Raw genomic sequence first — 57671 nt, forward strand, 5'->3', positions numbered from 1 at the left:
AAGTCCGTAGACTTTTAATTCTTCGTCTCGTAAGTGCCCACACAGATTGTCTGTTTCTTCTTTTTAAAGAGCTGACAGCTTCTATTTTTAATCAACTTTTCGCTGATTTAGTTTGCTGTCTCAAGGGTTGCGTATGTTACTCACTTCACTCGTATACGTCAACCCCTATTTTAGAAATTTTGCTTTTTTTAAATTGAATGATTGCTTTTTGCACAAAACAACCAATTACAAGGTTATTTTTACTTGTTTTACTAAATTAATGGCCTTACTAATCGCTTCCTTGACCGTTACCGATTTAGCTAACGCAACGCCCATCCTTCTTGTTCCTTTTACTTCTGGTTTACCAAATAGACGTAAATCAGTTTGTGGATCATTCAATGCTTTATCTAAATTAGCAAAGGAGACTTGTTTTGAATCGCCTTCTACTATTAAAACAGCTGAAGCACTTGCACCATATTGTTCAATAATGGGAATTGGTAGTCCTAATATTGCTCTAGTATGTAACGCAAATTCAGATAAATTTTGTGAAATAAGTGTAACCATACCTGTATCATGAGGACGAGGAGAAACCTCGTTAAACCATACTTGATCTCCTTTAACAAATAATTCCACACCAAACAAGCCTCGCCCTCCTAAGGCATCAGTTATTTTGGTTGCAATATCTTTTGCTAAGATTAATGCCTTGTTAGACATTTGTTGTGGTTGCCAAGATTCTCGGTAATCACCTTTTTCTTGGCGATGTCCAATAGGTTCACAAAATGAGACGCCATGAATATGCCTGACGGTCAATAATGTCACTTCATAATCAAAATCTATAAAGCCTTCAATAACTACTTTTCCACCACCGGCTCGCCCACCTTCTTGTGCATATGTCCATGAAGATTCAATATCTGCTTCACCTCTTAATAGCGATTGTCCTTTACCAGAAGAGCTCATAACGGGTTTGACTAAACAAGGAAAACCAATTTCTTTGACTGCTTTTCTAAATTCAGTTGCATTTGCAGCAAATCGATAAGGTGAGGTTGGTAATTTTAATTTTTCCGCTGCAAGTCGACGAATTCCCTCACGATTCATGGTTAGTTGTGCTGCTTTTGCTGTTGGAATAACCGTAAAACCTTCTTCTTCCAACTCAATGAGTGTAGATGTTGCAATAGCTTCAATTTCTGGAACAATATAATCTGGATTTTCTGCTTCAATGACTTTTCTTAAAGCATCCCCATCAAGCATATTAACAATGTGGTACCGATGAGCAACTTGCATCGCAGGCGCATTTGCATAACGATCAACGGCAATAACCTCACACCCCAATCGTTGTAACTCAATGACAACTTCTTTAGCAAGTTCGCCCGCACCGCAAAGTAATACTTTAGTTGAAGTTGGTGATAATGGTGTTCCTAGTTTAGTCATAATTTCCTCTTACGCAGTGAGTTTTTCTGGAAAACAACATCCTAAAAACAAAAAATCGGGACAATTATCCCGATTTGATTGATGCTAAATTAGTTTTGGTATGGATCGCGTAAAATCATTGTTTCACTTCGATCAGGTCCTGTTGAAATAATATCAATCGGTGTTTCAGTTAACTCTTCAATCCGTTTAATATAAGCTTTAGCTGCTTGTGGAAGAGCATCATAACTTTTAACACCAAAGGTTGATTCACTCCAGCCAGGCATCGATTCATAAACAGGTTTAACTAAACTCCACTCTTCGGCCGCCGCTGGGGCATTTTTAATGATGTCACCATTTGGTAGTTGATAACCAATACAGATCTTCACTTCTTTAAGTCCATCTAGAACATCAAGTTTAGTTAAACAAAATCCAGAAATAGAATTAAGTTGTACCGCTTTGCGAACAGCGACTGCATCAAGCCATCCAGTACGACGGCGACGACCAGTTGTTGCACCAAATTCATTACCTTGCTTACAGAGGTACTCACCGGTTTCATCAAATAATTCTGTAGGAAACGGACCGGCACCAACACGTGTAGAGTAAGCTTTAACAATACCTAACACATAACCAACATAACGCGGACCAAAACCAGAACCTGTAGCAACACCACCGGCTGTAGTATTAGAAGAGGTCACAAAAGGATAAGTACCATGATCGATATCAAGTAATGTACCTTGTGCCCCTTCAAACATAATTCTTTCGCCTTTTTTGCGTGCCTCTTCTAAAAGTGCAGGAATATCGGCAATCATAGCAACTAAAATGTCGGCTATCGCTAATGTATTATCTAAAACTTGTTGATAGTCTACTGCTTCTGCTTTGTAATAATTAACTAGTTGGAAATTGTGATATTCCATCACTTCTTTTAATTTTTCAGCAAAAGCTTGGCGATCACGTAAATCACCAACCCGAAGTCCTCGTCGCGCTACTTTATCTTCATAGGCTGGACCAATACCGCGCCCTGTTGTTCCAATAGCTTTACTACCACGCGCTTTTTCTCGTGCTTGGTCCAACGCAATATGATAAGGCAAAATTAAAGGACAAGATTCAGAAATAAGGAGCCGTTCTTTAACAGGAATACCGCTTTTTTCTAACTCATGCATTTCCTTCATTAAAGCATCAGGACATAGCACAACACCATTAGCAATAATACTTATTACATCATTACGTAAAATTCCTGATGGAATTAAATGTAATACTGTTTTTTCACCATTAATCACTAATGTATGACCAGCATTATGTCCACCTTGATAGCGAACCACATATTTTGCTTTTTCTGTGAGTAAATCAACAACTTTACCTTTGCCTTCATCACCCCATTGTGTACCTAGCACAACAACATTATTACTCATAGATTATTTATCTCATTCAATTATTTATTAGATTTTAGTTTCATATATTGAAAAAATTCACTATCAGGGCTAATAACCATAATATCATTACCTGTAAAGCTTTGTTCATAAGCCTTTAAACTACGAATAAAGCTAAAAAACTCTATATCTTTACCAAAAGCATCCATATAAAGTTTAGCGGCATTGGCATCACCTTCACCACGAATAACTTGAGATTCGCGTTCAGCTTCAGATAATATCTTTGTTACTTCCAGTATAGTCTCTGCTTGTATTTCATTTACTACCTGAACACCTTGAGAATGTTGTTCTTCTTTCATTTTATCATAAATAGATTTAGATATTTCTTGAGGAAATCTAACATTCTTTATACGAATATCAATAACTTCAATACCAAAAGATCTTATACTTATTTCATTATTTTCAGAATCTTTTTCAGCCTCATTGGCAAGATTTCCTGTTGATTTATTTTCAACCACCGCCTGAGCAAGGCCATTTAATGCATCTTTAATACTTACCAAGATAGAATTATGAGAGCTATTATTTGTGTTATTAAGAATATCAATGATATCTAATTTACCAATTTCAGCCTTTAAACGACTATTTAAACGAGTAGACAATAAGTTTTCAATATTATTATTTCCTGCAATAGCTTTATAGTATTGATTAAAATCAACGACTCTCCATTGCACAAAATAATCAATAATTAATTCTTTATTATCATGAGTTATGAGTTTTTGTTCGTGATCTAACTTACTAGAATTATTTATAGTTTGGATTTTAGCATCAACAACTTTGACATTATCCATTCCTGGAACTTTAAAATGTAATCCAGGCTCTGATACACTTATAATTTTATTAAATCGTAAAACAATACCACGTGTTCCCTCTTCGACAACATAAGTACTAGACAAAAACACACCAACTAAAATCAATATTACAGGAATCAATAATTTGCGCATATTTATCTCCTTACTTCCCTATAAACCGCGGAGTTCGTGCAGTATTTCCAAGATTGGAATTATCTGTACTATTTTTAGCCTCTTTTGGTAATTCCTGTGTTGTCTGAGACTGATCTTTTACTGCTTCAGAAGAATTCGGCATATCTTTACTATTTGAGTTTGGTAAAGTCAATGGCTCAGGATTTTTTTCATTTTTGTTTTTTAACAGTTGATCTAATGGTAGAACCACCGAATTTCCGCTTTTATCATTAACTATAATTTTGCTAGTCTTAGATAATATTCTTTCCATAGTTTCAATATATAGACGTTCTTTTGTAAGTTCGGGAGCCTCTTTATATTGTGATAAGATTTTTTCAAAACGAACTACATCGCCAGCGGCTTCAAGTTCCACTTTAACTTTATATGCATTTGCATTAGCTAAAATTACGGCTGATTGAGCTTTTGCTTCTTGAATTTGTGTGGTTTTTTTAGTTGTAGCATTGTTTATTTCACGTTTTTTATCTTCTTGAGCTTTCATAATACCATTAAAAGCTTCTTGTACTGTTGTAGAAGGACGAACTGATTGGAAATTAATATCTACTATATTAATGCCCATATCATAATTATTGATAATATTAGTCAATTCATCTTTTATACGGTTTACTAATGTCAAACTGTCATTAGTAAAAACACCCTTCATACCAAATCTATCAAATTCAGTACGCAAAGCGCTATCCGCTGCTTGTTGTAGGCTATCTTTAACATTAGTAACATTAAATAAATATTTAATTGGATCGACGATACTATATTCTACCTTCATCTCAACAAAGTCCAAATCGTCACCGGTTGTTATCATAAAGCCGTCTAGATTAAAATTTCGCGTACTTTGTACATCAACTTTATACACTTTATCAATTAATGGTGGATTCCAATTTAACCCAGGTTGAAGAATTTCGGGTTGAACTTTACCAAAGCGTGTAATTACCCCAAGTTCACTTTGATTAATCGTATAAAAACCGCTTACACCCCAAATCATAACGAGTAAAAAGACTACCGATAGAATAATTTTAGTAGTATTCATCGGTAATTTAATTCCAGAACTACCTCTATTATTACCAAAATTACCTTTTTTTAAGAATCCCTTAACTTTATCAATTAAACCATTAGAAGAATTATTAGCCGGTTTTTTGTTATTATTACCCCATGGGTCGTTATCTTGTCCGTTATTGCCGGGCTGATTCCACGCCATATATTATATGCTCCATTTAACAATTAGTTGTTATTTTGCTTATTGATTAAGTATAACAGATCTGGTTCTTGTTTACAGAGGCGATTCCATTCAATAGAGGGAATTCTCACATCTAGATGAAAACTACCATCCTCATTAATAAATTCATTTTCTACTGCATTTAACTGATATAAACGACTTCTTAGTTTTGCTAAATAAGCTGGCACACTCAAATGGCAAACCTGAATTTGCTTAGCAAGCCTTTCTTTTAAAGCAATCAATAACAGATCTAATCCTAAACCATTTTGCGCTGAAATCCAAACTCGAATCGGAATACCATTTTCATCTCGATCAATACTTGGTTGTTTACCCTCTATCAAATCGATTTTATTCATAACAAGTAATGTTGGTATTTCGTATGCATTAATTTCGAGCAGAACGTCATCAACGGCATGCATATTATCCAATAAATTAGGATCAGCTGCATCAACAACATGTAATAGCAATGTTGCTTCCTGCGTTTCAAGTAATGTTGCTTTAAAAGCCGCTATAAGATCATGTGGCAAATGACGAATAAAACCAACCGTATCTGCTAAAACAACTTCGCCAACATCATCAACAATAATTCGTCGTAGTGTTGGATCGAGTGTAGCAAATAACTGATCAGCTGCATATACATCAGCATTTGTTAATGCATTAAATAATGTTGATTTACCCGCATTAGTATAACCAACTAAAGATACTGTTGAGAGATCAGCTTTATTTCTTGATTGACGATTTTGATTTCGCTGTTTTTCAACTTTTGCAAGCCTTGATAAAATCAACTGAATACGATGACGAATCAGTCGTCTATCAGTTTCCAATTGCGTTTCACCAGGACCTCGTAAGCCAATCCCACCTTTTTGTCGTTCTAAATGCGTCCAACCTCGAACTAATCGAGTCGAAAGATGTTGTAACTGTGCTAACTCGACTTGCAATTTACCTTCATGTGTTCGGGCTCGTTGTGCAAAAATATCAAGAATTAATCCTGTTCTATCAACAACACGACATTTACACAACTGTTCGAGGTTGCGTTCTTGTGAGGGGGTTAAAGTATGATTTACTAAAATAACAGAAGCATCAAGTTGATTAACTTTTTCAGCGATTTCCTGTGCTTTACCTTCACCAACAAAATATTTGGTTTGAGGCGATTTTCTTGAAGTTGTTACAATATCGAGAATATCTATTTGAGCAGAAGAAACTAATACTTCAAACTCTTTTAGATCCTCGATATCGTTTTCTTGAGGGAAGAATACATGGACTAATAAGGCAGTTTCACCGCCTTTATATCGCTCAAACAATCAGATTCTCCAGAAATATCAGCTTTCGCCTTCCTCTTCGGGTTGAGATAACAATCCAGAAATAGGTCTAGATGGTACGACTGTTGAGATAGCATGTTTATATACCATTTGACTTACAGTATTTTTTAACAAAATAACAAACTGATCGAATGATTCAATTTGTCCTTGTAACTTGATACCATTAACTAAATAGATTGATACAGGAATGTGTTCTCGACGAAGCAAATTTAGATAAGGATCTTGTAATGACTGCCCTTTTGACATGAGTTTATCCTTTAAGATGATAATAATATGAAGATAAAATAACTATATAAAAAATAAATATCTATTTAACTTTAAATATAAGATACCTATAACATATACCAAAATAACATAAAAAACTCAGCTCTTAAACCTGCCAATTGAAATTTATGCAAAAATAACTAAAAATTTAATAAATTTACAAAAATAAAACAAAAAAAAGCTAAAAAATCGCACAAATCTAAAATTTCTTTACAAAATAAAAAAGAATTATTTTCAATACGACTCAAAAAATATGATCAAAAGCACTATCCGTAATACTATTACTATCTAACCATGTTATAGGTTGTTTCCACCCCCGAAGCCACGTAATTTGTCTTTTAGCTAATTGACGAGTAGCGCAAATGCCTTTAAAAACCATTTCATCATAACTGGTCTCACCATTTAAATATTCCCACATTTGGCGATACCCCACACAACGAATAGAAGGCAAATTTAAATGCAAATCAGATCGCTGCATAAGCAGTTTTACTTCATCTTCAAAGCCTTGATCTAGCATCTGTAAAAAACGTTGTTCAATTCGTTTATGTAACTGTGCCCGATCTTGCGGCATAATAGCAAACTGCATAATATCATAAGGTAATGCTTCACCGCTTTCTTGTGTCAGTTCAGTTAGACTCTTACCCGAGATTAAATAAACTTCTAAAGCACGATTAAGGCGCTGTGGATCGTTAGGATGAATTCTTTTAGCCGAAATGGGATCGACTTTTTTTAGTTCATCGTGAATCGCTTGCCAACCTAATTTATTGGCTTTTTCTTCTATTTGTTCACGAATTTCACTATTGGCCGCTGGAAGTGGTGAAAGCCCTTCAATTAACGCTTTAAAATAAAGCATTGTCCCACCAACTAACAATGGAATTCGACCTTTTTTTAGTGATTTTTCAATTTCTACAATTGCATCATGCCTAAAATTAGCCGCTGAATAACTCTCTGCGGGATCACAAATATCAATCAATTTATGTGGATAATTTTGTTGCTCTTTTTTAGTTGGCTTTGCGGTACCAATATCCATACCGCGATAAATCAAAGCAGAATCGACACTAATAATATCAATAGGATAACGATCGTAAAGCGCCATAGCAAATGCCGTTTTACCGGATGCTGTTGGTCCCATTAACGAAATAATTTTTGGTTTATTCATGATAAAATTGATTGAGTTAAAGATTGTATATCAATCGGATATAAAAATGATTCTTGTTGTAATAGATTAATATCTATCTCTTCTAATTGAGCAAGCAACGGAATGACTTTAGCCACACTCCAGATCATAGTGTGATTATCATCATACTGATTAGCTAACCAAGCCGCTATTTGTGTAGGATCTAACTCTCCATTTTTTGAATCGGATATAAAAGCAATTAATGCCGGTAATAATTGCTGCCAATTGATAGTGCGCAACATTTTAGGAACATTTTGCAAATACAATTTTGCTTTATCAATATAAAAATCAAAACCTAAAAAATTCAACTGAGGTTGATAACTGGAAAGCACTTGCTGCTCTTTACTATTAATTAAAATTGTTAATGGGATAAGCAATTTTTCAGAGTCTTGTGATAATAGTTTAATTGCAGTCACTTTTTGCTGAGCAATAGTTAATTTCATCAACATTAATTTTTGCTGATTATCTTCATACTTTTCAAGCAGTGCAATATCAGGATGAATAACTGTTAATACTCGACCAAACTGTACTAATGATGAACTATCAAGTTGCTGTTGTAATGATTGTAGCGGAGTATTTCGTTTAGGAAATAATGCTTCAATAACCGCTTTTTGTGGTGCTGTTATTCCATCATCTTCTGCCAATAAACATGACTGTTTTTGCTCAATTTGCACTGTCTTTTGGGGAAGAGCAACATTGACTAACTCACCATATAATGCATTTTCTTTAGCATAATTGCTTGGTTTTTTCGATAATTGGCTACTTGTTTTATAAGAATTAGCAACCGTTTTTTGATTAAAGATATTCTCACCGGCAGCTTGTCGATTGGGTGTTATGGTTACTTTTTCTTCTGTTACAGATAAATTTGATTCAAGGGCCATCACAATCGCTTGATAAACAAAATCATGAACCAGTCTTGCTTCATGAAAACGGACTTCATGTTTGGCTGGGTGAACATTAACATCAACTTGTTTTGGATCAATTTGTAAAAACACCACATAACTTTGTTGTTCATTCGTACGACTGATGTAAGCCTGACGCAATGCATGATTAAGTAATTTATCTTTGATGACCCGCCCATTAACATAAAAATATTGCCAATCACTACTTTCACTACTGGTGACCCAACCTTGAATGAGTAAATCATCATGCTGCCAATCTAGTTTTACAGCTTTTTGCATAAAAGATCGGCCACAAACTAATTCGACTCTTTTTTCAAGCGTTGATGAACGATACTGCTTAACGAGTTTACCATTATGTTGTAAATTAAAGGTAACATCAGGACGTGTAAGTGCAATACGCCGAACAAACTCTTCAATATGCATAAACTCAGTTTTTTCTGTTTTTAAAAAACGACGTCTTGCCGGTGTATTATAAAACAGATCAAGTACTTCGACTGTCGATCCTACCGGATGAGCTGCAGGTTTAATCATCGGCTTCATATCCCGCCCTTCAGCATAAACTTGCCATGCTTCCGATTGTTCAACGGTACGTGAAGTTAATGTCAATCTTGCAACTGAACTTATACTCGCTAGTGCCTCACCACGAAATCCAAGACTAATAATAGCATCTAAATCATCTAACGTACTGATTTTACTTGTAGCATGACGAGCAAGTGCCAGCGCTAATTCATCTTTAGCAATACCGCAACCATTATCACGAATGCGAATTAATTTACAACCACCTTGTTCAAGGTCAATATCAATTTGAGTACTTCCCGCATCAAGACTATTTTCAACTAACTCTTTAATGACAGAAGCAGGGCGTTCTACCACCTCACCAGCAGCAATTTGATTAGCTAATTGGGGTGAAAGAATATGAATTGGCATTAATGCTGTTCTCCAAATTTTGGATTTTGCTTAACGTAATTTTTTATACCTTGATAGATAGTTTTAGCTATCTTATCTTGATGGTCATTACTACCAAGCAAACTTTCTTCATTTTGATTAGAAATAAAGCCAACTTCAACTAAAATCGATGGGATATCTGGTGAACGTAATACACCTAAACTTGCATGTTCTGGAGCAGATTTATGTAACTTTATTGTTCCTTTCATCTCTTTTAACACTTGCTTTGCTAACTCGTAACCCACTTGTTGAGAATAAGAAAATTGTAAATCTAACACAGCTTGGCTTAAATGAGGATCATGATCATCACTAAGCACATCACCAGCTCCACCTAATAATTGCGACTGTTTTTCATCTTGTTCAAGCCAACGACCAAGTTCCGTGTCAGCACGTTTAGTTGACAAAACCCAGATCGAAGCACCAGATGCATTTCTATTTGGTGCAGCATCGGCATGAATTGAAACTAATAAATTAGCTTTATTTTTACGAGCGATTTCGGATCGTTGCGAAACAGAAATAAAATTATCGCTAGTACGAGTTAGAACCCCCTTAAAGTTAGGGTCTTTGTTTAACAAATTAGTCAATTTTTTTGCAATTGAAAACGTAACAGTTTTTTCATATAACTTATTTTTTCCTATTGCGCCAGAATCTTTACCACCATGCCCCGCATCAACGGCAATCACAACTTTAGCTGCATAAGCAGAGCTACAAAGCAGTAATAACATAAAAAAAGTGATTAGTTTTTTCATTGTCTTTTTATTGTTTATTTCTATTGTGATAAATTAATAATCGCTTGACCTTTTTCGCTTGCTACCTGCACAGAAGCTGTACGTTCAAATGCTAAATAAGCCAAATGGACTTCAAGATCAGCACTAGGTAAGATACCATTTGCTTGCTCTGGCCACTCAATTAAACAAATCGATCGTGAAGAAAAATATTCACGAATCCCCATAAACTCCAGCTCTTCTGGATCGCAAAGTCTATACAAATCAAAATGATAAACAGAAAAATTATCAAAATGATAGGGTTCTACTAATGTATAAGTTGGACTTTTTACGTTACCTGTGTGACCTAATTGTTGTAAAAAGCCACGACTAAAAGTCGTTTTACCTGCACCAAGATCGCCAATTAAATAGATAACAATAGTATCATCATGTTTAGACAAATAGTTTAAACACAGTTTGGCAAGCTTACTACCAAACAAAATCGTTTGTTGCTCATCGGTTAAAATAATCGGATTCATGATGAACTCTTTGCTCAATAAATACTCCTTATTATATACTAATAACCATTAAATATGTACCAAACAGATAATCTAGATTTTATCAAAAAGTTTCAAGAAAACTTACGTTTTAATATAAAAAGTGAAAAATAATGCTACATACAATATCGACAGCAAATCCTTCAACCATAAATCCACAATTAATATCGGCACAAGATGCCGTATTGTTCTGGCAAAATGGCGTTATTCTGGCTATACAAAATAATCCATTATTAAATGATATTATCCATAAAACCGAGCATTGCTATATAATTAACAGTGATATTAAAGCACGAGGCCTAAGTAATATTATCGATTCAAGGCTTAAAATTATTAATATGCAACAGGTCGTTGAACTTACAGCTAACCATTTTCCACAAATGAACTGGGAATGACTATAGACCATAGCATTCACTATTGTCACCATTTAAAAGCTAAATCATGCTAATTTGCAAAACCTAAAACCTAGGTTTAATATAAATATTAATTGTACTCAGTTAATATTCAAATTTAATGGCTAATTTATTAACGCTATCGGAAATAAGTAATTATTTAAAAAATGGTGAAGTGATCGCTTACCCAACTGAAGCCGTTTTTGGTCTAGGTTGTGATCCGGATAGTGAATCAGCCGTATTAAAGTTACTACAACTAAAACAACGATCAATAGATAAAGGTTTGATTTTAATTGCTAGTTGTTACCAACAACTAATTCCTTATATAGATCAATCAGCCATTACCAATGAACAAAAACAGTTAGCACTTACTAGCTGGCCTGGACCTGTTACTTGGGTTTTTCCTAAAAATAAAAATACGCCTTATTTTTTGACAGGTAAATTTGATTCTATTGCGGTACGCGTCACTAATCATCCTTTAGTTTGCAAGCTTTGTGATCTTTATGGCAAACCGATTGTGTCAACTAGTGCTAATCTTTCTACTCATAATCCTTGCAAAACTGCCATCGAAGTCGCCAAACAATTTGGTCCATATTTCCCAATTTTAGCCGGTGACACAGGTCATCGATCACAACCATCGCAAATTAAAGACATCAAAACAGGGCAAATCATTCGGCAAGGGTAACTTTATGCAAAATTTATATATTGGTGTGATGTCAGGTACTAGCATGGATGGAATTGATATTGCTTTAGTTAATATTACTGCCAAAAACGTTACATCAATCGCGAGCAACTGCTATCCAATGCCCGCTGATTTAAAAAAGCATTTACTAACATTATGTGAAACCCAGCAAACCACATTACAAAATTTAGGTGAGATAGATTATCAAATAGGCAAACTGTTTGCTGATAGCATAAATCAGTTTTTAAAAGATAATAATATTGATAAACAAAAAATTAAAGCTATTGGTTGTCACGGACAAACAATTTACCATGCACCAAACGGCGATTACCCATTTACTTTACAAATTGGTGATGCCAATATTATTGCTGCAAAAACAGGTATAACCACTATTGCCGATTTTCGTCGTAAAGATATGGCTTATGGAGGCCAAGGCGCACCACTAGTGCCTGCTTTTCATAAAGCGGTACTACAAGATCCACAAATCAATCGTGTAGTATTAAATATTGGGGGAATAAGTAATATTTCAGTATTAATTCCTAATCATACTATTATTGGTTACGATACAGGTCCAGGTAATGTATTACTGGATGGTTGGATAAAAGAACATTTAGGTAAAAACTATGATAAAAATGGTTTATGGGCAAAAACAGGTAAAATAAATCAAGACTTATTAAAGCTTTTATATAAAGAAGACTACTTTCAAATACCCGCACCAAAAAGCACAGGACGAGAACTATTTAATTTACCTTGGTTACATAAAAAATTAATAGGAACACATTTAAAAGCAGAAGATATTCAAGCAACGCTTGTTGAATTTACTGCTTTATCCATTGCCAACGAAATTAATAAATTACCTATAGTCAGCACATTACCTTGTGAGCTTTTAGTTTGCGGTGGAGGAGCTAAAAATCCACTAATAATGCAAAGATTATCAGCATTATTACCATCGTGGGCAGTATTAACAACCGACACAAAAGGCATAAATGGTGATGATATGGAGGCAATAGCCTTTGCTTGGCTTGCTTATTGTCGAATCAATAATATTCCATCAAATATTCCAGAGGTAACTGGCGCAAGTCAAGCTGTTTGTTTAGGAGTTTATTATCAATAAACTAAAAATATAGATAGATTTTGATTAAATCAAACCAAAATGTTGTAATCCTTTAGCTATTCCATCATTATTATTAGTATCTGTCACAAACTCAGCTTGTGCTTTTAATTCATCAACAGCATTACCCATAGCAATAGGGTGATCAACGGTTAAAAACATTTCAAAATCATTCATGCCATCACCAAAGGCATAGGTTGGTACATCAGTAAACCCTTTATTTTTTAACAACTTAGTAATACCATAACCTTTAGAACCACCATGATTAAAAACATCAACACAGTAAGGCGTATTACGAATAAAGGTTAGCTCAGGAAAAACATCTCGATAAAGTGCCTCCCCTGATTCACAAAGTAATAAAAGCATCTGAATAGATGTTTTTAAATAAATCTGATCATCAACAGGCGGAACTTGCTGCTTAAGAAAATGATAAAATTTTTTAGCCGGTTCACTATCTTGCGACACTCGCATAATTTCGTGGTTATAAAAAGACAGTGGGATACCTGTTTGCTGTTTAGAAAATTGATACAACCGCTCAATAACATCCTTATCAATATCATTAGTAAAAACCTTTTCGCCTTGATATAAAACAACTTGTCCATTCATGCCAATTATCGACTCAATCTGAGTCTTTTTCATTAAATCAACCACTTCACAAGGTGTTCGACCCGTTGCTATCATTGGTGTAATATTATTTTGTTTTAATTTGTTTATAGCTTCCAAAGAGCTGGGTAATACATCAATTTGGCTATTAAATAATGTTCCATCTAAATCAAAAAAAACAATAGCATCAGGTTTCTTGCTCATATTACAAATCCAAAATATGTTTAATAAAAGGAATGGTTAATTTACGTTGTTGCGCAAGCGTTGCAACTTCAAACTTTTCTAATAAAGAAAACAGTGTACGCATATCACGGTTAACGCGCTTTAATAAAAATAACCCAACTTCTGTTGATAATTCAAACCCACTTAATTGCGCTCTTAATTGTAAGGCTTTAAGCTTATCATCATCGCTAAGCTCTTTTAATTGATAAACTTGCCCCCAAGATAATCTAGAAACCAAATCAGGTAATATAAAAGAGATTTGTTTAGGCGGTCTACTTGCCGTTATCAATAATTTACTCACGTTTTTTTCAGTTAAACGATTAAATAAATCAAAAATAGCTTCTTCCCAATCTCTATGACCAGCTATTGCATCAATATCATCTAAACAGACTAAATCATAATGATCCAACCCCTGCAGAATTTCAGGCACAAGATGATAGTACTGCTTTAAGGGAATATAACTGGCTAATTTATTTTGACTTGATGCATGTAAAAGGTGAGTTCGACCCGCAGCGCTAGCCGACCATATATAAAAGATATTAAACCCCTCTTTACCTAATAAGGTTTGCAATGAATCAAACAATAATCGATTATCACCGACATAAAAACTATCAAAAGTTTCATTATTGGGTAATGAAAAAGGTAAAGGTAGCTGCGAAAGAGTAATAAAATAACCTCACAATAAAAACATAATCATGTTAAGTATAAATTTGCTTTCATAAAAATCAATCACTTTTATAGAAAAGAAAAATATCCTAGTATCATATTATAATTTACTTACCATTTTGTTTCATATTCATCATTTAGTTTTTTTGAATTAAATATGTTAGATCTTTAATAAAAGCTCATTGAGTAAGTATAGAATAGAAGCAATAAAGGATAAAATTTAAGCAAACAAATTTATTTTTTGTGGATAACTCTGTGATAAATTAGGATCACAAGCTGTTATGATCGCATTAATAACCTTATCTAATAAATCATCTGTGGATAAATAGAATAGTTATAAACAAGTTAAAATAAAAAAAGATCCGATCAATTAACAGAATTAGATGATCGATAAGATCCTATAAAATAATTATAAAAACGAGTTATCAACAAAAAGGATCCACAGTAATAATAATAAAAATAAAAAGATCATCTAAAAGATCTTATTTTATTTAGATCGCGATCAAAATAGATCATTTGACGTAATCGAAAAGATGAGTAAAATTCCCTACCCTAAATAAACCAAATCTTCAGATCTAAATTAGCGATCTTCTTTACACAAAATAAATACGAGGCTTTTTTATGTTTTATCCAGATCTTTTTGATGTCATCATCGTCGGCGGCGGCCATGCCGGAACAGAAGCAGCTATGGCATCAGCAAGAATGGGACGGAAAACACTACTTTTAACTCATAATATCAATACATTAGGACAAATGTCTTGCAACCCAGCCATTGGCGGTATAGGTAAAGGGCACTTGGTTAAAGAAATTGATGCAATGGGTGGCTTAATGGCTCATGCTATCGATCGTGCTGGGATCCAATTTAGGATCTTAAATAGCAGCAAAGGTCCAGCCGTTAGGGCTACCCGTGCACAAGCTGATCGATCTCTGTATCGAAAAGTGATAAGAACAACACTTGAAAACCAAGAAAATTTAATGTTGTTTCAACAATCGGTTGAAGATGTGATCATTGAAAACGATCAGATCATTGGTGTAAAAACCCAAATGGGTGTTTCTTTTAAAGCCAAAGCTGTTGTACTTACAACAGGTACTTTTTTAGACGGTAAGATCCACATAGGACTTGATAATTATAGTGGTGGCCGTACCGGCGATCCAGCTTCGATCGGTTTATCAAAATCACTACATCAATACCCGTTTAGAATGGGGCGCTTAAAAACTGGTACTCCACCACGAATTGATGCTAGAACCATTGATTTTTCAAAATTGGGGACTCAATATGGTGATGATCCTGTTCCTGTATTCTCATTTTTAGGCAACGCAAATGAACATCCTAGACAGATCCCTTGCTATATCACCAGCACGAATGAAACAACCCACGATATTATTAGATCAAATTTAGATCGCAGCCCTATGTACACTGGTATTATTGAAGGTGTAGGACCAAGATATTGTCCATCAATTGAAGATAAGATCATGCGTTTTGCTGATCGCAATTCTCATCAGATCTATTTAGAACCTGAAGGATTAGATAGCAATGAGATCTATCCAAATGGGATCTCAACAAGCTTACCATTTGATACGCAACTTGCATTTGTCCGCAGTATGACAGGATTAGAAAAAGCCAACATTATAAGACCAGGTTACGCGATCGAATATGATTATTTTGATCCAAGGGATCTTAAACCAACACTTGAAAGTAAAGTGATCAAAGGACTCTTTTTAGCTGGACAGATCAATGGCACAACAGGCTATGAAGAAGCAGCTGCACAAGGAATGCTTGCTGGTTTAAATGCAGCGCGCTTTGCATATGATCAAGATCAATGGTATCCAAATCGTGATCAAGCTTATTTAGGTGTGCTAGTTGATGATCTTTGTACACTTGGCACTAACGAACCTTATCGTATGTTTACCTCGCGCGCTGAATATCGTTTAATGTTACGTGAAGACAATGCTGATATTCGTTTAACTGAAATAGGTCGTAAACTAGGCATGGTCGACGATTATCGTTGGCGTCGTTTTAATGAAAAATTCGAAGCTATTGAACAAGAAAGAGCAAGGTTACGGGATATATGGGTACATCCTCATATTGAAACCATCGATGAAGTCAATGCTGTTTTAAGTGCTAATTTGACGAAAGAAGCCAATGGTGAAGAGTTACTTAAAAGGCCCGAAATGAGTTATAACACATTGAAATCACTTTCATTATTTGCACCTGGCTTATCTGATGTACAAGCTGCCGAGCAGGTTGAAATTCAAGTAAAATATGATGGTTATATAAAACTGCAAATAGAAGAAATTGAACGTCAAAAGCGCAATGAAGAAACACTTATTCCAGAGCATATTGATTATGCAGAAATATCGGGATTATCGAATGAAGTTGTGGCTAAATTAAAGCAGCATAAGCCTGTATCTATAGGACAAGCTTCTCGTATATCAGGCATTACACCAGCTGCTATTTCAATGTTATTAGTTTATTTAAAAAAGAAGAATTATGTTAAAAAAGAAACTCACTAATCTAATTGATCAAACGGATCTTTCGATCTCTGAATCACAAATAGATCAATTGATCCATTATGTTGATATGCTCAACAAATGGAACAAAACTTACAACTTAACCGCCGTTCGCGATCCGAGCGAAATGTTAGTTAAGCACATTATGGACAGCCTAGTTGTATCACCTTATTTAACTGGTAAAACCTTTATTGATGTAGGAACTGGCCCTGGTTTACCAGGCGTTCCATTAGCTATTATTAACCCCGATAAACAATTTGATTTAGTGGATAGCTTAGGTAAGCGTATTCGCTTTTTAAAGCAAGTACAATTTGAATTAAAGCTAACAAACATTAACCCAATACAAAGCCGAATAGAAGAGTATAATGATAAAAAATTTGATGGGGTTATTAGCCGAGCTTTTGCTTCTTTACAAGATATGCTTAATTGGTGTAAGCATCTTCCAGATCAACAGGGATCTTTTTATGCTTTAAAAGGAAGTGATATCGATCCTATTCCTGATGGTTTTACACTTAAACAAAATATTAAATTAACTATACCAGGATTAGATGCTGAAAGGTGTTTGATTATTATTCAATAGTTTTATTGTAAAACAGTTTGTTTTTTTAATTTTTACGGTTTTTTAAGTAATCTTTAATACCATCAACGATTGATTTAGACACTTGATTTTGGAACGAAGCAGTCTTTAATTTTCTTTCTTCATTGATATTACTAATAAAGGCTGTTTCGACTAAAACTGATGGGATATCCGGCGCTTTTAACACTGCAAATCCAGCCTTTTCAAGCGATGGTTTATGCATTTTATTTACTTTTTTCATACGATTTAAAATAGCATTACCCAATAATATACCATTACTTAACGTTGTTTTTTGAACTAAGTCTAAAATAGTATTATCTAAATATTTATCGCCACTACGGCTAACGCCACCAATCTGATCAGACTTGTTTTGAGTTTGCGCTAAATAGCTTGCTGCCGAACTACTTGCTCCACGAGTTGATAATGCAAAAACAGACGAACCACCGACTGAACGGTTAGCAAAAGCATCGGCATGAATAGAAATAAATAGATCTGCATGCAGTGACCGCGCTTTAGCAACTCGTACTTTTAATGGAATAAACACATCTTCATTACGAGTCATATAGACTTTAATATTCGGTTCTTTTTTAAGTAAGTTATAAGTACGACGTGCTATTTGCAAAACAATATCTTTTTCTCGGGTTCTACTGTAACCGATTGCCCCAGGATCTTCACCACCATGGCCAGGATCAAGCATAACAATAACAGGTGCATTTTTCTTTTTATTGGTTGGGGTTTTGATCTGTGCTTGTTTTTTACTAAGATTGCCTGCTTTATATTCTTCTAATAGCGTAAGTAAAGGGTCGTCTTCTTCTTTTGAAAAAGATTTTGATGGATAAAGATCCATCACTAAACGATGTTTAAATTCAGCAATAGGTGACAATGTAAAAGTATTAGGTTCAACTCCTTGCTTCAACTCGATCATAATTCTGATTGTTTTAGCATCTAATTTAAGAACACGAATTGATTTTATAAAAGGATCGTGACTTAATACTTTTGATGAAATCGTTTTTAAAGTAGGGGTTAAATCGATATTATCAATATCGATAACGATCCTATTTGGATTAAAAAGTGAAGTACTCTTATAGTTCAAACTAATATTAGATTCTAACGTAATTCGAGTATAAGTTGATGAAGGCCAAACACGAACAGCAACAACTTGGGCTTTGGTTGCTGCAAAGCCAACACGAGTGACAGATAATAAACATGTAGCAATAATACCTTTTATAAAAAGGCGTTTTGTTGAACTAAATGTTTTTGTCATATCTTAAACACTTTATTTGTGATCTTATTAGCCGCGGATAATAACATAAAATAAAGAGATATTAAAAAAGAATGATGATTATAATTGGTTGTTTTTTAGTAAATAAATAAACCTTTTTAATCTATTTGTTCATTTTTAATATTCCAATAAAAAATCTTAAATTAAATTATTGTTTTATATTTAATATTGTTAATAACTATTTATTGAACCCATTTTTACAGTCTTTATTCAACGTTATCAAAATAAGCCTTGTTTTGTGGTGTCACTTTTTTAATTTATTATAGACCCTACAATCACAACAGTTTACAATATGGCTCGCTAAAATCGCGGATTTAAACCCGTTTTCATTTTAACAATTAAATATAGCTGAGTTATTGATGAGCAAAAAATTACATATCAAAACTTGGGGCTGCCAAATGAATGAGTATGACTCAACAAAAATGGCTGATCTCCTTGAATCCACCCATGGTTTAACCTTAACAGACAATGCTGAAGAAGCGGATATATTATTACTTAACACTTGTTCTATTCGGGAAAAAGCCCAAGAAAAGGTCTTTCATCAATTAGGTCGTTGGAAAAACCTTAAACAACATAATAAAAATATCATCATTGGTGTTGGTGGTTGTGTTGCTTCACAAGAAGGTGCTCAAATTCGTAAACGTGCGCCATTTGTAGATATTATTTTTGGACCACAAACTTTTCACCGCTTACCTGAAATGATTGAACAGATTCGCAGTGGTAACAACAATCATGTGGTTGATGTAAGCTTTCCTGAAATTGAAAAATTTGATCGTCTACCTGAACCTCGTAGCGAAGGTCCAACTGCATTTGTGTCGATTATGGAAGGATGTAATAAATATTGTACTTACTGTGTAGTGCCTTACACCCGAGGTGAAGAGGTCAGCAGACCTTGTGATGATGTCATTTATGAAATTGCGCAATTGGCTGAACAAGGTGTGCGTGAAGTTAATTTATTAGGTCAAAATGTTAATGCTTATCGTGGACCTACGTTTGATGGTGATATTTGTTCCTTTGCTGAGTTATTACGCTTAGTTGCAGCCATTGACGGTATCGATCGTATTCGCTTTACAACCAGTCATCCAATTGAGTTTACTGATGATATTATTGATGTTTATCGTGATACGCCAGAGCTAGTTAATTTTTTACATTTGCCAGTACAAAGTGGATCAGATCGTGTATTAAACTTAATGAAACGTACGCATACTGCGCTTGAATATAAATCCATTATTCGAAAATTACGCAAAGTGCGCCCTGATATTCAAATTAGTTCGGATTTTATTGTCGGTTTCCCGGGTGAAACACAAGAAGATTTTGAACAAACAATGAAACTGATTGCTGATGTCAATTTTGATTTAAGTTATAGCTTTGTTTATTCATCGCGCCCAGGTACTCCTGCTGCTGAAATGGAAGATAATGTATCAGAAGAAGAGAAGAAGCAACGCCTTTACATTCTTCAAGAACGAATCAATCAGCAAGCCATGCAATTTAGTCGTCGTATGTTAAATACTGTACAGCGTATTTTAGTTGAAGGTCCATCCAAAAAAGATCTTATGGAATTAACCGGTCGAACAGAAAACAATCGAATTGTTAATTTTGAAGGTCGCCCTGAGATGATAGGTAAGTTTGTTGACGTTGAAATTACTGATGTTTATCCAAATTCATTGCGTGGTAGAGTTGTTCGTACTGAAGATGAAATGGATTTACGTGTTAGTGAATCGCCAATGTCAGTTATTTCACGCACTCGTAAAGAAAACGAGTTAGGGGTTGGGATCTATCAACCTTAAAGTAATAATCATTAAGCCACAATGAGAGTGGCTTTTATAATTTTTATAAAATAATAAAATAACTTACAGATGAATTTAAGGAAAAGGGGAATAATATGTTTATAATATTTGGAACTCGCGGAAGAGAAGTTAACGAACGTAGTGGACAATTTAATTGCCCAAATTGCTGTTCGCAACAAAACACCACTACCGACGAAAAAAAACAAAAATATACACAAATAAAAATCGCAAAATATTTTACGCTATTTTTTATTCCTATTTTTAGTTACGAAACATTAGGACGTTATATAAAGTGTAATGAATGCAATAATGATTACAACGAAAAGGTGCTCGAATATGTACCACCAACATTTGAAGAACAAATTGCATCATATGTTGAGCAAGAGTTAAAAAGCGGAACACCTATTTCAATGTTAGTCAATAAATTAAAAGCACAAGGATTTGATGAACAACAATCAACAAACGCAGTTAATAATGTTGTTAAAGGAAACATCGTTTCTTGCCATCAGTGTAAAATGGACTTTTTAAAAGGTGTTGAAAAGTGTTCTTTATGCGAAGGGCGTATTAGCGGTTAAAATTAATTATTTGAGGACTTACATTTGAATATTACGACACATGAAACCATGCTTGAACCAGCCGACAATCATCGGCTTAATAGTCTTTGTGGTCCTTATAATGACAATATTAAACAGTTAGAACGCAGACTTGGTATAGAAATTAATCACCGAGGTAATCTATTTTCAATAACTGGTGAGCAGCTTTGTGTTAAAGCTGCTGGTGATATTTTGCAGTCTCTTTATAAACAAACCAAAATAAAAGATAAAATTATTGATGTTGAACCTGAGCAAATTCATTTAGCTATTAAAGAAACAGGTGTGCTTGAAAAAGTAAGTGAACACTTACCTGCTTATATTGATCATCAAGGTGGAAAGTTAGTGATGATCAAAACTAAACGAGGTGTGATAAAACCCCGAACAGCGAACCAAGCACAATATATTGCTCATGTTTTAGATTATGATATTTCATTTGGTATTGGACCTGCTGGAACAGGTAAAACTTATTTAGCGGTAGCTGCCGCAGTTGATGCCCTTGAAAAGCAACAAATTCGTCGTATTGTACTAACCCGTCCAGCCGTTGAAGCGGGTGAAAAGTTAGGATTTTTGCCGGGCGATTTAAGCCAAAAAGTGGATCCTTACTTACGTCCACTTTATGATGCCTTATTTGAAATGCTTGGCTTTGAAAAAGTCGAAAAACTAATTGAAAAAAGTGTGATTGAAGTAGCTCCACTTGCCTATATGCGCGGGCGAACGCTAAATGATGCGTTTATTATTCTTGATGAAAGCCAAAATACCACAATAGAACAAATGAAAATGTTCCTAACTCGTATTGGCTTTAATTCAAAAGCGGTCATCACAGGCGACATCACCCAAATTGATTTACCTCGTCATCAAAAATCGGGTTTACGCCATGCGATTGAAGTGTTAAGCAAAGTTGATGAAATCAGCTTTAATTTTTTCAATAGCGAAGATGTGGTACGTCATCCAGTGGTTGCTAAAATTGTTAACGCTTATGAAAAATGGGAAGAACAGCAACATAAGCCACAAATAGAAAAAAGCATTTAGTAGAAAGAGTATGATTACCCCTATCTCAAGTAAAAAAAAGAAAACTAATATTCGAGATCATTCAGCTGAAGCAAACTTGTTTTTACGCCGAGCACTGTTTTCTTTTATTGTAATTATTATTTTGATTGTCGTATTGATTACAAAATTAGCTGATTTACAGATTTTGAATTATGGTTATTACACTACGAAATCTAATGATAATCGCATCGAAATTATCCCTATTCCACCAAATCGTGGCATGATTTATGATCGTAATGGTACGCCATTAGCGATTAATAATATTACTTACCAATTAAATATCATTCCCGATAAAACTAAAAACCTCAATGAACAATTAGAGGAATTAAAAAAAATTGTTGATTTGACTGATGAAGATATTGAAACTTTTCAAAAAGAACGTCGCAACTATAGAGCTCATCGTCCGGTACCATTAAAAGATAATTTGACCGAAAAACAAATAGCTCGTTTTGTTGTAGATCAACATCGTTTTCCGTTTGTTTCCATTGTTGGTATACAGCATCGTTATTATCCTTATGGTGCATCACTGACGCATATTCTTGGCTATATTTCTAAAATTAACAGCCAAGATAAACAGCGTTTAGAAGATGAAAATAAGACTAGCGATTATGTAGCAACGTTTAACATCGGCAAAATGGGTATTGAAAAGTACTACGAAGAAGTATTACACGGAACACCGGGTTATGAAAAGGTTGAAGTCAACAGCCGAGGCCGTATTGTTCGCCAACTAAATCAACATCCGCCGCAAGCTGGTGAGGATATCTATTTGTCTATCAACCTTAAATTGCAGCTTTATATTGAGCAATTACTAGCTGGACGCAAAGCGGCTGTAGTTGCTATTGATCCGAATAATGGTGAGATTTTAGCCTTGGTTTCTAGCCCAAGCTATGATTCCAATCCATTTGTAGGTGGGATATCAAGTGCTAAATATAGCGAATTGCTTAAAGATCCAAGTAAGCCTCTTTTTAATCGGGCTTTACTGGGTGCTTATCCGCCCGCTTCGACAGTGAAACCTTTTATTTCTATTGCGGCTTTAAGTGAAGGTGTTATTTCACCAAAAAGCGTGGTTAATGATCCCGGTTGGTGGCAATTACCTGGTACTGAACGCCGTTATCGAGACTGGCTTAAATGGGGACATGGTCGTGTTGATGTATTAAAGGCAATTGAAGAATCAGTTGATACTTACTTTTATCAAGTTGCTTATGACATGGGCATTGATCGTTTAAATTTATGGATGACAAAGTTTGGTTATGGTGAACGAACAGGCATTGATATATCACCAAACGAAGAAACACGAGCGGTTATGCCGAGCCGTGAATGGAAAATGAAGCGACATAAAAAATCTTGGTTACAAGGTGATACTATTCCAGTTGGCATAGGACAAGGCTATTGGACTGCAACCCCAATCCAAATGGCGAAAGCATTAACGACCTTGATCAATAATGGTAAAACTTACACACCACATTTTTTATTATATAAAAAGAGCGATATTTTAAACTCTAGTGAACACCAACCACAGGTTGATTCAGATAATTATATCGAAAAAAATAGCTTAGTTGATGTCAATCCAACTTATTGGTCACTTGCTAAAGAAGGAATGCACCGAGTCATGTTTGGATCACGAGGAACTGCCCGCAAAGTTTATGCTGATGCAAAATATCAGGCAGCAGGTAAATCGGGCACAGCACAAGTTTATGGTTTAAAGCAAGACGAGATCTATAATGCCCATAAAATTCCGGAGCGTCTGCGCGATCATGCCTTATTTATTGCTTACGCTCCATATGATAAGCCAAAAATAGCCTTAGCCATTGTTTTAGAAAATGGTGGTGGCGGTAGCTCGAACGGTGGTGCGGTAGCGCGTAAAATATTGGATTTTTACCTTTTAGGCAATAATTCAACAGAGCTTGATGAATCATCATCCAATACAGGAATAGAGGACTAATGATGAATAATATCAAAAAAAGTTTTTGGCAAAAAATACATATCGATCCCCTGTTCTTTTTATTTACTACATTATTGCTTGCTTATAGCCTTTATATTCTTTGGAGTGCAACAGGGCAAAGTATTGATATGATACAAAAGCGAGCAATACAAATATTGCTTGGTTTTGTTGTAATGATTGTGTTGGCGCAGTTTTCACCCAGAACTTATGAAAAATGGGCACCGTATCTATATGTTTTTTGTATTTTAATTTTATTACTTGTGGACATTTTTGGTTACACAAGTAAAGGCGCACAGCGTTGGTTAGATTTAGGTGTATTACGGTTCCAACCCTCTGAAATAGCTAAAATTGCCGTACCATTAATGGTTGCTAAATTTATTCATCGTGATGGATGCCCACCGCCATTAAAAACCACGCTACAAACACTTGCTATTATTGGCGTACCAACATTACTGGTTGCTATGCAACCCGATTTAGGAACTGCTATTTTGATAACCATGTCTGGTATTTTTATTATCTTTTTAGCAGGCATAAACTGGCGTTATATTCTTATTGCGCTTATTTTAATTGCTATATTTTTACCGATTATGTGGTTCTGCTTAATGCACGATTACCAGCAAAAACGTGTACTTATGCTCATTAATCCTGAACTTGATCCAAACGGAGCTGGCTATCATATTATTCAATCTAAAACAGCAATTGGGTCAGGTGGTATATGGGGTAAAGGTTGGCTTGAAGGCACACAATCGCAACTTGAATTTTTACCAGAACGACATACCGATTTTATCTTTTCAGTTATCGCTGAAGAATTTGGTTTTATTGGCTCTATTATTTTATTAATTCTGTTTTTATGTTTAATTGTACGAGGGATGTTTATTGCTGCACAGGCGCAAACAACCTTTGGACGGATCCTTTCTGGTGGACTTATTTTAGTATTTTTTATTTATATGTTTATTAATATTGGTATGGTCAGTGGAATCTTACCTGTAGTTGGTGTACCATTACCGCTAATAAGCTATGGTGGCTCATCTTTAGTCGTATTAATGGCAAGTTTTGGCATTATGATGTCTATTCATACTCATCGATACATGTTATCTAAAAATATTTGACGGAATTTAAATAAATGAAAAGTAAATTTAAATTATCTTTTGCTTTATTAGCGCTTGCTATTTGTTCATCTGCATCGGCTGAAATGGCTTTTCCTATTCCAGCTATTCCGCAATTAGATGCAGAAGCTTATATTTTAATTGATGCAAAATCAGGCGAAATTTTAGCGCAGTATAATGCCGAGCAACAGCGTGATCCTGCAAGTTTAACTAAAATGATGACTAGTTATGTCGTTGGGCAAGCATTGCAATCAGGTCGCATAAAAAATGATGATATGGTTGTTGTTAGTAAAGATGCTTGGGCAACGGGTAACCCTGTATTAAAAGGGTCGTCACTAATGTTTTTAGAAGTCGGTAAAACAGTTTCCGTTTCCGATCTTAACAAAGGTATTATTATTCAATCAGGTAACGATGCGTGTATCGCCATGGCAGAACATGTTGCTGGTAGCCAAGGTGCTTTTGTTAACTTAATGAATGATTACGCCAAAAAAATTGGACTAAATCATACCCATTTTGAAACTGTACATGGACTTGATGCCCCGGGCCAATACACCACAGCCAAAGATATGGCATATTTAGGGCAGGCCTTAATTCGTGACTTACCTGAAGAATATTCTATTTATAAAGAAAAAGAATTTACCTATACTCTATCAAAACCCCAACTTAATCGAAATGGATTACTTTGGGATACCACATTAAATGTAGATGGCATCAAAACAGGACACACCAATGCAGCAGGTTACAATTTAGTTGCTTCAGCGGTTGATGGCAATACTCGTTTAATTTCAGCGGTACTGGGTGGTCGCACTTTTAAAGGTCGTGAAGAAGAAAGTAAAAAGTTATTAGTTTGGGGATTCCGTTTCTTTGAAACCGCAAACCCTGTTAAGGCTGGAACTCCAGTCGCTACCGAAACCATCTGGTATGGCGACCAAAACAAAATCCAACTGGGTGCAGTTAATGGCGCATTTATTACCGTACCAAAAGGACGTGCGGCTGATGTACAAGTCGAATATAAAATTGATGATTACATCTATGCACCTATCACCAAAGGTAATGCGGTAGGTAAAATGCAGTTTTTATTAGATGGAAAAGTCATTAACGAACAACCGCTTGTTGCTTTACAAGATATTGAAGAAACAGGATTCTTTGGTGGAGTATGGGATTGGATCTGCCTACAATGCCATAAGTTATTTAGCTAGTTTTATTATCATTGTTCTGTAAGCGTTCGCTTACAGAACGACCTTTGATGAAGTAATGCAAAACTTAGAACAGCAATGCCCTAATTATCGCCACTATTTAACGCATATCTACTTACCTAAAACACTCATCTATGACGACGAACTGCTGGAAGCCATATTCAACGTTGGGATTTAAATACTGAGTCAGTAATAGATTATTCGGTATGGATATCAATACTTTATGAAGAACCAGATAATACAGAATTATCGCTAATATTAGTATACCAATATAGTGATAGAACCTACCATCATCACAGTAAATTTATCAGCTAATATCAATCAGTTTTTTGCTTATATACAACTACCTGTTGGACATGGGCCCTCTTATAAAAGTAAAATCAGTCGAGAATTCACCCTTCGAGCCATTGTTGACATTATGTATAAGGTAAAAATAAATGATTAATTTAACTAAATTTTATAAATATTATTTCGGTCTTATTGTTGGTTTGTTGGTGCTGATCGTTTTAATCTGTTATCAGATCTTTAACCAAGATATTCGCATGATCAAATTATCACCAACACAACAGCAACAAGTAAATAAGTTATTAGAAAAGAGAGCAACACGCTGTATTGGTACCTATTTAATTGATTTGCCTGCTGAATTTAAAGTCAAAAAAAAGGGGAACTTTGATTATAAAAGTAATCATGATGTGACCATTACCACAAAGCAACAATATTTACCCCCCTTTAAACAGATGATAGCTAGGCGTGAGCAAGAGTTGAAAAATACTAAACCAGTTGATCCAGTGGATGGTGATTATTTAAAGGCCATTTATCCCGTAGATACAAATGACCCAGAAAAGATGCAAGGTATTATTTTTGAACGTATGGAAAGTATTGGTACTGCTGATATTCTTAGAGTGTTAGAAGGTTATCGCTGGCAAGATGAAGTAACGTTAAAGATCGAAATGAAAGCAAAAAATGGCCTAGGCGAACAATATGCTAAAGATAGGCAAATTAAGCCTGAATCCTATGGTAATAACGTGCCCCAAAAATTAACTGAGCTGTATAAACTGTTTGAACGAATTCAGCCACGCGATGATTTAACTATCCCAACAACACCTGGGTTTTGCATGTTTAACAGTTTTATGCAAGGAGAAGATCGCGAATGGAAAGATATGAATTATGGTTATTGGCATGATAGTATTGAAGATTTTTCTTTCTATTTTGAATTTAATGATTTTGCAAGCGATTATGCACTACTTGATAAACCTGAAGCTTATTTTACACAAGGGGATGGTTATACCATTTATAAAGGTACTCGTGAGAGTAATAGCTTAAAATTAGAAGAGTGGGTGGTTAAAGGTAAATATTTTGAAGACGATTTTGGATTTAATGCTGACAAGTTCGGTTATATTTTTACTTTAGGCATTCATGTAACAGATCCGACATATAAAACGCCTCGATTACGGGTAGAAATGTTCTACAAAATCCCTTTGGATCCTAGACAGGCGTATAGCGAAGAACAATTAATGGTGTTTTGGCGAGAAATCACTAATAGCATTAGAATAAGGGAAAGCTCTTTTGAAAATGAATAAATATTACTGTGGTCTTATTGTTGGTGCTGATCGTTTTAATCTGTTATCAGATCTTTAACCAAGATATTCGTATGATCAAATTATCATCAACACAACAGCAACAAGTAAATAAGTTATTAGAAAAGAGAGCAACACGCTGTATTGGTACCTATTTAATTGATTTGCCTGCTGTACTATTTTAAGAGATAGTTACAAAACTTACCTACATCTAAATAACGTTAATTAGCTTCGCTAACAGTCTATAAATAGAAATAAAGCTGGTAATCTTATACTATTTATGGTATAAAACGCGCGCTACATTTGACATTATTTTTTTGCGAAAGTAATGACGAATAAAAGCATTAAATTTAATGATTAATTAACGTTATAACACACACATATTATTACACTTTTCCGGGGTGCCTTTTACCTTGTGTAATTAGGTCGGTTAAAGCGGATATGTGGAGGCATAACCCCAACGTCAAAATGAGGAAATCATGACTACAGTATCAATGCGCGATATGTTACAAGCGGGTGTACACTTTGGACACCAAACTCGTTATTGGAACCCAAAAATGAAACCATTTATTTTTGGTGCACGCAACAAAGTTCATATTATCAATCTTGAAAAAACAGTACCATTATTCAACGAAGCATTAGCTGAATTAAACAAGATTGCCGCTCGTAAAGGTAAAATTTTATTTGTTGGTACAAAGCGTGCAGCTAGCGAAGCAATTAAACAAGCAGCTGAAAGTTGTGGACAATACTATGTTAATCACCGTTGGTTAGGTGGTATGTTGACTAACTGGAAAACAGTACGTCAATCAATCAAACGCTTAAAAGATTTAGAAACACAAGCTAGTGATGGTACATTCGATAAATTAACCAAAAAAGAAGCACTAATGCGTGCTCGTGAAATGGCTAAATTAGAAAATAGCTTGGGCGGAATTAAAAATATGGGTGGCTTACCTGATGTGATTTTTGTGATTGGTGCAGACCACGAACATATCGCTATCAAAGAAGCTAACAATTTAGGTATTCCAGTCATTGCTATTGTTGATACTAACTCAGATCCTGATGGAATTGATTACATCGTACCAGGTAATGATGATGCAATCCGTGCAATTCAATTATATGCAAATGCGGTTGCTGAAGCAGTGCGTTCTGGTCGTGAGCAAAACCAATCTCCAGTATCTGAAGAAAGCTTCGTAGAAGAAGCTCCAGCAGCAGAGTAATAAACTCAAATATTTTCAGGGTCGATATTTAGTAATATCGACCCATTCTAATGAAAATCATCACAATGGTTAAATAGAGGATTAAAAAATGGCTGAAGTTACCGCTTCTATGGTAAAAGAACTGCGCGAAAGAACAGGCGCAGGTATGATGGAATGTAAAAAGGCATTAGTTGAAGCTAATGGCGATATCGAACTTGCAATTGACAACATGCGTAAATCAGGTCAAGCAAAAGCTGCTAAAAAAGCGGGTCGTGTTGCGGCTGAAGGTGTTATTATTTCTAAAATCTCTGCTGATAAAAAATTTGGTGTTATCTTAGAAGTAAACTGTGAAACAGACTTTGTTGCGAAAGATGCAGGCTTCTTAGCATTTAGTGATAAAGTTGCTGAAGCAGCATTAACTGATCGCACTAGCGATATTGCTGCACTGCAAGCTAAATTTGAAGAAGAACGTACAGCGTTAGTTGCTAAAATTGGTGAAAACATCGGTATCCGTCGCGTTGCTCAAATCGCTGGTGATGTTGTGGGTAGTTACCAACACGGTGCGCGTATTGGTGTATTAGTCGCAGCTAATGGCGCTGATGATGAATTAGTTAAACATATTGCAATGCACATTGCTGCAAGCAAACCAGAATATGTTGATCCAAGCGATGTTCCAGCTGATGTGGTTGAACATGAACGTAACATTCAAATCGATATCGCAATGCAATCAGGTAAACCACGTGAAATCGCTGAAAAAATGGTTGAAGGCCGTATGCGTAAGTTCACTGGTGAAGTATCACTAACTGGACAACCATTTGTTATGGATCCTGCAAAAACAGTTGGCGACTTATTAAAAGAGAAAAAAGCAGCAGTTGCTTCATTCATCCGTTTTGAAGTGGGTGAAGGTATTGAAAAAGTCGAAGTTGACTTTGCTGCAGAAGTTGCTGCAATATCGAAACAATCTTAATCGTTTCAAAAAAACCGCCGTTAAGGCGGTTTTGTTTATCTACAAAATATTTTAAAATTACTATAGGCTAATTTTTTAGCTTATTGAGTAATAAAACAACGAAATAGTGAGACTTCAATATGGTGACCCCTTTCTATAAACGTATTCTTCTTAAACTCAGTGGCGAAGCACTACAAGGTGACGAAGGTTTTGGTATTGATGCAACCGTTCTAGATCGCATGGCGCAAGAAATCAAAGAACTAATTGAAATGAATGTTCAAGTTGCTGTTGTTATTGGGGGCGGTAATCTATTTCGGGGTGCAGGGCTTGCTAAAGCAGGGATGAACCGTGTTGTTGGCGATCATATGGGGATGCTAGCAACTGTAATGAATGGTCTTGCGATGCGCGATGCGCTGCACCGAATTGAAGTTAATGCCCGTTTAATGTCAGCCATTCCATTAAACGGTGTATGTGATGATTATCGCTGGACCGAAGCAATTAGTTTGCTTCGTCATGGTAGAGTCGTTATTTTGTCTGCTGGAACAGGCAATCCATTTTTTACCACCGATTCAGCAGCATGTTTACGTGGTATTGAAATTGAAGCTGATGTTGTTTTAAAAGCTACCAAAGTTGATGGTGTTTATTCAGCCGATCCTGTTAAAGATCCAACAGCAACACTTTATAAAACATTAAATTATGATAAAGTGCTTGATGATGAACTTAAAGTGATGGATTTAGCTGCATTCACATTAGCAAGAGATCATAATCTACCCATTTGTGTCTTTAATATGAATAAACCTGGTGCATTGCGTCGTGTTATTTTAGGTGAACAAGAAGGGACATTAATTAATAACAAGGCAACAGTAACCAGTTAATTATCTTTATTTTAAATAAGGCTTTTATTATGTTAAACGAGATTCAAAAAGAAGCGCAAACGCGCATGGAAAAAAGCATTGATGCGTTTCAAAATCATATTTCTAAAGTTCGAACCGGTCGTGCATCACCAAGTTTATTAGATGGCATTATGGTTGAATATTACGGCAGTCCAACGCCACTGCGTCAACTAGCTAACATCGTTGCTGAAGATGCAAGAACGCTAGCTATCACAGTATTTGATAAATCATTAACTCCTGCTATTGAAAAAGCAATTTTAACGTCTGATTTAGGGTTAAACCCAGCATCAGCAGGTACCGTTATTCGTGTACCATTGCCACCATTAACAGAAGAACGCCGTCGTGATTTGACTAAAATTGTTCGTAACGAAGCGGAACAAGGTCGAGTATCTATCCGTAATATTCGCCGTGATGCCAACGATCAAATAAAAGCGTTACTAAAAGATAAAGAAATTTCAGAAGATGATGAGCGTAAAGCACAAGATTTAATCCAAAAAGCGACAGATGCCGCAATTAAAAAATTAGATGCAGTGCTTGCCGATAAAGAAAAAGAGTTAATGGAATTCTAATTCTTCTATTTTTCCCTTTCCTTCCAAACGCTCTGTTTTATAAAGCAGAGCGTTTTTTATTCCAATAGTTTTCTAATTTTGAAGTGAATAGCTATAAAATACAACACGCAAAATATACCTAATCTAAAAATCAATTTTCACAACAAACCTTTCAATGTAAATGTTTAACTATATGAATTATTTTTTAAAAAATATAATTCAATCTAAATTACAAAAAACAATTTATGCTTTTAAGGCATATCTAACTATAAAATATAAGTATTTTACATAGATTGATGAAGTGCCTATACTTTTTTGAAGTTAGCTATTTAAACTATTTCTGCTTGTTTTATCCGCTCTGATTTTATCTATATAGATAAGTTGGTTTTTTGTTTAGAGGCATTTTACTGACCAAGGTTTCAACGTTAATGCCGCTATAGAGCTAGTTGAATAAAAGGTACTTTATGTAATGAAAACACTATTATCGTGTCAGGGAGAACCAGAAAAAACATCCCATTGGTCTGCTGTTTTTTCATTATTTATGGGGGTAACCAGTCTTATTGTGGCTGAGTTTATTCCTATTAGTTTGTTAACGCCTATTGCACAAACATTAAATATTACTGAAGGAATGGCAGGGCAAACGGTCACTGCTGTGGGTATTTTTGCTGTTATTGCAAGTTTGACATTGGCGCCATTAACAAAAAAAATAAATAGACGGTTAGTATTATTAACGCTCTCTATTTTATTGGTGATTGCTAATATATTGGTCGCATTTACCCCTAATTATATCATTCTATTGATAGGGCGCTGCATATTGGGGATATGTGTTGGTGGCTTTTGGTCTATGGCTTCAGCGGTAACGCTACAACTTGTACCGGCAAAAGATATATCTCGTGCATTAAGCATTATCTATGCTGGTGTTTCAGTGGCAACGATTATTTCGCTACCATTAGCAAGCTATTTAGGCAATCTGATTGGTTGGCGAAATATCTTTTTGTTATCGGCATTACTGGGGGTTATTGCCTTTATTTGGCAATTTATAGCATTGCCTACTTTACCTGCACAGCAAGGTAATAGTTTTAACAATATGTTTTTTCTCTTAAAACAAAGCTGGATAACGATAGGAATAGTAGCCACGATATTTAGTTATGGGGGATATCATATATTTTTCACATATTTAAGACCATTTTTAGAACATAATCTTGCCTTAAAAACAAAAACTCTCTCTACGCTTTTACTTCTATTTGGCATTGCTAATTGTATTGGCACCGTTATTGCGGGTTTTGTGATGGGTAAACAATTTAAAATAACGATGATAGTTATTCATTTTATTTTATTGATGCTTGCTATTATTTTAATGTTTATCGATAAAAATATAAAATTCAACATGTTACTTGTTATTGCTTGGGGATTTATGTTTGGTTTTATTCCGGTGGGTTGGTCTACTTGGATTGTACGTACACTTGCTGATAAAGCCGAAATGATGGGTGGATTATCTGTTGCGGCGATTCAGTTTTCTATTGGATTGGCAGCGGCAATGGGAGGAATCATCTTTGATCATCAAGGGATACTAGGCATATTTTTTAGTGCTGCACTTATTTTTTTATGTGCCTTGATATTAACTCATCTCTGTTTTCGATTATTTACTCGTGTAACAGGAAATCGTATTGCATAGTAATAATTTTTAACTATTTATTGCTTGATAATATCGAATTAACATTTACTTATTAAAGGGATCACATTAATGAAAAAGGTTTTATTTTATTTCAAAGATAGCACTGCTTTAATCGTCTTTTTAAGTCTTTTTGGGTTATTTTTATCACCATCAGTAATGGGAGCCGATATGTCTAATAATGCGAATAATTTTTATCAAAGCGATAATGTCACTATGCAAAAAGTGAGTTTTCTAAATCAATATAAAATGAACGTGGTTGGAAATTTGTTTATGCCTAAAACGCTTGATCCAAAAAATAAATATCCAGCCATTATTGTTGGACACCCAATGGGTGCAGTTAAAGAACAAAGTGCCAATTTATATGCGACTAAAATGGCTGAACAAGGCTTTATTACATTAGCCATTGACTTATCTTTTTGGGGCGAGAGTGAGGGGCAGCCACGTAATGTTGTATTGCCCGATATGTATGCAGAAGATTTCAGTGCGGCAGTTGATTATTTAGGTACTCAAACTTTTGTGGATCGTCACAATATTGGCGTAATTGGTGTTTGTGGTAGTGGTAGTTTTGTTATTAGTGCCGCTAAAATTGATCCACGTTTAAAAGCCATTGCGACGGTAAGTATGTATGATATGGGGTCAGCCAATCGCCATGCTCTTCACCACTCGTTAACACTTGAACAGCGAAAGCAGATTATTAAACAGGCGGCAGAACAACGTTATGTTGAATTTTCTGGGGGGCAGACATTATATACAAGTGGTACGGTTAATAAAGGGCAACTCAAACCAGAAGATGGTCCAATTGCCCATGAATTTTACGATTTTTATCGTACGCCTCGTGGTGAATATACGCCTGCAAGTTCAACGCCAGAACTAACGACTCATCCAACATTAACCAGTAATGTAAAATTTATGAATTTCTATCCATTTAACGATATTGATACCATTTCACCACGACCAATGTTATTTATCACAGGTGATCAGGCTCATTCTAAAGAGTTCAGTGAAGACGCTTATAACCGCGCGATAGAACCGAAAGAACTTTATTATGTAAAAGGAGCTGGGCATGTTGATCTTTATGATCGAATCGATTTAATCCCTTTTGATAAATTAACAACCTTTTTTAAAACGCATTTAAAATAGCCACTAATTTTTAATGAAATGTTGTCCCATAGCAAAGGGAGTAAGAATTTATGTTGCTCCCTTACTTTTGCTCATCATTATAAAATAGCAGATGAATATCAAAAATTTTCTTTTAGCTGTTTTAAAAACAGTTCAGCAGCTTTAGAAAATACATGATATTTTTTCCAGACAATATTCACATCCACTTTTAATTTTGGATATAAAGGTCTAAAACAAAGTGGGTTATCGCCCGCTGTATTAATCAGTTTATCTAAACACAAGGCATACCCAATATGTTGTTCAACCATTAATGCGGCATTAAATATTAAGTTATATGTTGCAATAATATTTAATTTGTCATAGTTTCGTTTAAACCATTGTTCAATGCTATCACTAACATATTTTTGTTGGGAAACAATCAGTGGTAATGACCATAAATCAGATGGAGAAATGACCTCAAGGTTTGCCAACGCACAATCTTTTCTCATCAATACTCCCCACGTATCTTGTTGAGGAAGGCACAATGATTCATATTTTGTTAGATGAGTTGGTTCAATTAACACACCAAAATCAAGTAATCCCTTATCAATACGTTCGGTGACATCATTTGCATTACCACTATAAATATGGATTCGGATATGAGGGTATACATCTTGCATTGATTTAATAACATTTACTACCAACTTCATTGCATCGGTTTCACCACAACCAATATAAATATCACCACCAATACTTTCGTTGGTTGCTTGAAACTCTTCTTCTGTTTTATGCACAAGTTCCAGTATCTCCTCGGCACGTTTACGTAATCGTATTCCTTCATCGGTCAAGGTAATTCGCCTACTGCCGCGAATAAATAGGGGGGTGCCAAGCGTTTGTTCTAACTCCATGAGTTGACGAGATAAGGTAGGTTGAGTTAAATGCAAATGGTTAGCGGCAGCGGTAATACTTTCTTCTTTAGCAAGCGCAAGAAAATAACGTAAAATTTTTATATCTATCATTTTCCTTTCCCATTATTCTTGTTTAACAATTCTTCAAATTTTATATTTAAAAGATGCTATGCCAGAAAATGAAGTGTGCCTACTTTTCATTATTAACATAATCTTTTAAAAATCATCAGATGTTTTATCACAAATCACTTAAGTTGGATAGGTTACTCTTTATTACTGTTCAGTATTGCCGAGCGAGTTAATTGGTATAGAGCATTTTGCAAAAAGTCCAATAAGCCTTGGACTTACACAGATGAGTGTTCTAAGGTGGCTTTTTAAATGCCAATTAGTGAATGAAGCGGAGGCAAGAGATAACTAAAAATATATAAAATCAATATGTTGCTTGAATATTTTTTGATGTTTTTTGTTAAAAAATGGTCAGGAAAGATACTGATTTTATTAAATTTTTTGTTTGGTTGTTTTTACTCAAAACAACCGCAAAAAAACATTCTCCAAGACATCGCTTCTATACAAAACTTTACAAAAATCAACAAAAAAAAGCTAGTTGTTTATTCTGATGCAGAATATAATTTTGTTTAATGGACAAAGGTCCGGATAATTAAATAAGCAAATAATTCTAAAATTATTATAAAAAGTTCACTTAAAAGGTGGGTCGTTATGTATTGTAATTACTCAACGTATCTTTTGGGTTATCAAAGTTGCAGTTATCAAAATTTCTCACGAGCTTTATTTTTACCTATGAATTTCGCGAAATTATTAGCATTCTTACTGACATCAATATTTTTATCACCTTTGTTATTACTTTCTTCATTTAGTGTACAGGCGTTATCGGTTTATACATCACAAACTATTGAAGGTTCTGCGCCGTATTTGACGTTTGATGGAGGCCGAACTAGGGTAACTTCAACCGAGAGTTTACTGGCTATTGAGTTGCCTGATGGTACTACCCTTACGCCATCAACTAATCCATCAAGTTCAACAAATCCAATAAGATTACCTTATGCAGGAAGTACTTTGGGAGATATAGATATGTTAATCCCATCATCAGTGAATTCAGTGGATTTAAGTGATTTAGTCACTAGGTATAATTATTGGGGAGATGATGATGGAGATGGCCAAGGTTCAGGTGGTGTTACCGCATCAGGGAGTATATCGGTATCGTTTACGGATAAGGATAGTAATACAGTAAGTCGTAGTGATGCATTAGATAAATGTAAGGCTCCTTATAAGGTAACCTTAAGTAGTGTAGGGGGTTATTTACAAACACAGTACGGAGTTCCTAATAGGACTAGTTTTAGTGGAGCTATGGTGGATTATTATATTAATCCGTATGACAGTAGTCCTAGTGTTTGTTACGCAAGGCCTAATTTGTTGTTGGGTGGTACTACTGGCATCAATTCTAATGATGAACCTCGTTACGCAGGCCCAGCTAACATATGGTCTCCTACAAAGGGTTTTTTAACTCAGTCAAATGATTCATCATCTTACGGCCGAAATTTTCCTACAACGGGTGCTAATGGGTTGTATTTTGATTTGCTCATAGGTGGCGTCGATGCAAGTCAGTTGACGTGGTCTCCGGTCACTCGTGGTGGAATAACGGCTACGGTGACAAGTGTAATAGCTTATAATAATTGGCTTCCTAGTGTTGATAGAGGAAAAGTTGTCGCACGAGTTAAGTTAAGCGGTCCTAGGGCAATTAGTACTCAAATAAACTCAAATAATCCTAGTCCGCTTACTCCGTTGCCATCTTTGCCGCAGACCTTTGAATTGGTGGGCAGGGATAGTCGTGGTAATGAGGTGAGGTATGGATTTGTGTTAAAGCAGTGGTTCGTCAATCGGGGTAGTAAACTCGATACTCAGTCCAACCAATCCACTTGGTGTAGTAGTTTGGGGTATCGTCTTGCTAGTGTAAGTGATTTAACTAATGCAGTCAAAACAGATAGTCCTTCTATTTCTGGCGCCTTGCCATCCTCATCTGATAATTATTACATGCGTCACATAGGTGCTGGCTTTTTCACGGAGTGGGGCTACATGACCTACTCCGCTGATGCGGGCTTCGTCCCCGGCGCCATCGACTGGACAAGCGACACAACAGGTCGCAATGTCTTCAGTGTCAACTCAAACAACGGCCACGTCGGCAGCGGCTACGTTTACTACAGTGGTTACGCTGTTTGCACCGCACCTTAGCTTTTATACCTTAGTCTTTGGACCCGCGGGGGCGGTTATGGTGCAGATAGAGGATAATTTATCAAAGAATAAAGCCCCCGCGTAAGTTGAGCATTTCCCTTAAGGTTATGCTGTAGCGGTTTAAATTCGTGGTCTATTTATAGTACAGCAAGGTTTCGGACGTTTTAACTTTGGGTGAATAAAATAGCTATTGTGACCACCCAAGGTCAAAACGTCCGAAACCTGCGCACTTAATTTCTTCTATTCACCAAAACCCAAAAAAGACCTAATTTTCCGCCCAAAAATCAGTCAGAAAACATATTGATTTTATTAAATTTTTTATACAGTGTTTTTTAGTCAAAAAACACCACCCAAAATCCTCCCCCAAAGCCCGCCAACGTATGTTGACTCAAACTTTAACAAAACTTTACAAAATTTTAACGGAAAAAGTAGCGCATTATTAACCAAGCGGCTATAATTTAAGGGCTTTCAAAGCAAAGGAGTGCTCGTTAGTCGAGCAGTTAGTTACAAAAAATGTAAATAAAACAAAAATTTACTTGACAGGATGATCGAAATGCGCTACCATTTATGGCATCTGGCATCTGGCCTGCCAAACCTACGCCCTAAATCTTTTTCAATTTCACCGTAGTCGAAATCAGACACAGTTCTTATTTTCATCACCGAAATTATCAAACTCATTGCGCTTGGCGAGGTCGTCGGGGTGTTCGTCGTGGTTAGGTTTTTTACTTAGCTCGCTTAGTTTTTCTAATTTTTCTATCTTACTTAAGTTACCAAGCTTACTTAGATCATTTAGCTTACCTAGATTGTCGCTGTTCTTCGTGCTGTTGTTGTCATATACACAGAGTTCTGTGGCATTAACGGCGCATACATCAAGAGTAATTGAAGGTACTCTGCCGTATTTAATGTTTGACGGTGGTTGGACAAAGGTAACAGATACAGACAGTTTATTGTTTATTAAGTTGCAGGATGGTCGGGTAATCACGCCATCTACTAATCCATCAAGTGTGACAAATCCGATAATTTTGCCGTATGTGGGGAGTAACTTAAGTCATATAGCAATGGTTGTTCCGTCGTCACAGAGTTCAATTAGTATGAATGATCTGGTTGTTCAGGGTAATTGGGGAGATGATGATGGGGATGGACAGGGAACAAATGGAGTTACCGCATCGGGGAATATATCGGTATCATTTACGGATAAGGATGACAATACAGTTAATCGTAACGATGCATTAAGTATATGTAAGGCTCCTTATAGGGTAACTTTAAGTAGTTCAGGGGGATATTTACAAACACAGTACGGAGTTCCTAATAGGACCAATTTTAGTGGTCAGACGGTGACATATTATATCAATCCGTATGGTGGTCCTGTTGTTTGTCACACAAGGCCAAATCTTAGTTATGGTACAGACGATTTCACCGGCCCATCTAACATATGGTCTCTTACAAAGGGTTTTTTAAGTCAGTCAAATGATTCATTATCTTACGACCAAAACTTTCCAACTACAGGTGCCGATGGATTGTATTTTGATTTGCTCATAGGTGGAGTGGATGGAAGTCAGTTGACATGGTCTCCGGTCACGCGTGGTGGAATAACGGCTACGGTGACAAGTGTAGCAGCTAATGATAGGTGGATTCCTGGTGTTGATAGAGAAAAAGTTGTCGCACGGGTAACGTTAAGCGGTCCTAGGGCTGATAGTACTCAGATAGGGTCAGATAATCCTAGTCCGCTTACTCCATTGCCATCTTTGCCACAGACATTTGAGTTGGTGGGTAGGGATAGTAGGGATAATGTGGTGGTTAAATATGGATTTGTGTTGAAGCAGTGGTTCGTCCATCGGGGTAATAAAGACGCTAGTCAGTCTGACCAAATATCTTGGTGCAATCGTTTGGGTTATCGTGCGCCACAGGTTAAGGATTTAACTAATGCGGTTTGTTCTGGTTGGCATTCAGGATTTTGGTGTCGAGGCGCAGTAGGTGCCACGCCGTCGTCTAGTAATAATCATTACAAGCGTCACATAGGTGCTGGGTTTTTTACGGAGTGGGGCATCCTTTACCACTACGCTGATGCGGGTTTTGTCGACAACATCTACTGGACGAGCGACGCTTCAGGTGGCAATAGCTTCACTGTCGCTTGGGACCTCGGCGACATTAACAGCTTCAGTGCCGGTTACAGCCTTTATGGCCTTTGTACCACACCTTAGCTTTTATATCTTAGTCCTTAATCCTTGGGCAGCGGGGGTGGTTATGGTGCAAATAGAGAATAATCTAACAAACAACAGCGCCCCCGTACTGTGAAGCGCCGAGTTAATAAGATTGGGAGTGAATATAAAACAAATAAGAATAACCAAGCAGTTGGTGGGATAAGTGTTTGTTGTGTACTTTGAAATAGTGGTGTTAATTTAATGAATGGAATCAATTAAATACTTGGCATAATATGCCTAACAGTAAAATGAGCACTACTAGCACAGCATTTATTCATCACCCAAGACTTTCAACCTAAAATTGTCATGCAAGCTTGCTGATAAAAGGGAAGAAAGTTAGGGGGATATGGCTAAATCAGCGACATACGCATCTTAGGTTGCAACTTCCCGACTGGGGTGCGAATGATTTTTGATTTTAGTTATACACCAACTGACTTGGCCCTCAAAACAAAGTTAAAAGACAACCATACGGCAACCCATAAAAAAACATAGTAAAAATCGGTCAGAAAATGTATTGATTTTATTAAAGTTTTTTTGTTTATATTTTTAACAAAAAAACAAAGGATTATTTTCTTTGCCTCATTCCGGCATCAAAATTTGCCGAAACCTAAGCGTTGACATAAATGTTACTTATTTCAAAAAAAGCTTAAACTCAAACACAGATTTTTATCTGTACTATTTCAAACAATTTCGCCATAATGTTATAAAAATAACAACATTTAGCTATATTTGTTATTTTTATAACATCTCTATTTATTTACATACTAACAATATTTAATTAAACATTATTACAAAGACATTTTAAGGATCTCGTTATGAATTATGCAAAGTATATTGATCATACTTTACTCGCAATGAATGCGACAGAAGATCAAATTCGTAAGCTTTGTGATGAAGCTAAGGAATATCATTTTTATTCGGTTTGTGTAAATTCAGGCTATGTACCTTTAGCGGCAAGCTTACTTAATGGCAGTGATGTAAAAGTGTGTGCGGTGGTTGGCTTTCCACTTGGTGCCATGCTCACTAGCGCTAAAGCGTTCGAAACCGAAATGGCGGTTAAAGCTGGCGCTCAAGAAATCGATATGGTTATTAATGTAGGTTGGTTAAAAAGCAATGATTTCGATGCGGTTAAACATGATATTGAAGCAGTATTTAAAGCTTGTGGCGTTGTGCCATTAAAAGTTATTTTAGAAACCTGTCTATTAACCAAAGAAGAAATTGTCAAAGTTTGTACTATTTGTAAAGAAATTGGCGTTGCGTTTGTGAAAACATCAACTGGCTTTAGCGTGTCGGGTGCAACTGTTGAGGATGTTAAATTAATGCGCGACACTGTAGGTAAAGAGATGGGTGTTAAAGCATCGGGTGGTATTCGCGATCGTGCAACCGCTGAAAAAATGATTCAAGCTGGGGCAACGCGTTTAGGTGCAAGCGCAGGCATTGCTATTGTATCGGGTGATACCACATCATCAAGCAGTTATTAATCAATAAACTTATCAATAAGCGACTTTATGTCGCTTATTGATATTGATGGAATCTGAATGGAAACGCAATCGCAAAAAAGAATTAATGACCTCATTCAAATTTTAAAAAAAACAGATAAGGTTCATTTAAAACAGGCGGCTAAGTTGTTAGCGGTTTCAGAAATGACCATTCGACGAGATTTAAATAATATTCCTACATCATTAACGGTTTTAGGCGGTTATATTGTTAGTGAAGCTCGTTATCAAGCAACGCAATATTTTGTTTCAGATCAGCAAGATAAACAAGTTAACGAAAAGCTACATATTGCTAAACTAGCCAGCAAACTTGTTTATGCAAATGATACTGTCTTTTTTGATTGCGGTACCACAATCCCTTTTATCATTGATGCTATTGATGATGAAATAACCTTTACCGCTATCTGCTATTCATTAAACGCATTTTTAGCATTACAAAATAAACCTAATTGTAAGACAATTTTATGTGGTGGTTATTATCAGGTTAATAATGCTATTTTTACCTCTATTGGACAGCATTGCCAATTAAATTCGATTTGCCCAAATAAAGCGTTTATTTCCGCTGCTGGGGTTGATATATCACGAGGAGTCACTTGTTATCATTTTGATGAACTTGATATGAAGTTGCAAGCCATGAAACAATCTGACCTGCGTATTTTGATTGCCGATCATACTAAATTTAGTCAAGTTAAACCGGCTTTAATTAGTGAATTAACGCTGTTTAATCAAATTATTACCGATAAAGTCCCCACTAAGGAATTTATCTCTTTTTTCAATAACCATAATTTAAAACTAATGTATTAATATGAAAAATATCACAATTTTAGGTTCGACTGGTTCAATTGGTTGCAGTACGCTAGCGGTTATTGCTCAAAATCCACATCTGTTTAAGGCATATGCCTTAGTGGGTGGCAATAATGTAGCCAAAATGACTGAGCAATGTTTGGCATTTAAGCCTAAATATGTTGCCATGGCAACAGAACAAGCAGCTGATGAGCTAAGAGCAAATCTTGCCAATCTAAAATTGGATATTGAAGTGTTAAGCGGTGAGCAAGCCATTTGTGATTTAGCGCAGTTACCCGAAGTCGAGCAAGTGATGGCCGCTATTGTTGGTGCTGCTGGGCTAAAACCAACCCTTGCGGCAATTAAAAAAGGTAAACGTATTTTACTTGCCAATAAAGAATCACTTGTGACTTGTGGGCATCTGTTTATGCAAGCAGTTAAAGAGTATGGCGCTGAGCTGTTACCGGTAGATAGTGAACATAACGCGATTTTTCAAAGTTTGCCAATGACGGTACAGCATAATTTAGGTTTTGCTAATTTGGCTGAACAGGGTATTACTAAAATAGTTTTAACGGGTTCTGGCGGGCCGTTTCGCGATTGGGAAATAGATAAGCTTGCATCGGTTACGCCAGCGCAAGCGGTTGCACATCCTAATTGGTCGATGGGTAAAAAAATTTCTGTGGATTCGGCAACCATGATGAACAAAGGACTTGAGTATATCGAAGCACGTTGGTTATTTAATGCAAGTGCTGACGAAATGGAAATTATTATTCATCCGCAATCGATTATTCACTCCATGGTACGTTATCAAGATGGTAGTGTGGTGGCAGAACTGGGGGTGCCTGATATGTGCACACCTATTGCTTATGCCATGTCTTATCCCGATCGTGTTCCATCTAGTGTACCACCTTTGGATTTTTGTCAAATTTCGGCTTTAACGTTTAAACAGCCTGATTTTAATCGTTATCCTTGTTTAAAACTGGCAATAGAAGCGTCCAATCAAGGGCAAGCTGCCACAACGGCACTTAACGCAGCCAATGAAATTGCGGTAGAAGCATTTTTGCAACATAAAATTGGTTTTATGGATATTGCCAAAAATGTAGCAAAAGTATTAGATCAATTAGCTTTTCCTGAGCCAACCACCATTGACGAAGTTTTTATAATTGATCAGTGGGCAAGATCGCAATGTGGCGAGCACTAAACGCGATTTGATTTTTATAAACAGTGAGTTAAATAGGCAATAAGGGCAGCTGAGCACAATTTTATTTTGAAAATGTGGTTGGCTGCCCTTATTCATGCTTTTCTTGACTAAGCGATTTGTTTAGCCGTTAATGTTGGATTATCGCTAATAAATGATTGTAAAAATGTGCTATCGGGTAGTGCTGTTAACGCGCCTTTTTGGGTAGTCGCTAAGGCACCGCAAGCACTAGCTATCGTCATCATGCTTTCTAACATGAGTTTATCTTCAGGCATTCCTGATGAAGCAATACTACTAAGTAGCCCTGCTACAAAGGCATCACCCGCACCGGTGGTATCAATACTATTTACTTGGTACGAATCAAACGAAAAAGTTTTACCTTGCCATAATACAATACTGCCATCTTTACCTTTAGTGATTAACTTTAATGGTGCTTTATAGTGTTGTTGTAGTTTACTTAATGCTTCATGCCAGTCATTGCATTGCGTCAGCCAAAATAATTCTTCATCTGATAGTTTAAGGATATCGGCATCATGACAAAATTGAGTAATAGTTGTGCGCATTTCATCTTTATTTGCCCACATCTGCTCACGCAAGTTAACATCAAAGCTAATTAATCCATTTTTAGCGGTAAGATTTTCAATGGCTGTTTTAAGCGTTTGCCGACAAGTGTGACCAACGAGTGCCAAAGAGCAAAAATGTAAAATATCTTGGTTAAAATCAGGTATCGCTTGCTGAGACAAAAATTGATCAGCAGAAGGTGAAACAAGAAAAGTAAAACTTCGCTCCCCATTTTGACCTAAATCAACAACAACAGTACTTGTTTTATAGTGTTCGTCCTTTTCAAGGCTTTGGCAATCCACATGATATTCAAGGAACGTTTTTTCCATAAAATGACCAAAGGGATCATTCCCCACACGACCAATAAAAGCGGAGGGTAGCCCCAATTTTGCAATACCAATTGCGACATTAGCCGGTGCGCCGCCAGCACAAGCTTTATAATTCATATCACCAAATGGCAATAAATCAATAACAGCATCTCCAAGAGACCAAACTTTAGTATTATTCATTTTATGACTCAATTTGTGGTTAGTTAAATTCAGTGAATATATTTTGGTTTTTGTATAAATAAGTTAGGGTTTTATTGTTTGATATATATTGATCAAAGGTTAATAATAGGATAAATCGTCGATCAAAAAAATCATGGATAATATTTAAAAAGTATGACATTTGTCACATTGTTGGTGAGCTATTTTACCATAGGTTAATGTTAACAGGTAAATCCGGCTACGATTAATGCTATCAAATATTGGGTTAATAAGGGGATTGTATGTCTAGTGCTATCGATAAAGCTAACCAAGCAGTTAACAAATTAGCGCAGCTTGTTAATAAACAGTATTACCCACATTTTCATTTAGCGCCACAATCTGGTTGGATGAATGACCCTAATGGCTTGATCTATTTTAAAGAGCAATATCATGCTTTTTATCAGCATCATCCTTACGATGAAAACTGGGGGCCAATGCATTGGGGGCATGCTGTTAGCGATGATTTGGTGACATGGCGTAGATTACCAATCGCAATTGCCCCTGATCAAGAATTTGATAAAAGCGGTTGTTTTTCGGGCTCTGCTGTTGATAACGATGGTGAGCTGTGTTTATTTTATACTGGACATGTTTGGTTGAGTGGCCAAGGTGATGACGAGCAGATAAGCCAAACTCAATGCCTTGCAAGTAGCCAAGATGGTATTCATTTTGAAAAACACGGTACGGTACTTGCGCCTAAAGTCGGGATTATGCACTTTCGTGATCCCAAAGTTTGGCAACAAGATGGTCAATGGTGGATGGTGGTAGGGCAACGAACCCCAGATAATGTGGGCGAAGTATTGCTTTATCGTTCAGGTGATTTAACAAATTGGACGTTCGATCATGTTGTTGTTAGTCATATCGATCCAAATGTGTATATGCTTGAATGTCCTGACTTCTTTCCCCTTGGTGATAAGTGGGTGTTGATGTTTTCACCACAAGGTATGCAAGCGAAAGGCTATCAATATCGTAATTTGTTCCAATCAGGTTATATTGTGGGTAATTGGCAACCAGGCGAGCGATTTTCAATCATTAAACCGTTCCAAGAAATGGACTTTGGACACGATTTTTATGCACCGCAATCATTTCTTGCGGCTGATGGGCGTCGTATTGTTTTCGCTTGGATGGATATGTGGGAATCGACCATGCCAAGTAAAAAAGATAAATGGGCAGGCGCTTTTACTTTGCCGCGTGAATTGATTTTAGATAAGGATAATTATGTCCGTAATCGCCCTATTAAAGAACTTGAAGCATTGCGCGAAAAACCAGAATCGCTAAATAATATCCTCTTAAAAAACGAGCTTAAAAACACCGATATTCAATCGATTAGCTGTGAGATTAACGTTGAGTTTGATTTAATCCAAAGCGATGCCGAGCGTTTTGGTTTGCAGCTTGCAGCCACAGAAGATGGTAAACAAGCAACATTACTATATGTTGATTTACAATCCGAGCGAATTATACTTGATCGCAGTTTATCCGGTCTTGAATTAACCGGTTATCGTAGCGTACCGCTACCAAAAACAGATAAGCTAACTTTGCATATTTTTGTTGATGCCTCATCTGTCGAGGTTTTTGTTAATGATGATTTGTATAGTCTCACTAGTCGTATTTACCCGCAATTACTCGCTGAGCGAGTTATCAACCTCTTTGCTGAAAACGGAAAAGCGAAAGTGACAAACTTGCAAAGTTGGCAATTGCAGTCTATTTATGCGTAATGTCTATTCACTGCCTATTGGCAGTGAATTTTCGTTTTAAAATCTGCATTTTTATTGTTTCATTCCACATAATCATAACCAATAAGTCATGATGTAAAACTATCAATGCAGCTATTTTTATTACCTATTGGTTTAGTGATTATTTAGTGTTTGTTTCGCCTTGGGTTTATCATAAACGCCAAAATGGTCTACAATTGTACTACTGGCTTTATTTAGCCCTAACACTTCCACTTGTGCCCCTTCTTTACGGAATTTAATCACCACTTTATCTAACGCTGCTACAGCGGTTATATCCCAAAAATGTGCGTGGGTAAGATCAATTGTTACCTTTTGTACAACTTCTTTTAAATCAAATGAGCTAATAAATTTGGTAGAAGAGGCAAAAAATACTTGTCCATACACGGTATAAATACGTTGTTCATTGCTAGGTTGCTCTGTTTGAATTTGTAGGTAATGAGCGACTTTATTGGCATAAAACAGTGATGCCAGTAATACCCCAACAAATACACCGTAAGCAAGGTTATGGGTAAATACAACGACAACTACAGTTGCCAGCATCACAATATTGGTTGAAAGTGGGTACGATTTAAGGTTCTTAATCGAGTCCCAGCTAAAGGTTCCTATGGAAACCATGATCATCACAGCTACTAACGCAGCCATTGGAATTTGGCTTACCCAGTCTTGTAAAAAGACAACTAATAATAAAAGTACAGTTCCGGCTATAAATGAGGATAGACGCGTTCGTCCGCCTGACTTCATATTGATAATTGATTGCCCAATCATTGCGCACCCCGCCATACCGCCAAAGAAGCCTGTCACGATATTGGCAATACCTTGCCCCTTGCATTCTCGGTTTTTATCACTCGGTGTATCGGTAATATCATCTACAATGGTTGCGGTCATCATTGATTCTAATAAGCCGACAATGGCTAATGAAAGGGAGTAAGGCAGAATAATCAATAAGGTATCAAGGTTAAAAGGAACATTGGGCAGTAAAAATGTAGGCAAGCTAGTGGGTAATGTACCCATATCACCCACCGTGCGTATATCCATGCCAAAATACATATAGATACCGGTAAGAATAAGAATGCAAAGTAGTGGTGAAGGAATCATTTTTCCTACTTTGGGGATATAAGGGAACAGATAAATTATGCCAAGCCCAGCAATGGTCATTGCATAGACATGCCATGTGACATTGGTTAGCTCAGGAAGTTGTGCTAAAAAAATTAAGATGGCTAATGCATTAACAAAACCTGTTACCACAGAACGAGAAACAAAGCGCATTAAGTTCCCTAATTGAAGAAAACCGGCAATAATCTGAAAAATGCCGCATAAGATTGTCGCAACAAGCAAATATTCAACCCCATGTGCTTTAACCAGTCCAGCAATCACTAGCGCCATTGCACCGGTAGCGGCAGAAATCATTCCTGGGCGACCACCGGCAAAAGCAGTAATAACCGCTATACAAAAAGCCGCATACAGCCCCATTTTAGGGTCAACACCGGCAATAATAGAAAAAGCAATTGCTTCAGGAATAAGGGCAAGTGCTACAACGATGCCCGATAGAACATCATTTTTGATATTGGAAAACCATTGTGTGCGTAAAGATTGCATTGAATTTAATCACCACTGAAAAAAAGGAAAATTGCCGCGTGAAGCAATGCATTTATAAGGTTATCAAAAGTTGATAGGAAAGATATGACTTCTGTGCATCACGCGAGTAACTATAATTATTATTAATAGAAAGAACGCGCAAAAAGTTACACAGGTATACTCCATAATGAAATTATATTTTTATAATAATAGAACTTAACCCATTGTACAATGGCTAATTTTCTTATTATCGTTGAAAGTTATAATATTTTATTGTTTTAAAAATTTTAATCTAACCATACAAATTTAAATGATGCCGATGTCATAGATCTATTTATTATAGGATTTAATGACGGAATTAACCGTCATCATTAAAAGTAAAATAGACAAAATTGAAAATGGGATTAGGCATTGGCGGTTAAACAATGTTTTAGATCTGTTTTTCTATGCCTTTATTTGGTTTGAGCTAATATACTTTATTTCACTTACAAAGAGGCTTTTTTTAAATAAGGTTATGCTATCTATATTGGCTCTTTTTGGCTTTTTAACGCGATGATAAATGAATACAAAACTTGCTTCTAGGTTAAGTTTGCGAAACAATGTGAATAATTTTAGTTATTGTGTATAAGGACTTGTTGTGAGCGATGCAAAAATAGTTGTAAAACCCGAACGGCTGTGGCAAACCATTCGGCAAGAAGCCTTTGAGTTAGTCGAAAGCGAGCCAATGCTGGCAAGTTATTTCCACGCGACTTTACTTAATCACGAGGATTTAGGCAGTGCATTAAGTTATATTTTAGCTAATAAACTGGCAACACAAGTAATGCCTGCTATTGAGATTCGTGAGATTGCTCGGCAGGCTTATCAAGCTGATCAACGCCTTATCCAATCTGCAGTAAGTGATATTATTGCGGTTTATATTCGTGATCCTGCAACCAACTATTATTCAACCCCTCTTCTTTATTACAAAGGTTTTTTATCACTACAAGCTTATCGAATTGCACATTGGCTTTGGAAGCAAAACCGTAAATCATTGGCCATTTTTTTACAAAGCCAGATTGCGATAGTGTTTGGTGTGGATATTCACCCTGCGGCAAAAATTGGCTGTGGGGTAATGTTTGATCATGCGACAGGCATTGTGATTGGTGAAACCGTGGTAATTGAAAACGATGTTTCTATTTTGCAATCTGTCACCTTAGGTGGCACCGGTAAACAAAATGGTGATCGTCATCCAAAAATTCGTGAGGGTGTAATGATTGGTGCGAATTCCACGATTTTAGGCAATATTGAAATAGGCAAAGGGGCTAAAATTGGTGCGGGTTCTGTGGTGTTAGATCCTGTACCACCACATACTACCGTTGCCGGTGTGCCCGCAAAAGTGGTGGGTTGCCCTGATTGCGATAAGCCTGCTTTAAATATGGATCAAGATATTTAATTGCGATGCGTATAATGAAAAATGCCGTTGATTTGTATCGACGGCATTTTTATAACGGATTATTTATTGTTAAGATTTACATCCATTGTTGGATATGGAATATTAATATTATTTGCAGTTAATCCATTTTTGATATTTTCAAGCAGATCCCCTTTTACTGCTCCGTAGTTTTCATTTAATGTCCAAACTAATACATTAAAATTCATTGAGGAAGCATCTAACACATCTAATCGAATCGTTGGCTCTTTGGATGTTAATATGTTTTGTGTTTTATCAACCGCTTGCTTTAACACTTGGTAAACTTTTTGAATATCAGAATCATAGCCGACATTAATGACCAAATCTAAACGCCTTTCTGGTAAACGGGTATAGTTGATAATATTGGTGTTGACGACCTGACTATTGGGTATCACCACTAATTCGTTAGTTGATGTGATCATCGATGTTGAAAAGATCTGTATTGAATCAATCACGCCTTGTTGGCTATTTATTACAACTGTTTCGCCTACTTTAAATGGGCGGAAAATAATTAAAATCACCCCAGCCGCAAAGTTAGATAGCGAACCTTGCAACGCCAAACCAACAGCTAAACCAGCCGCACCAATGATAGCAACAATAGAAGCCGTTTGTACTCCTAATTGGCCTAAAACCGCCACTAATGTCATAACAATAACGGCATAGTACGACAAAGCACTGACAAATTTAACAACCGTTGGGTCAACGTGCCGTTTAAATAATATCCGTTTTAATTGGTTGCTAATAAATCTAGCAATAGTTCTACCAATAACAAAAATAAGAATAGCAAAGCAGAAATGAGCGATATAGCTAAATACAACCCCATCATATCGTTTGATAAAGTTAAGGGTGTAATTTAAGAAACCTTCAAAATTCATCTTATTATCCTCAGTAATTCGGAATAGTAATTTCTATCAATGTGTTTTAGTGCAAAATTGGCTAAACCAATTGTTTAACTAATAAAGTCCAACGTGTATCAAAATTAGTAGTTGGTAGATATTTAAAACCTGAACGAGAATAACGCGCCATCATGCCTTCGCAAAAAGCCAATAACTGACTAGACAAAATCCGTTCATCTGTGATGAAAGCAACACCTTCACGTATTTTGCGCTCCCGTAAAACTTGTTTGATTTGGATTTCAATTCGTTCAAAGAGTTGGCTAATACGTTCTTGTAATTGGTCTTGTTCAAACATTAATGCATGCCCCGTCATAATTCTGGTTAATCCTGGGTTTTTTTCAGAAAAGCCTAATATCAACGCAAGAATAAGTTGTAAGCGTGTAAAGGTATTGGGCTCTTCTTGCATAATGACATTAATGCGAGACAACAAAATATCTTCGATATAGACAATTAAGCTTTCAAACATTTTTGTTTTGCTTGGAAAATGTCGATATAACGCCGCTTCAGAAACACCTACTGTTGCAGCTAATTTAGCTGTTGTAATGCGTTGCGTGCCTTCGTTGGACTCAAGCATTTTAGCTAATGCTTGTAATATATCTTCTTTACGATTTTTATTTTTGCTTGTCACAATCATTTTTTACCCGAATGCCCAAATCCACCTTCCCCTCGTGCTGATTCAACAAATTCATCAACAATATTAAATTCGGCTTGTACAACCGGAACAATAATTAATTGGGCAATTCGATCGCCTGCTTCAATAACAAAAGGGGTTTGACTACGATTCCAAACAGGAACAAATAACTGACCTTGATAATCCGAATCAATCAAACCAACCAAATTACCAAGCACAATACCATTTTTTGAACCAAGTCCAGAACGTGGTAAAACCAATGCCGCTAAACTAGGATCGGCAATATGCATTGACAAACCGGTTGGGGTTAAGATGGTTTCGCCGGGCTTGATTTCGGTGGTTTTATCAAACATTGCACGCAAATCAATACCTGCTGAACCTTCGGTTGCATAGGTAGGTAGTGGAAATTCATTTCCTAAACGTTTGTCTAATACTTTTATATCAATTTTTCTTTTCATCATGACTCGCTTTATATCGTGTTGTAACTGCTTCAAGTAACTGTATTGCTAATTGTTGTTTGTTGCTTAATGGTAACGTTTGCTCACCATTTTGCCAATATAGTGTTAATGCATTTTGATCAGAATTAAAGCCGATGGTTTTGTCTGAAACATCATTAGCGCAAATTAAATCTAGATTTTTTGTAGTTAATTTTTTTAGTGCATAAGTTTTGACATCATGAGTTTCGGCAGCAAATCCTACCACAAAAGGACGATTCGTTTTTAGTGCTGCGACACTTGCTACAATATCGGGGTTTTTCACTAATTCAATAATAAGTTCATTGTTATCGCTAGCTTTTTTGATTTTTTGTGTCGCAATTGTTTTGGCATGATAATCGGCAACCGCCGCGCACGAAATAAAAATAGTTGATTTTTGCGCATAATTTAATGCTTCTTCATACATCTGTTTAGTGCTTTTAACGTTAATTCGGTTGACACCATTTGGCGTATCTAAATGAACCGGTCCACTAATTAATGTAACGGTAGCGCCCATTTGCGCTGCTGCACTTGCAATTGCAAAGCCCATTTTTCCTGAACTGTAATTACTAATGTAACGAACTGGATCGATTTCTTCGATCGTTGGGCCTGCCGTGATGGTTATAGATATACCTGAAAGCGCAGCAGTGGTTGAAAAATACTGCCTAATATTTTCAACAATCGTTTCAGGCTCTAACATTCGCCCAGGCCCTATATCACCACAGGCTTGAAAGCCGCTGTCAGGCCCTAAAATTAAGGTATTTCTTGATGCCAATACTGATAAGTTATGTTGCGTTGCTGCCGCTTTATACATTTGTTGATTCATGGCTGGCGCTATAACAATTGGCGATGGGGTTGCTAAGCAGACTGTTGACAGCAGATCATCAGCAATGCCGTTAGCCATTTTGGCAATAATATTGGCCGTTGCTGGGGCAATGAGGACTAAATCAGCCCATTTGGCCAGTTCAATATGGCTCATAGACAGCTCGGCTGATGGATCAAAGAGATCACTGGAAACCTGATTGCCAGAAACAGCTTGCAGAGTCATTTTAGTCACAAAATGGCTAGCAGAATCAGTCAGAACAATATGCACTTGCGCACCCGCTTTTTTTAAATGGCGAACAAGGTCAGGACATTTATAAGCGGCAATACCACCAGTAATGCCTAACAAAATATGTTTACCCGATAGACTCATGATCAAGCTTCCTTCACATCAAGATGAAAGCGCTATATTACCACAATTCAGCTAGATAATAAGTAGCTCTTTCGCATTGGCTAATGTTGCGTCAGTAATTTTGTCTCCTCCTAATAAGCGAGCAAGTTCGTTTAAACGTCCAGTATTATCTAGCTTTTGCATATCAGTTGAAGTCTGTTTGCCATTGGTTTGTTTGTTAACAAAATAGTGCTGATTTGCTTGCCCAGCAACTTGTGGCAGGTGGGTTACAGTGATCACTTGCGTTGATTCACCCAGTTGCCTTAATAACTGACCGACTTTAGCGGCAGTTGGTCCACTAATACCGACATCAATTTCATCAAATATTAATGCTGGTGTATCCATTTTTTGCGCAGTTAAAACTTGAATAGCTAAGGCAATACGTGATAACTCACCACCAGAGGCCACCTTAGCAAGCGGTTGTGGACTTTGCCCAGCATTGGTGCTGACTAAAAAGGTGACTTGATCGGCACCGTCTTCATTTAATCGGTTTTCGTCAAAAGTGACATCGATACTAAATTGTCCATTAGGCATGGATAAGTCATGCATAATAGTGGTTACTTTTTTGGCTAAAGTTTTGCTTATCGTTAATCTTTTTTGATGCAATTTTGTGGCAATTTCAACCGCGAGTTGATGGTATTTGGTAATATCGGTTTTAAGTTGTTCGCTTTGTTCATCTTGCTGATTGATCTGTTTAAATTCAGTTAACAAGGTTTGATGTAAATCGGGCAATGCTTCAGGGGTGACATGGTGCTTACGCGCTAAAGCAATTTGTTTTGATAACCGCTGTTCAAGTTGCATGACTCGAGCAGGATCGAGCTCTAAACGTTCACTATAATGACGAAGTTCATCGCTTGCTTCTTTAATTTGGATTGATGCCTCTTCCAGCATATTACAAACACTATTTAAAGTTGGATCGAGCTCAACCAATTCTTGAACGCTATTTTTAACACTACTAAGCAAATTACTGACGTTATATTCATCGGCTTCATCTAACAACATCACAGATTGTTGGCTTAGATTGATTAATTGTTCACTGTTAGATAATCGTTTGTATTCTTCGTCAATTTGTTGATATTCCCCTTCAATTGGCGAAAACTCATTAAGTTCTTTCAATTGATATTGTAAAAGCTGCATATGCGCATCACGCTCTTGTCGTGAGGTTTCGTACTGCTGATAAGCTCGTGTTGCTTCTTTCCACTGTCTATAGGCTTGCTGCATTTGGGCAAGCAAGGTGGGCTCATTCATATAATGATTGAGTAACAGTTGTTGATAATCACTGCGTAACAGGCGCTGATGTTCATGTTGCCCATGAATTTGAATCAACATTTGCCCCAAATCTTTTAATTGCGAAATAGGTACCGCACGACCATTAATAAATGCTTTAGAACGCCCATCTTGATTAATCACTCGGCGTAAAATGCACTCATTACCCTCATCAAGTTGATTTTCGCGTAACCAAGCAAAAGCCGCTGGCGTATCATCAAGCACAAAACAAGCCGAAATATCAACACGATCAGCGCCATGCCGAATAGATGAAGCATCAGAACGATTACCTAAACATAATCCCAATGCATCAATAGCAATCGACTTCCCTGCGCCCGTTTCACCCGTAATAGCGGTCATCCCAGTAGTAAAGTCGACAAGAAGTTGATCTACAATAGCAAAATTATTAATAGTTAGTTGAGTTATCATAATAAATTAATACATAAGGCTAGTTATCATATTGGCAGTATAGCAGTAAAAATACTGTAAATAAATACAGGATGTTGTTTTTGTTTTTTTGAAATTTTGGGGAAAAGCATACGGGGTGGTTCTGTCGTATTAATATTGACAATAATGATTAGGTTTAATTTAAAAAATGAATTAGTTGAGATTGTGCATAAATTACGGTAAGTTGAGTGTAAAGAGATAATTCATTCTAAATTAGATTGATTTATTATTTTTGGATAAAAATTAAATAAAAGAGAAATAAAATGGGATTACCAGAAGGATTTAGGACTGAAAAAACATTAGCATTGGAAAATGAATTTAAAAAATTTGAAGTTGATTTGTTAGAAAATTTAACTAATGAAGACTTTAGAATATTAGGTATGTATATACAAACTTACAATTTTATTGATTTAAACATTAGGCGTTGTTTTAATGTATTAAACGAAAAGGGAATTTTAATTACAAGTCAAAAAGAATTAAATATTATTCCTAATTTAGTTAATAAAATTATATCTTGCCTTTCAGAATTAAGCCTAAACTATGAACAAAGAAAAGAAGCAGAAGAGAAACTTGAAGAAATAAAATTTCGAAGAAACCATAGAAATATTTTTGCTCATTTTGCTGCAAAAAGAATTCCTAATCAAGATGCAATAGTTTTTATGACAAATGATCCAATAGACATGAAAAAGATATTCAAACGAATAAGCCCCTCTGATGCAATTTTTTATGCTATATATGATATTGCTGATATAAGGGGGTTAGTTAAACACATGTTATCGTATGAAAATTGGTTAGCTGAATTTACTTCAATGATTATTAAAATATAAGACTATATGAAATCTTTTTAATATTCTAAATTGCCAACTTTCGTTAATCAAATAACCCACCTGTTCACATTTTAATTTTTTTGTAAAAATATTCAGTATTCTATACCTTTTTAATAATAAATAATTATACTCAATAATTTATTTAAGCTAAATTTATCTGATTTTAGTGCTTGATTATTTATCAACAAAACAGATTGCTCCAAAAATTACCTTTTCCAAAAAGCGGTGCAAAAATAACCACCACCACTCATCAAAATACTTTTACACCTCCCCCCAACTTATTCTTCTTTTATCTAAAATTACACAGTAGTATAATTTGAACACCTATTTATTATAACTATGGGAAACTAAGTATGTTTGGAAATAAAACAAATCGCCAAGTAATTATATGGACAACAATTATCGGCGGATTTTTCAGTTCATTAGTAAAATGGGGTTCAGAAGTTAATATGCCTCCACGAGTACCTGGTGAAATTTCGCCACCTGCGGCACATATTGATGCATGGCTGGGTTGGCTTGGGATTAATTCTCACTCGCTCGATTACCTTTATCAAGGAGCAAGTGTTTTAGGTGCGGTGACACTTTATCACTGGTTATTTAGTTTTGCTTTTGCCTTTGTTTATGTTGCAGGTGCATATTATTGCAACAAAATCCGCTTATGGTATGGGGCATTGTACGGCATTATTATTACTGTTGTGATGCACGGTTTTTTAATTCCATTGCTTGGTTTCCGTCATCCTGCTTATGATGCGGAAGGTACGGTTGGTTGGTTATGGAACTTAAATGGTTATGAACTTTGGAGTGAAATTCTAGGTCATATCTATTGGGGTGTATCGATCGAAGTGTGTATGATTGCAGTACTTGCTCATTTTGCAAGACCAATTCATGGTGAGTGGCGTCAATAATTGGCTTAGCTTTCATCAGTTAATATTAAATCCTACTATTTAACCATAGTGGGATTTTTTATTTGAATTGATATAGTTAAAAACTATAACAATCAATAAAAAACTAGAATTATTCAATACCTATTTTTTTTGTTATCTTTTTATCACTATAAGAAAATGGATAAAAGGAAATAAAAATGAATACTGCTGTTATTGGATATCCTCGTGTTGGTAAGCTTCGTGAACTTAAATTTGCAACAGAAGCCTATTTTAAAGGTAATAAAACTCAAGCCGAATTATTAAACGAAGCCAAAGCGTTACGAGCTGAGCATTTAAAACAACAAGCTGCTCAAAAAATTGCTTTTATCTCATCTAATGATTTTTCATTCTATGATGCGGTGTTAGATACAGCGTGTTTACTTAATGTTATTCCAAAACGTTACCAAGATTTAGGTTTACCTGAGCTTGACCGTTATTTTGCCATGGCACGTGGTTATCAGGGCGAAAAAGGTGATGTGCGCGCGCTGGCTATGAAAAAATGGTTCAATACTAATTACCACTATTTAGTACCTGAAATAGAAGATTCAGTACAAATTAAGTTAACAGGTACTAAACCTTTTGACGAATATCAAGAAGCTAAAGCGCTAGGTGTGCAAACCAAACCGGTTGTGGTTGGGCCGTTAACCTTTTTTAAATTAGCGCAGTATTTAGGTAAAAAACAGTTTGGTGATTTTAAAGCCGATATTATTAAAGCTTATCAAGAAATCATCCAAAAATTTACAACGCTTGGTGCTGAGTGGATCCAAATTGATGAGCCAATTTTAGTGACCGATCTAAATAAAGACGATATCGCTTTATTTACCGAACTTTATCAAGCGATTTTATCGGTTAAAGGTAACACCAAAATTGTTCTGCAAACCTATTTTGGTGATGTGCGTGATTGTTATAAAGAATTAGTGGCACTGCCTTTTGATGGTATTGGGCTTGATTTTGTCGAAGGTAAGCAATCATTAGCTTTACTTGAAAATAATGGCTTCCCTGCTGATAAAATATTATTTGCCGGTGTTGTTAATGGCAAAAATATCTGGAAAAACAATTACCAAAAAACTTTAGCTTTACTTGGTAAAATCAAACAAAAAGCCACAAATATTGTCATTAATACATCTTGTTCATTACTGCATGTTCCTTATACATTGCAAAATGAAACCAAATTAACCATTCAACAACGTGCTTATTTTGCTTTTGCCCAAGAAAAGCTGCAAGAGCTTGCTGAACTAGGTCAGTTATTTAAAGAAGCAAATCCTGAAAATAATGCGACTTATAAAGCTAATCAAACACTATTTACCCGTGAACGTGAAGGTGCAAACCACGCGGTTCGCCAAAAAGTGGCGGCATTAAATGCGTCTGATTTTACCCGTTTACCTGAGTTTTCAGTGCGTGAAGCGGCGCAGAAGAAAGCCTTTAATTTACCACTATTACCAACTACAACCATTGGATCATTCCCGCAAACACCTGATGTGCGTTTAAATCGTGCTAAATTCAAAAAAGGCGAAATTTGCTTGAATCAATATACTGAATTTAATCAACAAAAAATAGCTGAGTGTATCAAATTGCAAGAAGAGATCGGCATTGATGTGTTAGTGCATGGTGAATTTGAACGTAATGACATGGTCGAATATTTTGGCGAAAGCTTAAATGGCTTTGTGTTTACCGAAAAAGCTTGGGTACAATCTTACGGTACACGTTGCGTTAAGCCACCGATTGTGTGGGGTGATATTTCACGATCTAAACCGATTACGGTTGAATATTCAAAATATGCGCAAAGCCTGACTGATAAACC

At 36.0% G+C, this 57671-nt stretch carries 48 protein-coding genes and 1 pseudogene (1 of these 49 running past the window's edge); 28 read left to right on the forward strand and 21 right to left on the reverse strand.

What is annotated here, in order from left to right; translation table 11 throughout:
• Positions 1–225: 225 nt before the first annotated feature.
• The 10 genes and pseudogenes from purT to tsaE all read right to left on the reverse strand — a co-directional run bounded on the left by purT (position 226) and on the right by tsaE (position 10853).
• Positions 226–1407, reverse strand: a complete 1182-nt coding sequence (gene purT / locus GYX25_RS09135) for a formate-dependent phosphoribosylglycinamide formyltransferase (RefSeq protein WP_174787224.1) — start codon at positions 1405–1407, stop codon at positions 226–228.
• Positions 1408–1496: 89 nt separating this feature from the next.
• Complete coding sequence (locus tag GYX25_RS09140; RefSeq protein ID WP_091349183.1) at positions 1497–2795, reverse strand: adenylosuccinate synthase; 1299 nt, start codon at positions 2793–2795, stop codon at positions 1497–1499.
• Between the two features lie 20 nt (positions 2796–2815).
• Entirely contained in the window at positions 2816–3754 is a 939-nt protein-coding gene (hflC, locus tag GYX25_RS09145; RefSeq protein ID WP_174787225.1) for a protease modulator HflC, read from the reverse strand.
• Between the two features lie 10 nt (positions 3755–3764).
• Positions 3765–4982: an FtsH protease activity modulator HflK gene (gene hflK, locus GYX25_RS09150; protein WP_174787226.1), complete on the reverse strand. Its 1218-nt coding sequence runs from the start codon at positions 4980–4982 to the stop codon at positions 3765–3767.
• A gap of 23 nt (positions 4983–5005) precedes the next feature.
• A complete protein-coding gene (hflX, locus tag GYX25_RS09155; RefSeq protein WP_091349194.1) occupies positions 5006–6301 on the reverse strand; it encodes a ribosome rescue GTPase HflX in 1296 nt (431 codons plus the stop codon).
• Between the two features lie 18 nt (positions 6302–6319).
• The gene (hfq, locus tag GYX25_RS09160; RefSeq protein WP_085247646.1) at positions 6320–6565 is read right to left on the reverse strand and encodes an RNA chaperone Hfq; all 246 of its coding nucleotides are present in this window, start codon (positions 6563–6565) and stop codon (positions 6320–6322) included.
• A gap of 262 nt (positions 6566–6827) precedes the next feature.
• Entirely contained in the window at positions 6828–7742 is a 915-nt protein-coding gene (gene miaA / locus GYX25_RS09165) for a tRNA (adenosine(37)-N6)-dimethylallyltransferase MiaA (protein ID WP_091349197.1), read from the reverse strand.
• Positions 7739–9589 (reverse strand): DNA mismatch repair endonuclease MutL, encoded by a 1851-nt coding sequence (gene mutL, locus GYX25_RS09170; protein WP_174787227.1) that lies wholly within the window; start codon positions 9587–9589, stop codon positions 7739–7741. The genes miaA and mutL overlap by 4 nt, the downstream gene beginning before the upstream one ends.
• Positions 9590–9609: 20 nt before the next feature.
• Positions 9610–10314, reverse strand: a pseudogene (locus GYX25_RS09175) (N-acetylmuramoyl-L-alanine amidase); the annotation flags it as partial.
• Between the two features lie 62 nt (positions 10315–10376).
• The gene (gene tsaE / locus GYX25_RS09180; protein WP_091349384.1) at positions 10377–10853 is read right to left on the reverse strand and encodes a tRNA (adenosine(37)-N6)-threonylcarbamoyltransferase complex ATPase subunit type 1 TsaE; all 477 of its coding nucleotides are present in this window, start codon (positions 10851–10853) and stop codon (positions 10377–10379) included.
• 128 nt (positions 10854–10981) lie between these two features.
• Here tsaE and tusB point away from each other — a divergent pair, with 128 nt between their 5' ends.
• The 3 genes from tusB (at position 10982) to GYX25_RS09195 (ending at position 13056) form a co-directional block, all read left to right on the forward strand.
• Positions 10982–11263, forward strand: a complete 282-nt coding sequence (gene tusB / locus GYX25_RS09185) for a sulfurtransferase complex subunit TusB (protein ID WP_091349206.1) — start codon at positions 10982–10984, stop codon at positions 11261–11263.
• A 118-nt stretch (positions 11264–11381) separates the two neighbouring features.
• Positions 11382–11945 carry a Sua5/YciO/YrdC/YwlC family protein gene (locus GYX25_RS09190; RefSeq protein WP_174787228.1) on the forward strand — a complete coding sequence of 188 codons (564 nt, stop codon included), beginning with the start codon at positions 11382–11384 and terminating at the stop codon, positions 11943–11945.
• 4 nt (positions 11946–11949) lie between these two features.
• Complete coding sequence (locus GYX25_RS09195) at positions 11950–13056, forward strand: anhydro-N-acetylmuramic acid kinase (RefSeq protein WP_091349213.1); 1107 nt, start codon at positions 11950–11952, stop codon at positions 13054–13056.
• Between the two features lie 24 nt (positions 13057–13080).
• Here the strand turns inward: GYX25_RS09195 and GYX25_RS09200 are convergent, their stop codons facing one another.
• On the reverse strand, positions 13081–13860 hold the full coding sequence (locus tag GYX25_RS09200; protein ID WP_091349217.1) for a Cof-type HAD-IIB family hydrolase: 780 nt from the start codon (positions 13858–13860) through the stop codon (positions 13081–13083).
• Position 13861: 1 nt separating this feature from the next.
• Positions 13862–14545, reverse strand: coding sequence for a DnaA inactivator Hda (gene hda, locus GYX25_RS09205; protein ID WP_085247622.1), 684 nt, complete (start codon positions 14543–14545; stop codon positions 13862–13864).
• A gap of 620 nt (positions 14546–15165) precedes the next feature.
• Here hda and mnmG point away from each other — a divergent pair.
• Positions 15166–17058 (forward strand): tRNA uridine-5-carboxymethylaminomethyl(34) synthesis enzyme MnmG, encoded by a 1893-nt coding sequence (gene mnmG, locus GYX25_RS09210; RefSeq protein ID WP_091349220.1) that lies wholly within the window; start codon positions 15166–15168, stop codon positions 17056–17058.
• Entirely contained in the window at positions 17036–17635 is a 600-nt protein-coding gene (gene rsmG / locus GYX25_RS09215) for a 16S rRNA (guanine(527)-N(7))-methyltransferase RsmG (RefSeq protein ID WP_174787229.1), read from the forward strand. Before mnmG ends, rsmG begins: the two co-directional genes overlap by 23 nt.
• A gap of 25 nt (positions 17636–17660) precedes the next feature.
• Here the strand turns inward: rsmG and GYX25_RS09220 are convergent, their stop codons facing one another.
• Positions 17661–18896, reverse strand: coding sequence for an N-acetylmuramoyl-L-alanine amidase (locus GYX25_RS09220; protein WP_091349227.1), 1236 nt, complete (start codon positions 18894–18896; stop codon positions 17661–17663).
• Positions 18897–19273: 377 nt separating this feature from the next.
• Here GYX25_RS09220 and miaB point away from each other — a divergent pair, with 377 nt between their 5' ends.
• The 13 genes from miaB (at position 19274) to GYX25_RS09285 (ending at position 34560) form a co-directional block, all read left to right on the forward strand.
• Positions 19274–20701, forward strand: a complete 1428-nt coding sequence (gene miaB / locus GYX25_RS09225) for a tRNA (N6-isopentenyl adenosine(37)-C2)-methylthiotransferase MiaB (protein ID WP_091349229.1) — start codon at positions 19274–19276, stop codon at positions 20699–20701.
• Positions 20702–20796: 95 nt separating this feature from the next.
• Complete coding sequence (locus GYX25_RS09230; RefSeq protein WP_091349232.1) at positions 20797–21276, forward strand: hypothetical protein; 480 nt, start codon at positions 20797–20799, stop codon at positions 21274–21276.
• Between the two features lie 24 nt (positions 21277–21300).
• Positions 21301–22323 (forward strand): PhoH family protein, encoded by a 1023-nt coding sequence (locus tag GYX25_RS09235; RefSeq protein WP_091349236.1) that lies wholly within the window; start codon positions 21301–21303, stop codon positions 22321–22323.
• A 10-nt stretch (positions 22324–22333) separates the two neighbouring features.
• A complete protein-coding gene (gene mrdA / locus GYX25_RS09240) occupies positions 22334–24283 on the forward strand; it encodes a penicillin-binding protein 2 (protein WP_091349239.1) in 1950 nt (649 codons plus the stop codon).
• Between the two features lie 2 nt (positions 24284–24285).
• Positions 24286–25392: a peptidoglycan glycosyltransferase MrdB gene (mrdB, locus tag GYX25_RS09245; RefSeq protein WP_238786097.1), complete on the forward strand. Its 1107-nt coding sequence runs from the start codon at positions 24286–24288 to the stop codon at positions 25390–25392.
• A 14-nt stretch (positions 25393–25406) separates the two neighbouring features.
• Positions 25407–26588: a serine hydrolase gene (locus GYX25_RS09250; RefSeq protein WP_174787230.1), complete on the forward strand. Its 1182-nt coding sequence runs from the start codon at positions 25407–25409 to the stop codon at positions 26586–26588.
• Positions 26589–27022: 434 nt separating this feature from the next.
• Complete coding sequence (locus GYX25_RS09255) at positions 27023–28165, forward strand: T6SS immunity protein Tli4 family protein (RefSeq protein ID WP_174787231.1); 1143 nt, start codon at positions 27023–27025, stop codon at positions 28163–28165.
• 476 nt (positions 28166–28641) lie between these two features.
• On the forward strand, positions 28642–29379 hold the full coding sequence (gene rpsB, locus GYX25_RS09260) for a 30S ribosomal protein S2 (RefSeq protein WP_065560530.1): 738 nt from the start codon (positions 28642–28644) through the stop codon (positions 29377–29379).
• Between the two features lie 88 nt (positions 29380–29467).
• Positions 29468–30325, forward strand: a complete 858-nt coding sequence (gene tsf / locus GYX25_RS09265) for a translation elongation factor Ts (RefSeq protein WP_174787232.1) — start codon at positions 29468–29470, stop codon at positions 30323–30325.
• 119 nt (positions 30326–30444) lie between these two features.
• Positions 30445–31179: a UMP kinase gene (gene pyrH, locus GYX25_RS09270; RefSeq protein ID WP_091349251.1), complete on the forward strand. Its 735-nt coding sequence runs from the start codon at positions 30445–30447 to the stop codon at positions 31177–31179.
• A 29-nt stretch (positions 31180–31208) separates the two neighbouring features.
• On the forward strand, positions 31209–31766 hold the full coding sequence (frr, locus tag GYX25_RS09275) for a ribosome recycling factor (RefSeq protein WP_065587087.1): 558 nt from the start codon (positions 31209–31211) through the stop codon (positions 31764–31766).
• A gap of 448 nt (positions 31767–32214) precedes the next feature.
• On the forward strand, positions 32215–33420 hold the full coding sequence (locus tag GYX25_RS09280) for an MFS transporter (protein WP_174787233.1): 1206 nt from the start codon (positions 32215–32217) through the stop codon (positions 33418–33420).
• A 69-nt stretch (positions 33421–33489) separates the two neighbouring features.
• The gene (locus tag GYX25_RS09285; protein WP_085247634.1) at positions 33490–34560 is read left to right on the forward strand and encodes an alpha/beta hydrolase; all 1071 of its coding nucleotides are present in this window, start codon (positions 33490–33492) and stop codon (positions 34558–34560) included.
• Between the two features lie 98 nt (positions 34561–34658).
• Here the strand turns inward: GYX25_RS09285 and GYX25_RS09290 are convergent, their stop codons facing one another.
• Positions 34659–35534, reverse strand: coding sequence for a LysR substrate-binding domain-containing protein (locus tag GYX25_RS09290; RefSeq protein ID WP_174787283.1), 876 nt, complete (start codon positions 35532–35534; stop codon positions 34659–34661).
• Positions 35535–36143: 609 nt separating this feature from the next.
• On the opposite strand from GYX25_RS09290, the gene GYX25_RS09295 reads away from it, so the two are divergent.
• The 5 genes from GYX25_RS09295 to ispC all read left to right on the forward strand — a co-directional run bounded on the left by GYX25_RS09295 (position 36144) and on the right by ispC (position 43354).
• Positions 36144–37673 carry a hypothetical protein gene (locus tag GYX25_RS09295; RefSeq protein WP_091349263.1) on the forward strand — a complete coding sequence of 510 codons (1530 nt, stop codon included), beginning with the start codon at positions 36144–36146 and terminating at the stop codon, positions 37671–37673.
• A gap of 683 nt (positions 37674–38356) precedes the next feature.
• A complete protein-coding gene (locus tag GYX25_RS09300; RefSeq protein ID WP_238786098.1) occupies positions 38357–39874 on the forward strand; it encodes a hypothetical protein in 1518 nt (505 codons plus the stop codon).
• A gap of 815 nt (positions 39875–40689) precedes the next feature.
• Positions 40690–41355, forward strand: a complete 666-nt coding sequence (deoC, locus tag GYX25_RS09305) for a deoxyribose-phosphate aldolase (RefSeq protein ID WP_085247635.1) — start codon at positions 40690–40692, stop codon at positions 41353–41355.
• A 57-nt stretch (positions 41356–41412) separates the two neighbouring features.
• The gene (deoR, locus tag GYX25_RS09310) at positions 41413–42174 is read left to right on the forward strand and encodes a DNA-binding transcriptional repressor DeoR (RefSeq protein ID WP_174787235.1); all 762 of its coding nucleotides are present in this window, start codon (positions 41413–41415) and stop codon (positions 42172–42174) included.
• 1 nt (position 42175) lies between these two features.
• Positions 42176–43354: a 1-deoxy-D-xylulose-5-phosphate reductoisomerase gene (gene ispC / locus GYX25_RS09315; protein WP_174787236.1), complete on the forward strand. Its 1179-nt coding sequence runs from the start codon at positions 42176–42178 to the stop codon at positions 43352–43354.
• A gap of 107 nt (positions 43355–43461) precedes the next feature.
• Here ispC and GYX25_RS09320 read toward each other — a convergent pair whose 3' ends face one another.
• Entirely contained in the window at positions 43462–44421 is a 960-nt protein-coding gene (locus GYX25_RS09320) for an aminoimidazole riboside kinase (RefSeq protein ID WP_174787237.1), read from the reverse strand.
• Between the two features lie 260 nt (positions 44422–44681).
• Here GYX25_RS09320 and GYX25_RS09325 point away from each other — a divergent pair, with 260 nt between their 5' ends.
• Entirely contained in the window at positions 44682–46151 is a 1470-nt protein-coding gene (locus GYX25_RS09325; protein WP_174787238.1) for a glycoside hydrolase family 32 protein, read from the forward strand.
• A 132-nt stretch (positions 46152–46283) separates the two neighbouring features.
• On the opposite strand, the gene GYX25_RS09330 is transcribed toward GYX25_RS09325, so the two are convergent.
• A complete protein-coding gene (locus GYX25_RS09330) occupies positions 46284–47765 on the reverse strand; it encodes a SulP family inorganic anion transporter (protein WP_174787239.1) in 1482 nt (493 codons plus the stop codon).
• Between the two features lie 631 nt (positions 47766–48396).
• Between GYX25_RS09330 and cysE the strand changes: the two genes are divergently transcribed.
• The gene (gene cysE / locus GYX25_RS09335; RefSeq protein ID WP_446718921.1) at positions 48397–49176 is read left to right on the forward strand and encodes a serine O-acetyltransferase; all 780 of its coding nucleotides are present in this window, start codon (positions 48397–48399) and stop codon (positions 49174–49176) included.
• Between the two features lie 59 nt (positions 49177–49235).
• Here cysE and GYX25_RS09340 read toward each other — a convergent pair whose 3' ends face one another.
• From GYX25_RS09340 to recN, 5 genes are all read right to left on the reverse strand, one after another.
• Complete coding sequence (locus GYX25_RS09340) at positions 49236–50069, reverse strand: mechanosensitive ion channel domain-containing protein (protein WP_091349292.1); 834 nt, start codon at positions 50067–50069, stop codon at positions 49236–49238.
• A gap of 61 nt (positions 50070–50130) precedes the next feature.
• Positions 50131–50718 carry a nucleoid occlusion factor SlmA gene (gene slmA / locus GYX25_RS09345; protein ID WP_342211589.1) on the reverse strand — a complete coding sequence of 196 codons (588 nt, stop codon included), beginning with the start codon at positions 50716–50718 and terminating at the stop codon, positions 50131–50133.
• A 2-nt stretch (positions 50719–50720) separates the two neighbouring features.
• Positions 50721–51179, reverse strand: a complete 459-nt coding sequence (dut, locus tag GYX25_RS09350) for a dUTP diphosphatase (RefSeq protein WP_034909576.1) — start codon at positions 51177–51179, stop codon at positions 50721–50723.
• Positions 51163–52389 (reverse strand): bifunctional phosphopantothenoylcysteine decarboxylase/phosphopantothenate--cysteine ligase CoaBC, encoded by a 1227-nt coding sequence (gene coaBC / locus GYX25_RS09355; RefSeq protein ID WP_174787241.1) that lies wholly within the window; start codon positions 52387–52389, stop codon positions 51163–51165. Before coaBC ends, dut begins: the two co-directional genes overlap by 17 nt.
• 51 nt (positions 52390–52440) lie before the next feature.
• Positions 52441–54102, reverse strand: coding sequence for a DNA repair protein RecN (gene recN, locus GYX25_RS09360; protein WP_174787242.1), 1662 nt, complete (start codon positions 54100–54102; stop codon positions 52441–52443).
• A gap of 281 nt (positions 54103–54383) precedes the next feature.
• On the opposite strand from recN, the gene GYX25_RS09365 reads away from it, so the two are divergent.
• The 3 genes from GYX25_RS09365 to metE form a co-directional block, all read left to right on the forward strand.
• Positions 54384–54947, forward strand: a complete 564-nt coding sequence (locus GYX25_RS09365; RefSeq protein WP_174787243.1) for a hypothetical protein — start codon at positions 54384–54386, stop codon at positions 54945–54947.
• A 353-nt stretch (positions 54948–55300) separates the two neighbouring features.
• On the forward strand, positions 55301–55852 hold the full coding sequence (locus GYX25_RS09370) for a YagU family protein (RefSeq protein ID WP_174787244.1): 552 nt from the start codon (positions 55301–55303) through the stop codon (positions 55850–55852).
• A gap of 176 nt (positions 55853–56028) precedes the next feature.
• Positions 56029–57671, forward strand: partial view of a 5-methyltetrahydropteroyltriglutamate--homocysteine S-methyltransferase gene (gene metE, locus GYX25_RS09375; protein WP_174787245.1) — the 5' portion only. It continues 631 nt past the right edge of the window; 1643 of the gene's 2274 nt are visible here — the first part of the coding sequence; the start codon lies at positions 56029–56031; its stop codon lies off the right edge, out of view.

Origin of the sequence: Gilliamella sp. ESL0254 (assembly GCF_013344985.1) — a bacterium.
Classification (GTDB): Bacteria; Pseudomonadota; Gammaproteobacteria; order Enterobacterales; family Orbaceae; genus Gilliamella; species Gilliamella bombicola.

Excerpts from the sequence above, each read along its gene's own strand:
- GYX25_RS09195 (WP_091349213.1), top strand. The coding sequence starts at position 11,950 with ATGCAAAATTTATATATTGGTGTGATGTCAGGTACTAGCATGGATGGA.
- GYX25_RS09325 (WP_174787238.1), top strand. The coding sequence starts at position 44,682 with ATGTCTAGTGCTATCGATAAAGCTAACCAAGCAGTTAACAAATTAGCG.
- mrdA (WP_091349239.1), top strand. The coding sequence starts at position 22,334 with ATGATTACCCCTATCTCAAGTAAAAAAAAGAAAACTAATATTCGAGAT.
- GYX25_RS09220 (WP_091349227.1), bottom strand. The coding sequence starts at position 18,896 with ATGACAAAAACATTTAGTTCAACAAAACGCCTTTTTATAAAAGGTATT.
- mrdB (WP_238786097.1), top strand. The coding sequence starts at position 24,286 with ATGAATAATATCAAAAAAAGTTTTTGGCAAAAAATACATATCGATCCC.
- purT (WP_174787224.1), bottom strand. The coding sequence starts at position 1,407 with ATGACTAAACTAGGAACACCATTATCACCAACTTCAACTAAAGTATTA.
- GYX25_RS09295 (WP_091349263.1), top strand. The coding sequence starts at position 36,144 with ATGTATTGTAATTACTCAACGTATCTTTTGGGTTATCAAAGTTGCAGT.
- GYX25_RS09370 (WP_174787244.1), top strand. The coding sequence starts at position 55,301 with ATGTTTGGAAATAAAACAAATCGCCAAGTAATTATATGGACAACAATT.
- ispC (WP_174787236.1), top strand. The coding sequence starts at position 42,176 with ATGAAAAATATCACAATTTTAGGTTCGACTGGTTCAATTGGTTGCAGT.
- hflC (WP_174787225.1), bottom strand. The coding sequence starts at position 3,754 with ATGCGCAAATTATTGATTCCTGTAATATTGATTTTAGTTGGTGTGTTT.
- tusB (WP_091349206.1), top strand. The coding sequence starts at position 10,982 with ATGCTACATACAATATCGACAGCAAATCCTTCAACCATAAATCCACAA.
- GYX25_RS09280 (WP_174787233.1), top strand. The coding sequence starts at position 32,215 with ATGAAAACACTATTATCGTGTCAGGGAGAACCAGAAAAAACATCCCAT.
- deoC (WP_085247635.1), top strand. The coding sequence starts at position 40,690 with ATGAATTATGCAAAGTATATTGATCATACTTTACTCGCAATGAATGCG.
- miaA (WP_091349197.1), bottom strand. The coding sequence starts at position 7,742 with ATGAATAAACCAAAAATTATTTCGTTAATGGGACCAACAGCATCCGGT.
- recN (WP_174787242.1), bottom strand. The coding sequence starts at position 54,102 with ATGATAACTCAACTAACTATTAATAATTTTGCTATTGTAGATCAACTT.
- coaBC (WP_174787241.1), bottom strand. The coding sequence starts at position 52,389 with ATGAGTCTATCGGGTAAACATATTTTGTTAGGCATTACTGGTGGTATT.
- tsf (WP_174787232.1), top strand. The coding sequence starts at position 29,468 with ATGGCTGAAGTTACCGCTTCTATGGTAAAAGAACTGCGCGAAAGAACA.
- rpsB (WP_065560530.1), top strand. The coding sequence starts at position 28,642 with ATGACTACAGTATCAATGCGCGATATGTTACAAGCGGGTGTACACTTT.
- hflK (WP_174787226.1), bottom strand. The coding sequence starts at position 4,982 with ATGGCGTGGAATCAGCCCGGCAATAACGGACAAGATAACGACCCATGG.
- GYX25_RS09230 (WP_091349232.1), top strand. The coding sequence starts at position 20,797 with ATGTTTATAATATTTGGAACTCGCGGAAGAGAAGTTAACGAACGTAGT.
- deoR (WP_174787235.1), top strand. The coding sequence starts at position 41,413 with ATGGAAACGCAATCGCAAAAAAGAATTAATGACCTCATTCAAATTTTA.
- GYX25_RS09250 (WP_174787230.1), top strand. The coding sequence starts at position 25,407 with ATGAAAAGTAAATTTAAATTATCTTTTGCTTTATTAGCGCTTGCTATT.
- GYX25_RS09190 (WP_174787228.1), top strand. The coding sequence starts at position 11,382 with ATGGCTAATTTATTAACGCTATCGGAAATAAGTAATTATTTAAAAAAT.
- GYX25_RS09330 (WP_174787239.1), bottom strand. The coding sequence starts at position 47,765 with ATGCAATCTTTACGCACACAATGGTTTTCCAATATCAAAAATGATGTT.
- rsmG (WP_174787229.1), top strand. The coding sequence starts at position 17,036 with ATGTTAAAAAAGAAACTCACTAATCTAATTGATCAAACGGATCTTTCG.
- hfq (WP_085247646.1), bottom strand. The coding sequence starts at position 6,565 with ATGTCAAAAGGGCAGTCATTACAAGATCCTTATCTAAATTTGCTTCGT.
- GYX25_RS09140 (WP_091349183.1), bottom strand. The coding sequence starts at position 2,795 with ATGAGTAATAATGTTGTTGTGCTAGGTACACAATGGGGTGATGAAGGC.
- mutL (WP_174787227.1), bottom strand. The coding sequence starts at position 9,589 with ATGCCAATTCATATTCTTTCACCCCAATTAGCTAATCAAATTGCTGCT.
- pyrH (WP_091349251.1), top strand. The coding sequence starts at position 30,445 with ATGGTGACCCCTTTCTATAAACGTATTCTTCTTAAACTCAGTGGCGAA.
- GYX25_RS09365 (WP_174787243.1), top strand. The coding sequence starts at position 54,384 with ATGGGATTACCAGAAGGATTTAGGACTGAAAAAACATTAGCATTGGAA.
- mnmG (WP_091349220.1), top strand. The coding sequence starts at position 15,166 with ATGTTTTATCCAGATCTTTTTGATGTCATCATCGTCGGCGGCGGCCAT.
- miaB (WP_091349229.1), top strand. The coding sequence starts at position 19,274 with ATGAGCAAAAAATTACATATCAAAACTTGGGGCTGCCAAATGAATGAG.
- GYX25_RS09255 (WP_174787231.1), top strand. The coding sequence starts at position 27,023 with ATGATTAATTTAACTAAATTTTATAAATATTATTTCGGTCTTATTGTT.
- GYX25_RS09320 (WP_174787237.1), bottom strand. The coding sequence starts at position 44,421 with ATGAATAATACTAAAGTTTGGTCTCTTGGAGATGCTGTTATTGATTTA.
- GYX25_RS09340 (WP_091349292.1), bottom strand. The coding sequence starts at position 50,069 with ATGAATTTTGAAGGTTTCTTAAATTACACCCTTAACTTTATCAAACGA.
- dut (WP_034909576.1), bottom strand. The coding sequence starts at position 51,179 with ATGAAAAGAAAAATTGATATAAAAGTATTAGACAAACGTTTAGGAAAT.
- frr (WP_065587087.1), top strand. The coding sequence starts at position 31,209 with ATGTTAAACGAGATTCAAAAAGAAGCGCAAACGCGCATGGAAAAAAGC.
- GYX25_RS09200 (WP_091349217.1), bottom strand. The coding sequence starts at position 13,860 with ATGAGCAAGAAACCTGATGCTATTGTTTTTTTTGATTTAGATGGAACA.
- GYX25_RS09285 (WP_085247634.1), top strand. The coding sequence starts at position 33,490 with ATGAAAAAGGTTTTATTTTATTTCAAAGATAGCACTGCTTTAATCGTC.